At 71.0% G+C, this 44,775-nt stretch carries 28 protein-coding genes; 5 read left to right on the forward strand and 23 right to left on the reverse strand.

Features of this window, described 5'->3' with window-relative positions:
- From ACFXMF_RS26130 to ACFXMF_RS26220, 19 genes are all read right to left on the reverse strand, one after another.
- Positions 1–195, reverse strand: a 195-nt coding sequence (locus ACFXMF_RS26130; protein ID WP_380020804.1) for a hypothetical protein, incomplete at its 3' end; no start/stop codon positions are given.
- A gap of 1 nt (position 196) precedes the next feature.
- On the reverse strand, positions 197–2,332 hold the full coding sequence (locus ACFXMF_RS26135; protein ID WP_360318683.1) for a hypothetical protein: 2,136 nt from the start codon (positions 2,330–2,332) through the stop codon (positions 197–199).
- A 25-nt stretch (positions 2,333–2,357) separates the two neighbouring features.
- Positions 2,358–3,440: a hypothetical protein gene (locus ACFXMF_RS26140; RefSeq protein ID WP_360318685.1), complete on the reverse strand. Its 1,083-nt coding sequence runs from the start codon at positions 3,438–3,440 to the stop codon at positions 2,358–2,360.
- The gene (locus ACFXMF_RS26145) at positions 3,437–5,893 is read right to left on the reverse strand and encodes a hypothetical protein (protein WP_360318687.1); all 2,457 of its coding nucleotides are present in this window, start codon (positions 5,891–5,893) and stop codon (positions 3,437–3,439) included. The genes ACFXMF_RS26140 and ACFXMF_RS26145 overlap by 4 nt, the downstream gene beginning before the upstream one ends.
- On the reverse strand, positions 5,890–9,714 hold the full coding sequence (locus ACFXMF_RS26150; protein ID WP_379989252.1) for a tubulin-like doman-containing protein: 3,825 nt from the start codon (positions 9,712–9,714) through the stop codon (positions 5,890–5,892). The genes ACFXMF_RS26145 and ACFXMF_RS26150 overlap by 4 nt, the downstream gene beginning before the upstream one ends.
- 60 nt (positions 9,715–9,774) lie before the next feature.
- Positions 9,775–12,084, reverse strand: a complete 2,310-nt coding sequence (locus ACFXMF_RS26155) for a vWA domain-containing protein (protein WP_379989251.1) — start codon at positions 12,082–12,084, stop codon at positions 9,775–9,777.
- A gap of 376 nt (positions 12,085–12,460) precedes the next feature.
- Positions 12,461–13,447: a pseudouridine synthase gene (locus ACFXMF_RS26160; protein WP_360318693.1), complete on the reverse strand. Its 987-nt coding sequence runs from the start codon at positions 13,445–13,447 to the stop codon at positions 12,461–12,463.
- Positions 13,447–14,070, reverse strand: a complete 624-nt coding sequence (gene scpB / locus ACFXMF_RS26165) for an SMC-Scp complex subunit ScpB (protein WP_379989255.1) — start codon at positions 14,068–14,070, stop codon at positions 13,447–13,449. Before scpB ends, ACFXMF_RS26160 begins: the two co-directional genes overlap by 1 nt.
- A gap of 152 nt (positions 14,071–14,222) precedes the next feature.
- Positions 14,223–15,236 (reverse strand): segregation and condensation protein A, encoded by a 1,014-nt coding sequence (locus tag ACFXMF_RS26170; RefSeq protein ID WP_379989250.1) that lies wholly within the window; start codon positions 15,234–15,236, stop codon positions 14,223–14,225.
- A gap of 132 nt (positions 15,237–15,368) precedes the next feature.
- Complete coding sequence (locus ACFXMF_RS26175) at positions 15,369–15,935, reverse strand: hypothetical protein (RefSeq protein WP_360318699.1); 567 nt, start codon at positions 15,933–15,935, stop codon at positions 15,369–15,371.
- Positions 15,920–16,894: a ParA family protein gene (locus tag ACFXMF_RS26180; protein ID WP_020555592.1), complete on the reverse strand. Its 975-nt coding sequence runs from the start codon at positions 16,892–16,894 to the stop codon at positions 15,920–15,922. Before ACFXMF_RS26180 ends, ACFXMF_RS26175 begins: the two co-directional genes overlap by 16 nt.
- A 354-nt stretch (positions 16,895–17,248) precedes the next feature.
- Positions 17,249–18,178, reverse strand: a complete 930-nt coding sequence (locus ACFXMF_RS26185; RefSeq protein ID WP_379989248.1) for a tyrosine recombinase — start codon at positions 18,176–18,178, stop codon at positions 17,249–17,251.
- A 359-nt stretch (positions 18,179–18,537) separates the two neighbouring features.
- Positions 18,538–19,653 carry an alanine dehydrogenase gene (gene ald / locus ACFXMF_RS26190; protein WP_360318705.1) on the reverse strand — a complete coding sequence of 372 codons (1,116 nt, stop codon included), beginning with the start codon at positions 19,651–19,653 and terminating at the stop codon, positions 18,538–18,540.
- 200 nt (positions 19,654–19,853) lie between these two features.
- Complete coding sequence (locus ACFXMF_RS26195; RefSeq protein WP_360318708.1) at positions 19,854–21,974, reverse strand: tetratricopeptide repeat protein; 2,121 nt, start codon at positions 21,972–21,974, stop codon at positions 19,854–19,856.
- Positions 21,975–22,150: 176 nt separating this feature from the next.
- Positions 22,151–22,792 carry an NUDIX hydrolase gene (locus tag ACFXMF_RS26200; protein WP_360318711.1) on the reverse strand — a complete coding sequence of 214 codons (642 nt, stop codon included), beginning with the start codon at positions 22,790–22,792 and terminating at the stop codon, positions 22,151–22,153.
- Positions 22,793–23,031: 239 nt separating this feature from the next.
- Complete coding sequence (locus tag ACFXMF_RS26205; protein WP_379990988.1) at positions 23,032–23,643, reverse strand: hypothetical protein; 612 nt, start codon at positions 23,641–23,643, stop codon at positions 23,032–23,034.
- Positions 23,644–23,730: 87 nt separating this feature from the next.
- Positions 23,731–31,863, reverse strand: a complete 8,133-nt coding sequence (locus ACFXMF_RS26210; RefSeq protein WP_379990989.1) for an RHS repeat-associated core domain-containing protein — start codon at positions 31,861–31,863, stop codon at positions 23,731–23,733.
- A gap of 237 nt (positions 31,864–32,100) precedes the next feature.
- A complete protein-coding gene (locus tag ACFXMF_RS26215; RefSeq protein ID WP_379990990.1) occupies positions 32,101–32,538 on the reverse strand; it encodes a hypothetical protein in 438 nt (145 codons plus the stop codon).
- The gene (locus tag ACFXMF_RS26220; RefSeq protein ID WP_379990991.1) at positions 32,535–33,074 is read right to left on the reverse strand and encodes an ATP-binding protein; all 540 of its coding nucleotides are present in this window, start codon (positions 33,072–33,074) and stop codon (positions 32,535–32,537) included. Before ACFXMF_RS26220 ends, ACFXMF_RS26215 begins: the two co-directional genes overlap by 4 nt.
- Positions 33,075–33,216: 142 nt before the next feature.
- On the opposite strand from ACFXMF_RS26220, the gene ACFXMF_RS26225 reads away from it, so the two are divergent.
- The 3 genes from ACFXMF_RS26225 to ACFXMF_RS26235 are packed head-to-tail and all read left to right on the forward strand — an operon-like array spanning position 33,217 to position 34,503.
- Positions 33,217–34,104 (forward strand): helix-turn-helix domain-containing protein, encoded by an 888-nt coding sequence (locus ACFXMF_RS26225; RefSeq protein WP_379990992.1) that lies wholly within the window; start codon positions 33,217–33,219, stop codon positions 34,102–34,104.
- Positions 34,097–34,282 carry a DUF397 domain-containing protein gene (locus tag ACFXMF_RS26230; RefSeq protein ID WP_379990993.1) on the forward strand — a complete coding sequence of 62 codons (186 nt, stop codon included), beginning with the start codon at positions 34,097–34,099 and terminating at the stop codon, positions 34,280–34,282. The genes ACFXMF_RS26225 and ACFXMF_RS26230 overlap by 8 nt, the downstream gene beginning before the upstream one ends.
- 47 nt (positions 34,283–34,329) lie before the next feature.
- On the forward strand, positions 34,330–34,503 hold the full coding sequence (locus tag ACFXMF_RS26235; RefSeq protein WP_379990994.1) for a DUF397 domain-containing protein: 174 nt from the start codon (positions 34,330–34,332) through the stop codon (positions 34,501–34,503).
- 423 nt (positions 34,504–34,926) lie between these two features.
- On the opposite strand, the gene ACFXMF_RS26240 is transcribed toward ACFXMF_RS26235, so the two are convergent.
- Positions 34,927–35,433, reverse strand: a complete 507-nt coding sequence (locus ACFXMF_RS26240; protein ID WP_379990995.1) for a GNAT family N-acetyltransferase — start codon at positions 35,431–35,433, stop codon at positions 34,927–34,929.
- Positions 35,434–35,764: 331 nt separating this feature from the next.
- Complete coding sequence (locus ACFXMF_RS26245) at positions 35,765–37,441, reverse strand: CTP synthase (RefSeq protein ID WP_360318816.1); 1,677 nt, start codon at positions 37,439–37,441, stop codon at positions 35,765–35,767.
- A 679-nt stretch (positions 37,442–38,120) separates the two neighbouring features.
- Between ACFXMF_RS26245 and ACFXMF_RS26250 the strand changes: the two genes are divergently transcribed.
- Complete coding sequence (locus tag ACFXMF_RS26250; RefSeq protein WP_360318713.1) at positions 38,121–39,941, forward strand: glycoside hydrolase family 15 protein; 1,821 nt, start codon at positions 38,121–38,123, stop codon at positions 39,939–39,941.
- Between the two features lie 121 nt (positions 39,942–40,062).
- A complete protein-coding gene (locus ACFXMF_RS26255; protein WP_360318715.1) occupies positions 40,063–41,442 on the forward strand; it encodes a DUF2254 domain-containing protein in 1,380 nt (459 codons plus the stop codon).
- 66 nt (positions 41,443–41,508) lie between these two features.
- Here the strand turns inward: ACFXMF_RS26255 and ACFXMF_RS26260 are convergent, their stop codons facing one another.
- Both ACFXMF_RS26260 and murJ read right to left on the reverse strand, forming a co-directional pair.
- Positions 41,509–42,648 (reverse strand): glycosyltransferase family 4 protein, encoded by a 1,140-nt coding sequence (locus tag ACFXMF_RS26260; protein ID WP_360318717.1) that lies wholly within the window; start codon positions 42,646–42,648, stop codon positions 41,509–41,511.
- Positions 42,626–44,227, reverse strand: a complete 1,602-nt coding sequence (murJ, locus tag ACFXMF_RS26265) for a murein biosynthesis integral membrane protein MurJ (protein ID WP_379992111.1) — start codon at positions 44,225–44,227, stop codon at positions 42,626–42,628. The genes ACFXMF_RS26260 and murJ overlap by 23 nt, the downstream gene beginning before the upstream one ends.
- Positions 44,228–44,775: the final 548 nt, after the last annotated feature.

Consider the following 44,775-nt stretch of genomic DNA (forward strand, 5'->3'; position numbering starts at 1 on the left):
CTCGGGCGTCTCCGGCAGTGAACGGTCCATCGAGACATGGCTGTTCAGTCCCCGGTCCCACTCCCGAAGCTCCCGGGGATCCGGCGAGCCGGCGACCGGACCCATGCCCTGACGGCCGAACAGGTCCCCATAGCTCCACCGATACACGACCTGATCGAGCGGATCGCGCTCGTCCGCTCCGGTCCCCGACGCCATCTCACACCCCCACGCGTTCGACCCCGGCCTGGTCGAGCATGTCGCACATCGCCAGGATCGACACGACGGGTTCGAGAACACGACGCGGCCGAATGCCGCCGGGGAAGCGGCCGTCCCGGTCGCGCGCCCCGGTGGCGGACACGAAATGCATCGTGCAGCGCCGGAATTCCTCGAACGGACTGAGCCAGGCGACCGCGTCGTGGGCGTAGAGGAACGAGTACACGTCGCGGCTCTCGGCGTCCATCCTGGCCGGGTCCACCCGGCCGGGCCTGGGCGGGTGCGAGCCCAGCCAGGCGTCCACCGGCGGCTCGAACCGGATCAGGTCGGACTTGGTCACCGCGACCGCGACCGGCTGGGCGAGCAGCTCGGCCTCCCTCGGCAGCCGGTCCATCACCGCGGCGAAGGTCCGGTCGCCCCGGTAGGCACCGAACGGGTCCTCGCCGTCGCCGGTCAGCCGGCGCAGCTCGGGCAGGTCGACCGCGACCACGGGGTCCACCACGAAGACGAACGCGTCGGCGGCGGCCAGGAACTGCATCTCCCGGCCGCCCCTGGCCAGGTCCTCGCCACTGACGTCGAAGAAGGCGATCGGCCGGGTCCGGCCCGCCGTGCGCAACAGCAGCGCGTCGGCGAACTCCACCAGGTTGCCCTGGTGGTTGACCGTGGTCGCGAGCATCGTCCCGCGCCGGAGCGGGTCGACCCGATTGCGCAGGTAGTCCAGGTGCTGCTCGGGATCCACCGGCAGATGCGTCACGCCGTACGGGCGCAGTCCGCCCGCGTCGATCTCGGCGATCATCGCGGCGAGCAGGTGCGTCTTGCCGGACAGACCGTCACCGATCAGTCCGATCACCAACGGTGGTTCGTGGATCAGGTAGTTGGTCGGCAGGTAGTGCTCGCGGTCCTCGTCTCCGGCGGGGTTGGGACAGCGCATGAAGGTCGCGCGCATCCGGTCGTAGCGCTTGACCGGGTCGGTGACGGTGCTCAGGTCCACCCGTTCGTAGCGCAGCCGGTCGTCGCGTTCGTAGAGGTCGTTCTCGTTCCACCGGATCAGGTCCAGGCAATAGGGGCAGCGCACCTCGGGTCGATTCGGGTCGATGGGGCCGGTCGCCGCGGCGGCGGCCGGTGGGGCGGCGGCGGGCGCCGTCCGGGGTGGCACCCGGGGCATCTCCCGAGTGCCCGCCTCCGGCGGCTCCGCCCGAACTCCGGTCGTCGCGCGCCTGGTCCGGGTCTCCTGGCGGACGCCGAGCGCGTCCAGCCGGCTGCGGATCTCCGCCACCCGGTTCGCCTCGGGCAGCGTGTGCACCTCGGTGGGGGTGTTGAGCAACCGATGGAAACCCGCCCACCCCTCGCCCACGTAGTGCTTCACCATCCGCCGGGCGAGTTCGCGATGCGTGTCGAACGGCTCGTCGCGTCCGGTCAGGTCGACCCGGACCCGGGTTCCGGGCCCGGCGGCGGGCGTCCGGGGCAGGGTGACGAATCGGGGCGCGCCCTTGGGATCGGGGGCGGTGTCGTCGATCTCGAAGGTGGAGAACGTCCACGGCCCCGGCAGCAGCGCGGTGAGCAGGTGTTGCAGGCCCCACAGCAGCGCCGTGCCGTCCTCGGCGGAGGCCGGCAGCAGGGCCACCCGGGCCCGGGGGCGGCGCAGCACCGCGGCGGTGAACACCTCCAGCGGGTCGCCGAGCCGGCGGGCCCGCTCGTGCAGACCGCCGGCGGCGAGTTCGAACGCCTCGGCCAGCCGCTCGTCGGCGAGCGGCCGGAGGCCGTAGCCGGCCGGGACCCGGTCGGGATCGAGCGCGCCCGGCGCCGACGCGTCCAGCGAGCCCCACGCGATGGCGTCGAACGGCGCGATGCTGTCCCGGGGACCGACCAGGACGTGCGCGGAGTTGTTCAGGCGTTGCCGGCGCGCGTCGGCGGTGAACGCGCGGCGCACCAGCGCCACGCCCAGCGGGGTGTCGAGCAGACACACGCTGGAGGCCGGGCAGGCCGGGTCGCCGTAGTCCATCGTGACCGCTTCGGCCAGCCGGGTGCGGCTGTGCCAGCCGAAGAGCTCGTCGCGGCCCAGGGAGGTGGCCACCGGGACGATGCCGCGCCGCCCGACCAGCCCGTCGGGGTCCCAGCGGTACACGATCTGATGCAACATCAGCCGACCTCACCTGCCGTCGCGTTCAACTCGGTTGGTTCTTTCCGAAGAGCCGGAACCGGCCCGGCCTCGGCTCGGGCACCGGTGGATTCGCCGGTTTCGGCGGGATGCCGCCCGGTGGCGGGAGGTGGACGGTCGGCGGGGTCTCGGGGCCGGTGCCCGACGGCGGCGGTTGGCCCTGGACCGGCATCCTTCGGCGTTTGCGCTGCAGGGCCGCCTCGTAGCCGCGGCGCCCCTCGGCGAGCGGGTCGTACTGGGCGTGGCCCTGTACGTACGGGTCCGGTTCGGCGAGCCGACGCAGCAGTTCCGCCGCGCCCGGCCGGCGCTGCGGGTCCACCTCGAACACGCCCTGGAACAGGTCGTACAGCAGACCCTGGCTCTCCACCCCGGCCGGGACCATGCCCTGTCGGACCGGGCGGCCGATGGTGACGTGATAGGCGACCTGGGCGGCCGACCACAGATCGTCGCGCGGGTCGGCCGGGCCGGGGCCGCGCAGTGGGCCCGGCGCGGCCCACAGTGCGGTGCCCAGGCTGCTGCGCGGCTCGCCCGCGAGTGCGGCGTGGTCGAAGTCGGCGACGTACAACCGGCGCTGCTCGCGTTGCCAGCGCACGCTGGTGGGGGTCAGGTCGCCGTGTACGACGCCGGCCGTCTCCAGGTGCCGGACGGTGCGAAAGAGCGCCCGTCGGAAGGCGTCCTGTTCCTCGGTCAGCAGCTTGCCCACCACGTCCTCGGCGGGCGGGCAGGGCACCGACTCGAGCAGCAGGAACGGCTCGACGCCGTCGAAGTCGTGCCCGGCGATGCGGGCCAGTTCACGCGGGTGATCGTGCGGCCCGAAGGTGCGCGCGAGCCGCAGCAGCACCCGGATCTCGGTCTCCAGGCCGGCCTCGGCACCGGCCCGGCGACGTGCGTCCAGCGCACCGAGGCGCTTTTGCACGAACGTGCTGCCGTCCTCCAGGTCCCGCACGTCGCGGACGCGGAAGAGTCGGCCGGGCACGGGCGGGTGGTCCGGGCCGAACTCGACGCGGCGTTCCACCGACCGGCCCTCGGGGTCGGTGTAGCCGAGCTTTTCCTCCCCGGCCTCGCCCGGCCGCCCGGCGGCCGGGCTCACGAGGCCCATCCGTCGTCGCGCCGGGCACTCGATCCGCCCGCGTGGTCCGGGCCGCCGCTCGGCCCACCGTCGACGCTCTCCTCCCACATCCGCGCGTCGTCCACCGAACCCGGCAGCAGCGGCAGCAGGCGCAACACGCCGGCCATCCGACCACCGCCGGTCCACACCAGCTCGTGGTCCACGAGTTGGCCGTCGCCGCGCTCACGCAGGGCCTCGCGAACGGCCGGCCGGACCCCGCGCGGCGCGAAGCGCACACTGCGAATGTGCGTGGGGACGTGGTCGAGCAGCATCAACTGGTCGGTGGCGCACAGTTGCAGCATGGACCGGTCCGCGGGCTGGGCGAGCAGCCCGGCGATCCGGTCCGCGTCGCCGCCGGCCGCGTTCGCGACGTGCGGGCGGTCCTGGGTACGGCGCGCGAACGGCGGCGCGGCCTGGATCCCGTGGTGCGCCAGGTGGTCGGCGTACGAGCGCAACACGCGCCGCAGTTCGGCCTCCGTGCCCTGCCGGGACGCCTCCGCCGGGTCCCCTTCGAGCAGCGCCCACATCGGTTCGAACGCCGCGTGCAGCCCGTCCACCAGGTCGCCGAGCACGACGTCGTACAGACTCGGGCCCGCGCTCGGCGGCGGCGTCGAGGGCGGCGCGGGGCGACCGGGGGTCGGCGGGCCGCCGATGCCGTACCCGGTCGTGGTCGGTTCGGGACCGGCCGCCTCGGTGCCGAGTTGCCGCTCGACCGCGGTCGCGTCCTCGGCGAGCACCTTGGCGCTCTCCTCCAGCAGCGCGGCCAGCACGATCGCCCGGTCCACCGCCTCGCGGCGCGGACCCGCCAGCGCCCAGTCGTTCCACATCGTGCGCACCAGCAGCGCGTGCAGTGCGTGCAGCGCCCCGCCGGCCGCACCGAGCGCCAACATCCGCTCCCAGCGCCGCACCCGCTGGGTCCAGTCCAGACCGGGCAGCACCACGAGCACGGCGAGGCCGAGCACGAGGGCGAGCGGACCGACGCCGGTCGGCGGCTCCCAGGCACGCCCGGCGAGCACCCCGCCGACCGCGCCGACCAGCGCGATCAGGCCGGCCGGCACGATCATCGCCAACGCCTCGGCGGGCAGCATGGCGTGGCCCGGCCGGTCGGGGCGGCGCAGCGCGATCAGCGTCGACCCGAACACCACGAGCAGCACCGCGAGCGCGGCGCCGACCACCGCGAAGGCGGGCCACAGCGCGGTCAGGAACGCACCGACCAGCAGCCCGCCGGCGACCCCGACGTGGGCCGAGCCGAGCGGGAAGGCGGGCGGGCGGGTGTAGTGCGCGAGGAAGGCGTCCGAGCAGATCCGGTCCACCTCGAAGGCTCGGGAGGCACCCGCGCCGGGGCTGATCCGGTCGGCCAACTCGCGCAGCCGCTCGGCCAGTCCGCGCAGCCCCTCGGGTCGGTCGAAGGCGGCGGCGGTGCGCTCGCGCAGCGCGCCGGCCACCGAGGTCACGCTCAGCCCGGCGGGCTCGGGGAGCAGCACGCCGACCTGGTCCAGCCAGGCTCGTCCGTCCGCGTCGAAGCCGGCCGCGCCCCGGCCCACGGTCTGCCGGACCAGGTCCCGATATTCGCCCAGCGCGGTCGCGGACTCGACGACCCCGTCGTGGATCGAGCGCCCGTCGCGACCGGCCGTGCCGTACAGCGCGAGCGGTCCGGCCAGCGCGGCCAGGCGCCGCTGCGCGTGCCCGAAACCCTGGTCGGCGTGCGCCCACCGGGCGCCGAGCGGGCTGTCGGCGCGCACACATTCGCGGATGCCGCCGCCGGCCGCGGCGAGCCCGGCGCCCTGGTTGTCGGCGAGGGCCGCGAGCGGCTCGGGCCAGGGCTCGTCCACCCCGCCCTCGGTGCCGACCAGCCGCTGTGTCGCGCGGATCCGAGCCCGCTGTACCGCGTCGTCGCGGATCCGGTGCACGAACGCGTTCAGTCCCGGCGCCGCGATCGAGCGGGGCATCTCGGTCACCCCGGCGAGCACCTGATCGAACACCTCGGGCTCGGTGAGCACGTCCACCAGCGGCGCGAGCGCGTCCGCGTCGTCCGGGCGCAGCGTGGTCCCGGGCGCCCGGCCCGGGGCCCAATCGGTGCCCCGGACGTCGCCGACCCACAACGTGGCCGCGTCGGTGCCCACGAGTTGGCCCGGGCGGCGCAGCACGATCGAGCCGTCCACGGGCGAGCCCACCGCGACGCACACGACCCGGATGTAGTCGCTGCCGAAGATGCGTTCGTAGGCCCGCCGGTGGGCGACCAGTTCGTCCACGGAGTCGAGCACGAGCACCCGGTCGGCGGCCACGTTCAGGGTGCCGGCGGGCACCCGGGTACGCGCGTACGCGGTCTGGACGTCGGCGAACCGCCGGGCCGCCATCACCGCTTCGTACTCGGTGCGCAGGTCGACCACGACCACCAACGGGTGTGGTGCGCCCGCGTCGACGGAGTGGGTCACCAGCCACCCCCGGGCAGTTCGCGCTCGTCGTGCTCGTCCGGCAGCGGCCGCGTGCGGTCCAGGCCGTCCAGCCGCACCGTGCGGTCCTCGGGGTCGCGGTCCTCGCGCCCGGCCCGCTCGCGCGGGTCGAACGGGCTGCGGGCGTCCCGGGCCCGGTAGGGATCGTGCGGATCGCCCGCGCCCCGCGCGTCCAGCGGCCCCCGGGTCTCGCGCGACTCCCCCGGGTCGTACGGGTCGTAGGGGTCGTACGGCTCCCGCCGGGACCTCCGCTCGGCGGCCGGCGGCCGATCCGGGCGGTCCGACCGATCCGGGCCGTCCCGCTCGTCCCGGTCGCGGTCGCGCTGCCCGGGCTTGTCCAGGTTCGGCCGGCGCACGTCGCCGGTCTCGGGCAACTCGCGCGGGTCGCGCGCCTCGCGCCACTCCTGCGGGTCACGCGGCGGTCGATCCCGCCATTCGCGCGGACCGCCCGGGTCGTCCCGATCATCGCGATCGTCGCGAACCGGCCGCGGGTCCCGTCGCCCGGTCCACTCGTCCCGATCGTCGCGCTCGTCGCGCACCCGCTCGGCCGACCGCCGCTCCCGGCCGGTGCCGCGCTCGTCCCGGTCCCGGTCCCGCCGATCGGACCCGTCGCCGCGCCCACCGAACCCGTCGCCGACGCCCGCCGCCGGGTCGTCGTACTCCAGCTCGCGCAGCGAGTCCCGGGTGCTGCTCTGGTGCGGGAAGGACAGGTCGAGCGCGGCGGGCAGGGTGACCTCCCACAACCGCAGCAGCTCCTCCGCCCAGCCCCGACTGCGCTCCGGCAGCCGATCGCGCAGCTCCTTGAGCACCTTGATCTGTCGCGGTGCGACCTCGTGCACGAAGTGCCGGTACAGCGGCGCGGGTTCACTCACCCGCGAGCCCAGGCCCTCGGGATAGGTGAGCATCAGTTGCTTGGCGAACTCCCGGCGCACCGAGGCGTCGTCGGTCAGCGTCCACTCCTCGTATGCACGCAGCAGGCTGCCCCACGAGGAGGCCCGGTCGAACGGGCGCAGCGGCAGCTTCATCACGGTCGGCCCGTGCGGCAGCCGGATGTCGATCACCTCGGGCGAGGACCGGTCCCCGCGCGCGACCTCGACCTGCCCGTTCCACATCGCGCACAACAACCGGTGCAGGATGTACGCCCGGTGCCCCTCGGTCGTGGCCAGCCAGTCGTAGGTGAAGCCCAACCGCTGACGCCACTTGAGGAAGTCGACCGGATCCTGCCGGTCCAGCGAGCGCGACCACTGGGCGAGCACCTGGCGCACCTCGGGCACCTCGGTCAGGCTCATCGCGCTGCGGAAGAGCACCACCACGATCGACTCCTGCTCGACCGCGCGGAACTCGATCTTGCGGGACGGCTCGTTGGGGATGTTCAGCATGCGTTCCAGGTACTGCCGCACCTCCATGTCGTGCGAGGTGCCCGGGTGGGCGATCAGCACCTTGAGTTCGCCGCTGCCCTCGGGCGAGAAGCCGTTGGGCAACATGCCCGCGAGCTTTTGCACGAACTGTTCGAGGTCCTCCTCGCCCACCGCGGCGCCGCGCCGGGTGGCCGCCCGGGTGAGCAGGTCGCGCACCGGCGGCAACAGCGGCTGCGCGTTGAGCTCGCCGGCCTGCACGAACAGGGTCTTGACCAGTTGCTTGATCTGGTCGCGCACGTAGGTGACGGCGAGCTGGCCGCCCTCGCGCTCCTCGCCCAGTTCGTAGGCGCGCTGCCAGATGCCCGCGCCGAGCAGCTTGCCGACGATCTGCGCGGCGCCGGCCGTCTCGGGCAGCCGCTCGCGGTCCACGAAGCGGCGCAACACCTGGCGGTAGAACGACTCCAGGTTGCCCTGCGGCGGCAGCAGGTAGGAGACCCCCGAGCGCTGCCGGTACAGCTCGCGGGTGGCCCGGCCGAAGTTCGCCTCCTCCTGGTCGCGGTGGTCGTTGAACGCCTGTCCCAGGCCGTCCACCACCTGCCGCAGGTAGATCATCTTGCGGTCCCACACCTCGGCCTGACCGCCCCACTGGGCATGCCAGTTGCGCCGCGAGCGCCACTCGAACCACTGCTGCTGCGCACCCAGTGCGCGCTGCACCTCGGGGTCGCCCCACTTGGCCTTGACCACGCCGCCCGCGCGGTCCTTGATCGCCGGTATGTGCGGCGCGTTCACGGTGATGCCGGGGGGCGGGGTCGGTTCGGTGCTGCAGTGCGCGAGCAGTCCGGCCGCCCCGGGCCGATCCGAGTCGCTGTACAAGCGTCGATCGCCGAAGAGCACCCGGCGGGCCCGGAACAGGTCGCCGTCGGCGAGCAGTTGCCGAATCCCGCGGGCGTGGTTGAAGTCCTCGGCCAACTGTGCGGTGTGCGAGCGCAGTTGGGCCTCCTGCTGACGCAGGGCCTGCTCCATCGCCCGGGTCCGCGCGTTGAGCGCCTGCATGATGCCCGCGGCGCCCTTGGCCGGCGCCGGGTCGGCGACGTGCGGCGGTGCGCACAACCACAGTTCGCCCAGGCCGGACACCGACATGAAGGACTTGATCTGCTCCAGGTTGGCCTCGGCCGATACCCGCACGTCCGAGGTCAGGTCGCGCACGGCCTGGGCGAGCAGTCGCCCCGCGACGATGTCGGCGAGTTCGTCCACCGGTACGGCCATCGAGGCGACCAGGCTGGTGGACACCCCACAGGCGCCGATCCCGCTGGGCGCCGGGATCTCGCGGCGGACCCCCTCGTTGATGAAGCTGTCCGCGAACGACTGGTACAGGTCGCCCTGGATGACCGCGTTCTCCAACTCGGGTCCGCCCGAGTTGAGTCCGGTGCCGATCAGCGACATCACCAGGGACACCACCGAGCGGTGCAGGTCCTCGCGCTCGATCCCGCTGGTGCGACTGAACAGGAAGCCGGTCTGGACGGTGCCCGCCTTGAGCCGGGTGGACTCCAGCCCGGGGTAGCGCACCGCCAGGTTGCCCGCCGGCGCGCCGAGCCCGGTGTCGAGTTCCTCCTGCGCGTACTGCCCGTTCTGGTCGTCGACCAGTTGGAACAGGTCGAGCAGCGCCCGTCCGGCGTTGAGCACCGCGGGTCGCCCGCCGCCGCGTTCGTCGTCGAACGCGGACGGCATCAGCACCAGCGGATAGATCTTGATCCCGTCGTAGCCCTGCGAGAACGCCTCGCCGATCAGGTGCAGGTAGTCGTAGAAGATCCCGCAACCGGTGCCGCCGGCGACCGAGAAGGCGACGAACACGTCGCACGTGTTGCGGTTGTTCTGGCTGCCGCTGAGCGCCATCAGGTGGTCGTTGCCGTTGCTGATCAGGCCGACCGCACGACGCAACGGGTCCATCGCGGGCGCGAGTCCGTGCCGGAAGGTCTCGAACAGGGCCGCGCGGCCGACGGTGGGCAACTGCCCCGCGCCGCGCCGCAGCGGCGTCACCCGCGGCTCGCCCTCGCGGGCGGGCAACCACGGGATGGTCTCCTCCGCCGCGTTGATCCGCAGCGAACGGGCCACTTCCGGATAGGTGTTCAGCGGCGGTACGAGCTGGGTGGTCAGGTGCGCGTTGCGGTCCGCGGCGGCCCGGTGCGCGGGCGGCGCGGCGCGCAGTCGCTGGCGCTGCAACTCGTTCTCGTTGAGGTCGGCGTAGACGAACTGGATGCAGTTGGGCAGTTGGTACGGGGCCAGTTGGCCACCGAGCCGCTGCATCAGGCCGGTGCCGTCGGCACCGCACAGCTCCTCACGCAGCCGGCGTTCGAGTTCGGCTCCGATCAGACATCCGGTACCGCCCAGACCCACGAACAGCATGGACTGGTGGATGGACATGCCCCTGCGGCCTTGCGCTGCCACGGGCCCTCCTCGAAAAGTGCGTGACGTGCGAGTTCAGGTGCCGGGGACCCCGGTTCGCGCTCAGCGCGGGGGTCCGTAGCCGAACGTGGTGTCGTCGGGGCCCGCACCGGGCGCGGGATCCGCGGCGGGTCCCGTGCCGTACGGGCCGTACGGGTTGTACGGCCGATCGGATCCGTAGGCGTTCTCGCCGTACGGTCGCGGCGACCCGGTCGGGGCCGCGCCGTACGAGCCGTAGGGATCACCCGAACCGGGACTCGCGTCGGCGGGCGGCCCGTGCTGGACCCGATCGTCGGTGAAGCCGAGCGCGAGCCCGGGCTCGACCTCGGTGGGCCGGCCCGCTTCCAGGTGCAGGTGTGCGCCGAGCGGAGTCTCCACGTCCAGAGTGCCGGTCGCCGCGGTTCGCCGCACGATCCACGCGGTTCCGGGTTCGTGCATGTACAGCGGAATCAACTGCGGCGGGAAGCCGGTGGTGTCCAGCCGGAACCACATCGCCTCGGCCCGCTCGTTCAGCGGCCGGGTCTCCACGCCGATCGGCTGCCCGTCGCGGTACAGCCGCAGCGCGATCGGTCCGATCCGACGTGCCCGCCCGCGCCGCTTGGCGAGGAAGCCGAACAACGCGAGCAGCAGTGCGAGCAGCACGACGCCCCCGATCACCAGCCACAGGTACTCGTCCCAAAAGCCCGGCGGCGGTTCGACGGTGATGGTGCGGGTGGTCTCGAAGAGCACCCGGTCGCCGTCGGTGGTGTCCAGCACCCGGACCCGGCCGGTGTGGTCGCCCTTGGCGATGTTCTTGCCGAAGGCGAGTTCGAAGCCGAAGTTGTCGGCGCCGGTGGTCACCTTCTGCTCGGCCCCGGTGATCCGCAGCCCGGTGTCGGCCGGGAAGTCGGCGATCACCCGCAGGTTGTGCGGCTTGTTGTCGTTGACCTTCCAGGAGACGGTGCCGGCCACGCTGCCGCCGGGTTCGATCGTGTTGTCGCCCCACTTGATCTCGGCCGAGACCGCGGCCGGTCCCCCGCCGAGGGTGACCGTCTTGACCTCCCGGGTGCCGGCCACGCCCGGCGCGGTGATGGTGCCGGTGAAGCTGACCGGGCCGGTGATGCCGCCCGGGATCCGGTAGTCGCTGAAGAACTCGCCCTTGTCGCCGGGGCGAAGCGGGATGTCCGCCTTGAGTCCGGGTCCCTCGACGTGGCCGGACACGGTGACGCCCTTGAGCGCGGCCGGATCGGTCAGGTTCTTCTCCCGGGTCTGGAGGAAGACGCTGAACTTGACCGACTCGTCGGCGCTGGGCTGCGGCGGGTTGAGCTGGACGTAGGACTTGACCACGCCCTGCCACAGCGCCGCCGCGCTGACCGGCCCAAAGACCCCGGGGCGGGCCTTGAGGTGGATCCGCCACTTGCCCGCGACGGGATCGGTGATCCGCAATGTCTCGGTGCGCGAGCCCTGCCCGCGCCGCTCGGTGCCCGGCGCGTTGTCGGCCTGCTTGCCGTCCGGATCGAAGAACGTGGTCTCGATCTCGCCGGCGGCCTTCTGCACCTGGATGACCACGTCGGTGGCGATCGCCGGGATCGTCACGTTCAGGTCGGCCTCGCCGTTCACCTCGGTCGAGTCGGTCTGGGTGACCCCGGCGCAGCGCGCGGTCGCGAACGCCTTCTGCAGGGTCTGCACGACCTCGCCGGAATCCTTGACCGTTATCGCCGCGGGCTTGTCCGCGGGCCGCTCCGAGCACGTCGACGGCGCGCCGCCGGCCGCCATCCGGGCCAGTTGCGCGGCGTCGATCCCGCTGCCGAAGCCCAGTGGCCAGATCTGTACGCCGGCCGCCTTCGCCTGGGCCAGCGCGGCGGTCAGGCCCTTGTCCAACTCGCCCGGGATCCGGGCGGGGTCGTTGCCGTAGCCTTCGCCGGGCCCGACCGACATCGCGCCGTCGGTCAGCACGAACAGCACCTTGGCCTGCCCTGCGGGTGCCCCGGCCAGCATGTTCACGCCCTGGCGCAGTGCGGCCGGGATGTCGGTGTTGTTGCCCTCCTGGTCGGTGCGCGCGTGCAGCTTCTCGGCACACTTGGCCGCCGCCGGGTCGGACACCACGGTCAGTGCGCAGACCACGTCCACCGGCGGGTTCGCGCCGGCGCCGCTGCCGAAGCCGATCACGCCCACTCGCGAGTCGGGTGAGAGTTCGCCGATCGCGGCGAGCGTCGCGGCGTCCTTCTCCCGGTCCAGGTCGGGGCCTTTGAGACTGCCGGACTCGTCGACCAGGACCGCGTACGAGATCGGCTCGACCTTCAGGCTCGGATCGCCCACCGCGGGGTCCGCCGCCCGGGCCGCGCCGGGTGTCAGCGCCACCACGAGCGCGCCGAACAGAACTGCGGTGGCCAACCGCCGTGGACGCCGTGTGGAGGGCGCCGGCCGTGGCGCTCCCCGGCGGACAGGCAGCACCAAAGTGGCGTCCCCCCTGCTGTCGGCCCCGCGTGCGCGAGGCACACCTCGGGTATTCGGCAACGTTCTAGCAGCACATGGGGGGTTGCGGGCACCGATCGCGATCACTGGCACACGCTCGGTTCCGAACCGTTATTCGGCCAATACCCGGGCACCCCCGTGCGGGCTTCCACGATGCACCATCGGGCAGGCCGGCGGAACCGAATCGGCCAGATACGAACAACGGCCGCAGCGGTTCCACCCGGAAGTGGAACTACTGCGGCCGTCAAGGCAGTTGGCTGCCCGCGCCGAAACGCGACGAAACCTGCGAAGGGTCCTACAGGTCGACCTGGCGAAACAGCAGGCCGATCTCCTCGTTGGACAACCGGCGGGTGCGGCCCGGCTTCTGGTCGCCGAGTTGGATCGGGCCGAACTGGGTGCGCACCAGCCGCTCGACCGGGAAGCCCAGCTCGGCCAGCATGCGCCGGACGATGTGCTTGCGACCCTCGTGCAGCACCACCTCGACGAGGTAGTTGTGCCCGACGCTGTCCACGATCCGGAAGCTGTCCGCGCGGGCGACGCCGTCCTCCAACTCGACCCCGGCCTTGAGCTTCTTGCCCAGGTCGCGCGGGATCGGGCCCTGGATCGAGGCGAGGTAGGTCTTGCGCACCTCGTACCGGGGGTGGGTCAGTCGGTTGGACAGCTCACCGTGGTTGGTGAGCAGGATCAGGCCCTCGGTCTCGGTGTCCAGCCGGCCGACGTGGAACAGGCGCTGTTCGAACTCGGTGATGTAGTCCGCGATGGTGAACCGGCCGTCCGGGTCGAACATGGTGGACACCACGCCGGTCGGCTTGTTGAACGCGATGTAGGTCTCCGCCGGGCGGGTCGGGATGCGCATCCCGTCGACCTTGATCTCCACCGTGTCCGGGTCGACCCGCTTGCCCTGCTCGGTGACCCGCTCGTCGTTGACCTGGACCCGGCCGGCCTCGATCAGGTTCTCGCAGTGCCGGCGGCTGCCGATGCCCGCGTCCGCCATCACCTTCTGCAGGCGGACGCCCTCCTGCTGCTCGCGCTCGTTGCGCTCGGTGGAGCGCATCGTGGTGGGACGGCGGTCCGGGCGACCGGTGCTCGCCGACGGGCGGCGGTCCTTGCCACCCGCCGCGCCCGACTTCGGCTGCCCACCCGCGCCGCCTCGACGATTGTCGTCGGCGACCCGGCGGGGCTGCGGAGTGTTGCTGCCGCGCCCGGTGCCCCCGCGCTTGTTCACCGAGCGTTCGTTGCCTCGGTCGTTGCCGCCGGAGCCTTGCCTGTTGGTGGGTGCCATCAAACTTCCGTAGTCGTCTCGCCGTCGTCGAGGTCGGCGTGCACCGCCCCGGTATCCCTCCCAGTATCCCCGCTCCGCGCAAGCGGGGACGCCGCGCGGGTCGCGAAGCCGTCCGGGGGCCCTTCGCCCTCCGCCTCCAGCGCCTCGATCTCGGGCAGGAAAGGGGCCAATTCCGGCAACTCGTCGAGCGAACGCAGGCCCATCCGCTCCAGGAAGAACTCCGTGGTGCGGTACAGCGTGGCCTGGGTCTCGTACTCGACGCCGTATTCCTCCACCAGGCCGCGCGCCAGCAGCGTGCGCATCACCCCGTCGCAGTTGACCCCGCGCACCGAGGAGATCCGGCCGCGGCTGACCGGCTGGCGATAGGCCACCACGGCGAGCGTCTCCAGGGCGGCCTGGGTCAGCCTGGACTGCCGGCCGTCCAGGACGAAGCGTTCGACGGCGGCGGCGTGCTCGGGGCGGCTGTAGAACCGCCAGCCACCGGCCACCTCGCGCAGGTCGAAGCCGCGGCCCTGAGCGGTGTACTCCAGCGCCAGGGTGCGCAGCGTGGCCAGCACCTCGGCGAGCGGGCGATCGAGCACCTCGGCGAGCAGGTGTTCGGAGACCGGCTCCTGAACCACCATCAGGATGGCCTCCAGAGCCGCCGGGAGCGGACCGTTGGACACCGGCAGGGTGGGCGGCGGGGTCCGGACCCGAGCGGCCCTGGGAGCGGGCACGGCGGCCTCCGGCCCGGCCGTCTCGTCGTCCGGCTCGATCCAAAAGCCCTCGTCGTCGCTCACGCGTCCTCCTCGCCCTCGCGCACCACCGTGTCGAACTCGTCGAACTCGTCGAACTCCCGGCCCACCATCGACTCCCCGTCCGAACCGGCCGTCCAGCGCACGGTCAGCTCACCCAACGCCTCGGCCTGGTCGAACCCCACCGCCAACTCGCGAAAGAGTTCGAGCAGCACCAGGAATCGGGCGATCACGTGCAGCGTGTCCGGTGCGTCCCGGGCCAACTCGGCGAACGTCGCGCTGCCGGTGCGCCGCAGCCGTTCGACCACTATCGCCGCCTGCTCCCGCACGCTCACCCGCTGCACATGGATGTGTTCGATCGACACGATCCGCGGCGCCTTGGGGGTCATCGCCTTCGCCGCCAGCCTGGCGAACCGGTCCAGCGACGTGGTGATCACCACCTCGGGCAGCAGGCCCCGATAGCGCGGCTCCAGCGAGACCTCACGCGGATAGCGGCGGGACTCCTCCGCCCAGCGATCCTCCAGAATGCCCGCGATCTGCTTGTACGCCCGGTACTGGAGCAGCCGCGCGAACAGTAGGTCCCGGGCCTCCAGCAGGGCCAGGTCCTCCTCGTCCTCGACCTCGGCGGCCGGGAGCAGCCGGGCCGCCTTCAGGTCGAGCAGGGTCGCCGCGATCAGCAGGAACTCGGTGGCCTGGCCCAGGTCCCAGTCCGGGCCCTGGGCCCGGATGTGGGCGATGAACTCGTCGGTGACCCGGGACAGCGCGACCTCGGTGACATCCAGCTTGTGCTTCGCGATCAAGCCGAGGAGCAGATCGAACGGGCCCTCGAAGTTGGCCAGGCTGACCCGGAAACCGGTGCCGTCGTCCGCCGGGGGCCCAGGATCGGGCGCGGGAGCGGCGGGAGCGGGGACGGGGAGTGGCGCCGGGACGGGCCGCGGGGTGGATTCCGATCCCGTCCGCCCGGCCGCCGCGGCCGGCTCCCGGGGTGCGGCGGGCCGACCCGGGCCGCGCCCGAGGGTGCGTCGGGTGGGGTCGGGACGGTTGTCGTTGGACATGGTGCGCTCAATGGTGCGGGCCGCGACTGCGGGAAACGGCACGGACCCGCCGGGCGGTGGTCCGAATTGGGCCACTCGGGGGACCGGCGGGTCCGTCGAGACTTCGCGAAGCGGGGTTCGCTCGAATGTCGCTTAAGAGCCACGCAGACGACGGACGAGAATGCTCGCCTCGCCGCGCGCCTCCAGGTCGGCCAGGACCACCGCGACCGCCTCACGCACTATCCGACCGCGGTCCACGGCCAGGCCGTAGTCGCCGCGCAGGCTGAGGCGTGCGTGTTCGAGGTCCATCAGTTCCTCGGCCGACACGTAGACCGTGATCTTCTCGTCGTGTCGCTCGCGTCCGCTCGGGCGGCGCTGCGCACGTGTCCGTCGGTGCGCCGGGCGCGCGTTGGGATCGACTCCCGCGGCGGCGGCGGACATCGAGGACGCGCCCGAGGGCGTGGGTGCTTCCCGGCGACCGGGCACGGGATGCGGTTGTACGGCGTGCTGTTCGGCCTCTCCGGGGCCACCGTCCGCGCCGGACGACTCGTGTCGCTCGGTGCTGTCGGAACCTGCTCCGACCGGCGGGACCTGTGCGGGCACGGTGCCGCGCGACTCCCCCGAATCCCCGCCGGCGTTCTGCTGCTGTTGCCGCAGCATGGCGCCACCGGTGGTCCGGAACAGTTCGTCGGCACCCGGGAGACTCACTCGGCGCGACACCGGGCGAGCACCTCCCTGGCCAGTTGGCGATAGGCGGCTGCGCCCACCGAGTTGGAGGCGTAGGTGGTGATCGGTTCGCCCGCGACCGTGGTCTCGGGGAACCTGACGGTGCGTCCGATCACGGTGTGGAAGACCTGGTCGCCGAACGCCTCGGTGACGCGGGCCAGGACCTCCCGGCCGTGCACGGTGCGCACGTCGTACATCGTCGCCAGAATGCCGTCGAGCACGAGGTCGGGGTTGAGCCGCTCGTGCACCTTCTCGATCGTCTCGGTCAGCAGCGCGACGCCGCGCAGTGCGAAGAACTCGCACTCCAGCGGCACGATGACGCTGTTCGCCGCGGTGAGCGCGTTGACCGTGAGCAGACCGAGCGAAGGCTGGCAGTCGATGATGATGTAGTCGTAGTCGTTGACCAGCGGCCGGATCGCGCGCGAGAGTGTGGTCTCGCGGGCCACCTCGGTGACCAGTTGCACCTCGGCGGCCGACAAGTCGATGTTGCTGGGCAACAGGTCCATGCCGGGGATGATCGTCTTCAGCAGGACGTCGTCCGCGCTGAGATGACTCTCCATCAGCAGGTTGTAGACCGTGAGTTCGAGCTCCATCGGGTTGACGCCCAGGCCCACCGACAGGGCGCCCTGGGGGTCGAAGTCCACGAGCAGCACTCGTCGACCGTATTCGGCCAGCGCGGCACCCAGGTTGATGGTCGACGTGGTCTTGCCGACGCCGCCCTTCTGGTTGCACATCGCGATGATCTTCGCCGGGCCGTGCTCGCTCACCGGCGCCGGAATCGGGAAGTACGGCAGGGCGCGGCCGGTCGGGCCGACCCGCTCGCGCCGCTGCGTGGCGGCGTCGGGGGCGAGGGTCGCGGCGTACTCCGGATCCGGTTCGTAGTCCGCGTCGGGGTCGAACGGTCCGCCACGCAGTTCCTCGGCGTAGCGCAACTCGTCGTCGTAGTAGTACATGTCGTAGGCGTACTCGTGCGCGTCCGGACCATCGAGCCCGTCTTGCCCGGCCTGGTTGGCCGGGGCGGTCTGGCCCACCTGAGCGGCGCTGTCCGTGCGCGTCCCCTGCTGGTCCTGTAGGCCGTCGGCGGGCCCGTAGGAAGAGGTAGTCGGCGCTGCACGGCCCGGCGCCGCCCCTGGCTGGGCACCCCCGGGAGCAAATGTCGACTCGTTCACAAGTCGTCTTACCTCCTTGCCGACCAGGTCATTTCTTGCTTCGTCAGCCTGAATCCTTGCCGACGGATCGCGACTCTATGGCGTTGCGGACGGTCGCAGCAAGGCGAACCGCCCGACGTATGCAACATGTGAGGCGATCTAGTCAAGCGCCCGAGGGTGGGATCCTGCGTACACCTGACGGGGTCCATCGGGGGTTTCGCGGCCGTAGACCCGGGTCGTGGACACCGAGGAATGACCCAGGAGTTCCTGGACGACCCGGACATCGGCCCCACCGTCGAGCAAATGCGTGGCGAACGAACGCCGCAGTGTCCGCGGGGAGATGGGCTCCGACAGCCCGGCCCGCGCGGCGGCGCCGCGGAGCACGGCCCAGCCGCTCTGCCGTGACAATCGGCCGCCTCGCGCGTTGACAAAGACGGCGGCGCCGCCGGGCCCTGCGGCGGCGAGTTCGGGGCGCGCCCGGGTCAGGTACACATCGAGCGCGTCCAGGACGGGCACGCCCAACGGCACCACCCGCCGGCGACCGCCCGGCCCGACCAGGGCAACGGTCCGCGCGGACAGGTCCAGGTCGTCCAGATCCGCCCCGATCGCCTCGGAAACGCGCGCACCGGTCCCGTACAGCAGTTCCAGCAAGGCCCGGTCGCGCGGCCCGTACGGCGCGGCACCCGTCGAGGCGGCGGCCAACAACGCCTCGACCCGCTCGACCGAAAGCGCCTCGCCCCGCCGCGACTTCGGCACGCCCGGCCGCACGTCCCGCGCGACGTCGACCGCGACCAACCCCTCGCGCAGCGCGAACCGATGCAACCCCCGCACCGCCACCAGAGCCCGGGCCACCGACGCCTCGGCCGCCCCCGCCTCCCGCAACGCACCCGCGAACGCGGTCACATCCTCCCCCCGCACCCCCTCCGGCGAACCGACCCCCCGCCCCCTCAACCAGGAGAGGTAACGCCGCAAATCCCCCCGATAAGCCGCAACCGTCCCCCGCCCCACTCCACCCTCACCGGCCACACAAGCCAAATACGCCCCGACAACCCCATCCACACCCTCATTCTGCCCCCCAAAACACCACATGCCGCACACCCACGCCTTTGTGGATGTACGGCACGCAATGCAACCAACCAAGCAACCAGCCCAACACCTCAACCCCAACCGAGCCCCTCAGCCCGGCCGGCGCATGAGGCCACCCAGCCCCGCCGGCGTTTGAGGCGAATCAGCCCCGCCGGCGCGTGAGGCGAACCCAGCCCGGCCGGCGCTTGAGGCCACTCAGCCCCGCCGGCGCTTGAGGCGAATCAGCCCGGCCGGCGCTTGAGGCCACTCAGCCCCGCCGGCGTTTGAGGCGAATCAGCCCCGCCGGCGCTTGAGGCGAACCCAGCCCGGCCGGCGCTTGAGGCCACTCAAGCCCGGCCGGCGCTTGAGGCCAAGCCCGGGCGTCAGCCCAGGACGTCCTCCAACGACACAGCCGGCAGGCCAAGTGCCTCCCCGACCGCAGCGTTCGTAAGCCGCCCCTCATGCGTCGAAAGCCCAAGCGCCAACGCCCGGTCCGCCTTCGCCGCATCCCGCCACCCACGGTTCGCAAGCTGCACGATGTACGGCAGCGTCGCGTTCGTGAGCGCATAGGTGGACGTGTGCGGCACCGCGCCCGGCATGTTCGCGACGCAGTAGAAGATCGAGTTGTGCACCTTGTACACCGGGTCGTCGTGCGTCGTGGCGTGCGAGTCCTCGAAGCACCCGCCCTGGTCGATCGCGATGTCGACCAGCACCGAGCCCGGCTTCATCCGCGACACCAGCTCGTTGGTGATCAGCTTCGGCGCCTTCGCACCGGGAATCAGCACCGCGCCGATGACCAGGTCCGCGTCCAGCACGGCCTTCTCGATCTCGTACGTGTTCGACGCGACGGTCTGCAGGTGACCCTGGTAGATCCGGTCCGCGTCGCGCAGCGCCTGGATGTTGCGGTCCAGCAAAAGCACCTCGGCCTGCATGCCCAGCGCGATCGCCGCCGCGTTCATGCCCGAGACACCGGCGCCGATCACGACGACCTTCGCGGCGTAGACACCGGAGACGCCACCCATCAGGGTGCCGCGACCGCCGCCCTGCGCCATCAGGTGGTACGAGCCGACCTGCGGCGCGAGCCGACCGGCCACCTCGGACATCGGAGCGAGCAGCGGCAGCGCCCCGTTGGGAAGCTGCACCGTCTCGTACGCGATGGACGTGGTCCCGGCGTCGAGCAGCGCCTCGGTGCACTCCTTGCCCGCGGCGAGGTGCAGGTAGGTGAAGAGCGTCTGGTCCTTGCGCAGCCGCCCGAACTCCGACGCGATCGGCTCCTTGACCTTCAGGATCAGGTCGCCGGTCGCCCAGACGTCGTCCGCCGTGGGGAGAATGGTCGCCCCCGCGGCCACGTACTCCCCGTTCGGGATGGAGGAGCCGACGCCCGCGTCGTGCTCGATGTAGACCTCGTGCCCGTTACGCACGAGCTCGTGCACGCCGGCGGGCGTGATCGCCACGCGGTACTCGTGGTTCTTGACCTCGCGGGGGATACCGACCTTCACGGCTATCAAGTCCTGTCGACAGAGGGTTGGGCACCAGCGAGCCCAGGCATGCAAATGCACGCCGTACCTCGTGGTGTTCCTAGCTTAGTGCGGTTGGATCGCCCCGCCAACCTTACAAAGTGGCAGTGAGGGGCCTACCGCTTGTCTATTTCGTAGGTTGCGCCCGGGCGGATGGACGAGAGCGAGTACCCCCGACGGCGCTATTCGTCACCCAGAAAGCGGCGAACCTCGTCCACTTCGGGCGCGCCCGCGTCCACGAGCAGGGCCAATGCCTGCCGGCGACGCGAACGGGCGTCCCGGACGTCGCCGGCTTCGAGCGCCAATTCGGCGCTCTGCAACAGGGCGAGTGCCTCCAGGCGCTCGTCGCCCGCCGCCCGAAACGCCTCCATCGCGTCCCGATAGACCGCGAGCGCCTCCGCCGCGCGGCCCGCCTCGCCGAGCACCGCGGCGATGTCGGTCAGCACCCGGCCGATGTCGGCCGGGTCGCCGATCCGCCGGCGCACCCCCAGCGCGGCCCGGTGATCGCGGACCGACTGTTCGAATCGGCCCATCCGGGCGTGCAGCCGGCCCAGGTGGGACAACACCCGGGCCTGGCCGGCCGCGTCGCCGATGGTGCGGCGCAGCAGCAGCGAACGGTCGTACCAGTCGGCGGCACGTTGCAGGTCGCCCAGGTCGGCGTAGGCGTTGCCGAGGTTGACCATCGCCCGGCCCTCGCCGGCCGGGTCGCCCAGTCCGCGGGAGACCTCCAGGGCTGCCCGGTAACAGGACAGCGCCTCCTCCAGTTCCTGGCGCGCGACGTGCAGATTGCCCAGGTTGAGCAGGGCGACCGCCTCCTGCCGACCGGAGCCGGCCCGGCGGGCGGTGGTCAGCGCGAGTTCGTGCAGTTCGCGCACGTCGCTCCAGTGCGCGCGGCGATCCAGCAGCCGGGTGAGCACCGAGACCAGTCGACGGGTGGCCGCGTCCAGGCCGGCGGCGGCCGCGACCCGGGCGGCGGCCAGCAGTTCCGGGCGTTCGTCGCGCAACCAGGCGCGGGCCTCGTCGGCGGAGCCGAAACGCACGTCCGCGCCCGGATCCGGGCCGTCCGTGCCGACGATGATGCGCTCGGCGGACCGGGCCAGGCGCACGTACCGGTCGAGCAGGCGCACCCGCGCGTTGCGTCGTTCGCCGGGCCGCTCCTCCGCGTCCAGGCGTTCCTGTACATAACCGCGCACCAGGTCGTGGAAGCGGAACCGGCCCGGCACCGAGCCCTGCTCCAACAGATGCAGCTCGCGCAGCTCGATCAACGACCGGGTCGCCGCGTCGGGCCCGCAGTCGGCCAGCGCGGCGGCGGCGTCCGCGCCGAACTCGCGCCCGGGCACCAACGCGAGCAGCCGCAACAACCGCGCGGCGGAGGGCACCAGTTCGCGGTGGATCAGCGAGAAGCACGCCCGCACCGCGAGGTCGTCGCCGGCCTGCTCGTGCAACCGCAGCCGTTCGGCCCGCAACCGGCGACCCACGTCGGCCATCGCGTAGCGCGGCCGGGCCCGCAACCAGGCCCCGGCCATCCGCAACGCGGCCGGGTGGAAATCGCACAGCGCGGCCAGCTCGTCCGCGGCGCGCGGATCGCACGCGACCCGGGTGTGCCCGGCCAGGTTGCCGAGCAGTTCGGCCGAGGCGCGGGTGTCCAGCATGTCCAGCGCGCAGGTGCGCACGGCCGCGGCCCGGCCGAGACCGGTGAGCGGGGACACCGACGTGGTCACCACGAGCGCGGTGGGACTCTCCGGGAGCAGCGGGCGCAACTGCGCGGTCCCGGTCACGTCCTCCAGCAGGATCAGGAAGCGTTTTCCGTCCAGATGCTCCCGGAAGAGCCGGATCCGCTCCTCGTGCGCGGAGGGTATGGCCGGCGTGCCGAGCGCGTACAACAAGGATTCGAGCACGTCGCCGGGCGGGATCAGCTCACCGCGCGGCCCGGTCAGCCGGGCATAGAGCCGCCCGTCCGGGAAGTGTGGGGCCAGCCGGTGCGCGAGTCGCACCGCGAACTCGGTGCGGCCCACGCCGACCGGTCCGGTGATCGCGACCACCCGGTCGCGAGGCAGCCAGACGGTACGAGTGGTGCCCGGGTGCTCGGGGTCGGTCGGCGCGAGTTGCGCGGGGATCGCCGCACCCGGTCCGGTCACCCAGCCGTACAGGGTGTCCAGTTCGTCGGTTCGGCCAACGAAGTCGGGTCCTCCGGGCGGCAGTTGGTCCACGATGGCGGGCAACGCCTCGGCCGGCGCGCGCATTCCGGGAACCAGCCCCTCGGCCTTCGCGCAGCCGACCCCGGACTCCCCGGTCACACCCACCGCAGACGCCCCCTGTCTCACCCACACCCAGCCCGCAGGCTACGACCACGCGCGGGTCCACCGGGCCCGACTCGCCAACCCCGAGGCGCCGATTCCGCAGCGTTTCGGGCCGGACCGCGCGGGTGGGGCCGGCGAGTACGGGAATCCCCACTCCACCACGACGCGACCGCCGCCGGTCAATAGGGTCGGGCGGCCCACGGCGCGTCCGCGGCCCGAAGCGCGTCCAGCCCGTCGCCGGCCAGCGCGGCGGAGAGCGCCAGCGCGCCGGAAACCAGTATCGGATTGTGCAGTTCGCCCGCCAGGATCCCGGTGATCGCCTCGTCCAGGGGCAGCCAGGCCAGTTCCATCCCGACCTCCTCGTGCTCGACGGCGAATCGCTCGGCCCGCGACTCGGCCAGTCCGCGCGCGAGGAACACCCGGATCGCCTCGCCCGAGGAACCGGGTGTGGTGTAGACGTCCACCAGCACATTCCAGGTGCCGGCCTCGTGGTGGGCCTCCTCGAACAACTCCCGCTGGGCCGCGTGCAGCGGGTTCTCCCCCGGCACGTCCAACAGCCCAGCCGGGATCTCCCACAACTTGTGCCGGACCGGATGCCGATACTGGCGCAGCACCAGCAGTCGCCCCTGCTCGTCCAGCGCCACCACGCCCACCGCCCCGGGATGCTCCAGGTAGTCGCGCCGCGCACTGCTGCCGTCCGGCATCTCGACCAGATCGCTGCGCATCGACCAGGCCCGCCCCTTGAACGGCGTCTCGCTCTCCGCGACGGGCCACGCCTCGGCGGTGTCGACGATCCTCGCCCGAGTGCCCGGGTCGTTCACGATGCGCTCCCCTTCAACAGCCGCCGGCCGAATACCGCCGCCCCAACCGATGAGCCTAGTGCTCCGGGATCACGCCGCCCGTCCCCGACAAGCCCAAGCCGGCGATGCCCCGCGGGCCGAGGACCCGCAGTACCGCACTCGCTACCGCGCTTCCCCGATCGCCGAACGCCGATCCGGCAACCACGGCTCGCCGTTCCTCTTTTCCGGAACCCACCACAACCTTGGCGCACTCGGTGGGGTCACGAACTCGAGTTCCGCAGCCAGCGCTCGGCCCAAAGTCGTTGCGCATTCTCGACGTGAGCATTGGCGGCGGTGCGCTTCGCGTGCTCGCGAAGTTTCGGAATCCGCTCGGGGTGAGACGCAACGGCGAACCCGATACCTATCTGCCAGTATCCGGCGATCATCACCACTTCACCGTCCACCGACATCATCGCGAAAGTCGGATTGTTCGGCCCTGCTCCGAGAAGACCACTCTCGCAACCGGTTCCAGCGATGTCCCAGGGCTCGGAAAGCGAAACGCGAGCCCAGCGGTACGACCGGAATTCCGGCTCGTCCGACGTGTCGACCGAAACATCCACCCCGAGCAAAAATTCAGGCTTCCCATCGTCCGTCATGGAGAACAGGCCCGAGGAGAGCGCCGTCCGCTCCCATTCCGCATTGATCTTGAATCCCAGGTCCGGCTCGGCGTGATCGATGATGACATCCCACCGCCCATCCGGTGCGCCGAGTTGTGTCACATATCGCGCCACCAGTACGGGGGCGAGATCGTCACGGGGTCCGAGTACCTCAAGAAATCCGAAGCCGGTGACTGCCAATTTCTCCAAGACCGCTTTGGGCGGATATCCTGCCACGCCTCACGGCTCCTTTCCTGCCGCCGGATCACATGTGAGTGGGCCGGCAGTCTCCACGACCCACTCACATGGCAATCGATTGGATGACTACCGCTTGTCGTATTTGTAGTACCGGGGATTATTGTAGTCGTGCACTCCGCCCTTGAGCGGAAACCAAGCTATTTCGCCCGTCCCGGGGTGAACCATGATTCGTATCTGGTTGTACTCATTCATGGCTTCCATATCGAAGATCGGCGAGTTCGTCCAGTCGGTCCACCCACGAGCATTTCCTTCGTTTCGCCAAAAATCGGCACCCGCACTCGTGACTCGCTGTGGATAGGACGGGTCCGAAGCCACCGTACGCGCGAGCCGGACGTGCTTTTTGGTCAAGCCCGCCTGAAGACCCCATTCATCGAGGCGCTCCTGGATCGCTTCGTCCGAATAATCATCATCCGGTGTCCACAAGCTGGTTGGCTTGCAATTGTGCACCAGGATCGGCGTCGCCCCGGCGAGCACCTGGTACGTGTGGTCGACGTCGACCGTGAGGTCGTGGGTGCGTTGCCGGTGGCGGAAGGTGCGGACCGTGTCGACCTGGACCCGGGTGCCTGCCGAAGTCTGGAGCCACCGGCCCGGAGTGAGGTTGCCGGCGTCGATCCATTCCTTCAGGTCCGGGGCCCAGAAGGGGTGGTTCGTGGTGGCGGTGACCGAGGCGTTGCCCCGGTCGGTTTTGACGGTGATGTCGGCGAAGTCTTTGTCGTTCTCGGTGGTGAATGTGTTCAGGACCTCGCGGGGTGCGGATCGGCCGCTTTCCGGGTCCGTGGCGAGTACCTTGTCGCCCGGTTTGATGTCCTGGATCGGCTTGTGGGTGCCGTCCGCGAGGAGGACCTGTGTGTCGGTCGGGAAGCTGTGGCAGGAGGGGTCCGGGTTGCCGCACGCGGTGCCCGCGCCGGTGACGCCCGTGCACCTGTCGAGTCGGGTGTTGGGGTCGGCCGGGGAACTCGGCGGGTTCGCCGTGCGGCATTCCACGATCGCGTCCGCGGTGAACGTACCCGAGCACAGGCCGATGCTTTGCAGGGCGCCCGTGCCGATGCCGTCGCCGCACGCGCTGACCGGGCCGCCCGCGCCGCAGGCTCCACCCGGTGGCGCCTGCATGGGCAGTGCCGGACTGGTCGCCGTTCTCGGGGTCTGGTCCACGGCCACGTCGACCGAGGTGTTCAGGTCGATGAGTCGACGGGCGACCTGCTGCCACCAGTGCTGGGTGAGCCACGACGTGCCGGCCCACGTCTGCGTACCGTCCGACCAGTCGTTCCACTTGTGGGTGACGGTGAAGCGGTACCAGTCGGTGCGGGTGTAGGCGAAGGTCGAGTCGAACCACTTCGTGGTGCTGGAGACCGTGTTCGAGGTCCGACCCGTGTGGCTCCCGATCACGCTCGGCGCCGCGGGCGGCGCGGGGGCCGTGTCGACCTGTTTGTCCTCACCCTTCTTCGGCCCGTCCTGCGGCCGGGCACCGCCTTGGGGCGTGGTCGTCTGCGGCGGCCGGCCCACGTGCGGATCCTCCACCGGCGTGCCCGTGCCGTCGGCGTTGATCAGCACGTAGATCAGCACACCGGTGGCCAAGGCGACCAGGATGACCGCGCCGATGATCAACGCCTCGGGTGTCACGATCGCCGAGACCGCGCCCCCGAGGCCGCGCAGCGCAACCCGTACGCCGTTGCGGAACACGGGGCTCTTCACGATGGTGGCGGCCTCGCGATAAGCGGTCCGGACCGACGAAGCCGCCCCGCTGCCCGCCGACCTCGCGAGTTGTTCGGCCTCGCGGCCCACCGCGTTGACCATCTCTCGCGCGTGCACGCTGTGCAGCGCCGCCGACGCGAGGTGCCCCACGTCGTGGAGGTCGAAGCCCAGGTCGATGCCCCAGAAGTGGCCGCTGGGGTCCCACCTGCTGGTCGGGTTGCCCTCGGCGTAGGTGTAGCGGTTCGTCGACGCCGCCCCGCCGAACGGAACGGAGGCGGTGTCACCGGACGCGAACGAGCCCGTCGTCGGGTCGTACCACCGAGCCTCGGCCTGGACCCGCCCGGTGCTCTCGTCGGTCCACGAACCCTGGAACCCCAGGGGCGACAGCGCGCCGGTGGACGCGGTGATCCGGCCGAACGCGTCGAACGCGCGCGAGCCGGCGACCGCGCCGGTGGTGCTGTCCGTCAGCGCCACGACGTCGTGGTGCGCGTTGGCCAGCACGCCGTATGTCGGCGCGGTGCCCGGGTCGGCGAGCGTCTTCGCCGCGCCGCCGGACGAAGTCGCGGCGAACGTCTGGTCGGGGGCGCCGTTGCGCGCGCCCAGTACGGTGCTGCCCGCCCGCGAGAACCACCATTGGCCGTCGGTGGCCGGCTCCTTGTCGAATCCGGTGTAGCCGAAGGTGTGCCCCGACCCGGTGACCGGGTTCTGCTCGCTCGTCAACCGGTCGAGCGCGTCGTAGGTGTAGGTGGATGTGCCGTCGCCGATCAGCCGGGCGAACGCGTCGAAGGTCTGGCTGGTGGTGGCGACGGGTTTGCCGACGGTGTGATTCGTCGACGACGCGAGCGTGCCGGTGGGACGCCACGTGTAGTCGGTGGTGCCGCCGGCCGGGTCGCTCGCCTGGGTGATGCGATTGCGCTCGTCGTAGGTGAAACTGCTGCCGCCGGTGGCCGTATGCCGGTCCGGGGTGCCCTCCCACTTCGTGGCGGCGGTGCGGTTGCCGACCGCGTCCCACGTGTAGTCGGTGCCGGTTCCCGCGGCCGGATCGTAGTCGCCGGTCAGTCGGCCGGCGAAGTCGTAGGTGTAGTCCTGCGACTTGGTACCGGCGAGCTCACCCTCGGTCTTGGTGCCGACGAGGTTGCCCTGCAGGTCCCAGCGGAAGGACTGCTTGGCCGTGACGCCGCCCGCCGGGTTGCGCACGGTGTCGGTGTCGAGTCGACCGGCCGCGTCGTAGGTGTAGGCGCGGGTGGCAAGCGGCTTGATCCCGCGCTTTTGGTCCTCCCCCGTGATCCGGCCGGCGAGGTCGTGTGTGTAGCTGCGCCCGATGCCCGACATGGTGTCGTGCACGGTCGAGAGATCGGACTTGTCGTAGCTCCAGCCCACGCCGTCCACGGCCGATGGCCCGACCCGGTTCGTCACCCGGCCGTCGTCGTCGTAGGCGTAGACGGTGCGCCCGATCACGGGACCACTCGCCGTGGTGAGCAGCCCGCGGTCGTCGTACTCGTACATCGTCGTGGCGTTGCCACTCCCGGTCCCGGTGACGCGACCGGCGGCGTCGTACGTGAAGGTGCGCTCCGCCGCCCGATCGGCGCCCGTTCCGCTGTCCCGCACGGTACGACCGAGCCGGTCGTACTCGAACCTGCGGACCACGCCGCCCGGTTCGACGGCGGTGGTGGTTCGCCCCGCCACGTCGTAGGACGTGCTCCAGGTGCGATCGGCCGGCGCCGGATGCGCGGCGGTGGCCGGTTCGGTGCGGGTGCTCGGCAGGTCCCACGCGTTGTACCCGGTGTAGGTCGAGTGCGTGAGCGGGTCGGTGGTGCGGACCCGGTTGCCCGCCAGGTCGTAGCCGAACGTCGTGGTCTGGCCGGGCCCGGTGGGATCGACCACGCCCTCGCGCAGCGACGTGAGCCGACTCTCGGCGTCGTACGTCAGGTATCGCGAGGTCCATCCGGCGGTCCCGCCGCGGGGGATGTCCAGGCGGGTGACGTTGCCCACCGCGTCCCGCGTGTAGTTCTCCCCGCCGGCGTGCGAGCCGTCCGCGCCCGTGTCGAAGTACAGGGACAACGTCCCGTCGACGTCCCAGCGGTTCTCGCGGGAGCGTCCCACCGGGTCGGTCGTCTTCGTCGGCCGGCCGGCCGCGTCGTACTCGTAGGTCGTCGGGCCGTGTCCGGCAACGGTCTCGGTCAGCGTCTCGCCGGCGGCGTTGTAGGTGTAACGGGTGGACTGGGTCCCGGTGGGTGAGGTGACCTCGAGGAGCCGACCGAGGTCGTCGTAGCGATAGCGGGTGACGAACTGCTTGACCGTTCCGCCGAATCCGCGCTGCGTCACGGCGGACGTCAGCATGCGATCCATGCCGTCGTACGTCCACAACTTCTGTGCGCCCAGCGAATCGCGCTGCGAGAGCACATTGCCGGCGTCGTCGCGCACCGTCGTCACCACATACGGAGCGGCCTGGTCCGCGGCCGGCGGCAGGGTGACCCGGAACGGGCGGTTGCGGTTGTCGTACTCGGTCCGGGTGACCTGGCCGGACCGGTCCTGATAGGCGGTGGGGTTGCCCACGTCGTCGTACCACCAGGACTCGGACGGCAGCACCGTCGACCCGTCCGGGTTGGTGACCTGCGGGTGCACGACCTTGGTGCGTCGGCCCAGCGGGTCGTACACGGTGGTGGTCACCCGGCCGAGGGCGTCCCGGTTGTGGGTGAGTTCGCCAAACGTGTCGTAGCCGCGGGTGTCCACCGGGCGGTCCGGGTGCGCGGCACCGCCGGCGCCGTCCTCGACCGGAATCGGCGGACCGGTGATCGTGCTCAGCCGACCGAGCGCGTCGTACGCCTGATCCGTGGTGAACCGTGCGTCGGGCGGATCGGTCGAGCCGATCGGCGGGGTGCCCCGCGGGTCCGTGGTCGCCAGCACCCGGCCGGCCGTGTCCCGGCGGAAGGAGGTCACCAAGCCCAGGTCCGACGGCGCCCGCCAGGATCGCACGGCGGTGGCGGTCAACCGGCCCCGCGCGTCGTAGACGTGGGTGGTGCGGCCGAATTCGTCGCGGCCGTCCGACTCGGCGGTCCGGAGCAACATCCCGGCCTTGCTGTAGGCGGTCGTGGTGATCCGGTTGAGGCCGCCCGGGTCGATCGTCGTGGTGATGTTGCGGTTGGCCTCGTCGTAGCCGAATGCCGTCACCGCCTTGGTGCTTCCGCCGCCGTTGACGTCGGTGAGCACGTTGCCGGCCCGGTCGTAGGTGAAGGTGCGCAGCGGTATGTCGCGGATCTGATTGCTCACCGGGTCGCGATAGGCGGCGAGGGTCTCGGTCAGGCGCAGGTCGTCGGCCGTATAGCCGTAGGTGACCCAGCGATTCATCGCGTCGCCCAGGAAGATCAGTCGCCCTGCGGGGTCGTACGCGCGCACCTCGATTCGCACGGGACGCTCGGTGCGCGTGCCCGGCTCCGTGTACTTGCGCAGCCACGTCTCGGACAGCCTGCCGAACGCGTCGTAGGTGAAGGAGTAGGTGTTGGTGTTGGGCTCCATGCTGGTGAGCACTTCGCCCATCCGCCCGTATGTGGTGAATCCGACGGTCTGGCCTTGGCGCAGTTCCTCCGTGCGACGGCCCCGGACGTCGTACTTGTAGGCGGTCACGCGTGCCACATCGCCCCCGGACGCGGTCGGCGTGAGGTCGGTATCGCGACGCTCGGTCAGGTTGCCGTCGCTGTCGTAGGCGTTGATGACGCGCCGTTGGTGGCGGACGCCGGAGATCGGGTTGGTGACGGCGGCGTCGGTGACCGTTGCGACCCGACCGACGGCGTCGTAGGTGTAGGTGGTCTCGACGTTGTCGACGACGCCGCGCAGCAACTGGCCCAGGTCGTCGTAGAAGGCGTCGGTGACCTGACCGCTCGGCGAGATCGAGCGAGTCTGATCGCCGAACCGGTTGTACTCGTAGCGCGTCACGCGCCCGTCCGGATCGGTCACGCTGCGGACCAGGCCGCACGGTTGCAGCGAACCCAGGGGTGCCCCGGGGTCGTTCACCACGAGTGGTCGGGGCTCGGGGTTCACGCACGTGTAGGTGCGTTTGGTGACGCCGCCGTCCGCTGCGGTGCTCGACTCCACCAGGCCGATGAACTCGTTGCCGGAGTCGGCGGTTTCGTACGTGTACGAGGTCTTGTGCCCGTTCGCGTCCTGGGTGCCGACGAGCCGGCCGTTCCATGGGTCGTGGGGCAGCCCGAGGTGGTAGACGAGGTGCGTGTTGACGATCGTGTTGGCGTCGCGATACGTGTTGTGGTCGGTGGCGCGCCCGGCGCTCCAGTAGGTCTCGGTGACGTTGCCGTTCTCGTCCATCGTGGACGACGGCCGGCCGAAGGCGTCGTAGCCCCAGATCTTGGTCGTGGACGGCGTCGGGTTCTCGCCCGTCCACCGGTACCACAGCGAGGCTCGGGCATCGAATTCGTACTGGGTGATGAGCCCGTTCGGTTCGTAGACCTTGACGACCAGTGCGCCGTTGACCGATCGGCCCGGGCCACGCACGTAGCTCCACACCGCGCCGTCCGCGAACGTCACCGACCCGACGTAGTCGCCGAGGTAGTCGATCCGGGTCCCGGTGCCCGGCCGGCTTCCCTCCACGTTCGCCATGCGGGCGATGTTGTAGGGGGGTTGGGCGTACAGGTACCGATAGGACTGACACGCGTTCGTCGCGTCGCAGGTGCCGGTCAGGTAGCCGTTCTGGTAGCTGTAGGTACGCCATCGAGCGCTCTGGGACGGGCCGTTGGGCCCGGTGGCCAGCCAGCCGATGTCGCCGTTGACCCAGCCGAAGTACAGCGTGCGCGACCACGCCTCGAAGCCCTCGCGGATCGAGGCGGGGCGGCCCTGCGCGTCGTAGGCGAAGAACTGGGCCTGCCCGCTCGCCCCGACGATCGTGGCGACCTTGCCGTTCGCGTTGAAGATGTACCTGGTGCCATCCTCCATTTGCAGTTCGTTCGGCCCGAAGACCTGGGCACTGCTCGCCTCGCCGTACGCCGCGACGTATCCCCCGTCCGGGTTGCGGCCGTAGCGGACCTGGCGGCCGTCGGGGTAGGTGATCCGCACCGAACCGTCGATCTCGGTGAAGGAGCGCATGTCCAGTACGGACGACCAGCCCTGGCCGAACGCCCCGTGCACCGGGTTCGCGCTGTTGTAGATCCGTTCGATCTGCAGCGGCAGGCCGCGCCCGGGAAGTGCCAGGTCGGTCTCACGGCGCGTGTAGTTGCCGCGGAACAGGCCGACGCCGGCCGCGTCCACCGAGGTGGGGTCGGCGCCGAGACGGCTGAGTCCCTCGACGGGTTGCACGACGGTGGTCAGGCTCGCCTGTCCGCTCCACGGGGTGGTCGCGGCGGCGTCCCGGACCCGCACACGCCAGAAGTACGTGGTGTTCCAGAAGATCCAGTCCGATGGCGGGGTCCAGTGATGGGACAGCGTGAAGCTTTGGGTGGGTGTACCGACGCGCAGCCAGCCGCTGTCCCGACATTGCGATCCGCCCGGTCCGCCCTGTGCGCACAGTTCGTACTCGATGTCGATCGGTTGGGTGTCGTCGCCGAAGACGCCGATGTAGAACGACACGTCCAGGGTCGACTGGGTGGTGCCGTCGGTCGGTGTGTAGGCGCGGGCCGAGGGCGGCTGGTGGGGCAGATTGATGCTCCAGGCCGTCGACCCCGGTACCCCGTGTTCGGTGAACCACGAGGCTTCGTCGCGCAGATCCCACACGATGCGGAACGCCCCCGCAGGCAATTGCTCGACCGCGGCACTCATCTGAAGCCAATGCCCGGGCTCCAGGGCGATCGGCAGCGCGGTGGAGAGACCGACGAAGTTGTACAGGCTCCCGTTGGCCCGGTAGACGTGGTAGGAGAGCCGGACGCGCCCGTTGGCGGGCCAAGTGAAGTTCGAGTCGTTGGTGATGGTCACCCACGCATAACCGCGTTGCGCGTAGGTCGGGTCCACCGAGAACGCCGAAGGACTCGCGTACCGCGCGCCGTACGTGTCGCCCGCGGCGAGCGAACCGGTACGCGGGGCGGCGGCCTCGGTCGCCGGCGGCGCGTTACCCGGCGCCGGCGCCTTCTCCTGAGCCGGGTCGGCGCGCGGGAGGTCCGCGTTCGCCCCGTCCTTCGCGTGCGGCAACTCGTCCAGTCGCGGCCCCTTTTCGACGCGGGGCGAACGGGCGATGTCGAGGTGGTCCGGGTTCGGCTCGTCCACCACCGCGCCGCGGCGCTCCAGCGCGCTCTCGTTGGCGCGCATCGCGTCGCTCATCGCGGTCGGAGCCGACGGGGCCGCCGGCGGGCTCTCCCGTTCCGCGACCGCCCGCTTGACCCGCTCGCGCCCCTCGTACAGGGCGTCTCCCGGCTTCGCCTCGACCCGGGTGTTCGGTATCGGCGGCGGCGCGGTCGGCGGAACCGAGACCACCCCCGGCGGCAGCGGGCCGGACCGCGCCGGTGCCGATCGGTCCTCGGCGGTCGCGGCCCACGACGACAACACCCCCGACAGCAGAGCCAGAATCACGACCCCGACCAGACCCACTCGTGCGCGAGTCACCATCGCCGACCCCCCACATGCCACGGCGGGGGCCGCGATCCCGGGTGCGAGCATGGCGACGCCCGGACCTCCCCGGACCGCACACGCCGCAGGCGACGCGGATTCGATCCTGACGACCTGTCACCAACAAGCGCCATGGTTGGCAAAGGCATTCACCAGGCGTTTCCCCGTCGGCCGGAGTGCGTTCAGGCACCCCTGCGGATATCACGGACCTTCGGGTCCATTCGCCGACCGGGTCTTCGCGCCATCCGAACACCGCACCCGGTCCACCCGGATCACAGACGCCCGCACCCCGAGCCGCAGCAACTCGGCCCGTCCTTGCGCAATGCGCTGCCCGGCACGCACCTCCACCATGAGCACCCGCACCGGCACATGAATCCCGAGCGCGATGATCAGGTTCTCCCGAGCCCGCGCGTAGCTTCCCGGGCGGTCGGTAATCGCGTCGTGCTCGGCCGGATCATCGGAATACCAGGACGTCGCGAGCCGAACGCGCGGATCCTGAAACAGAGTCCACTGCTCCCGGGTGACAGCGACCAGATCCGTGCACACCTCGACCGACCGCCCGACATGAAGCAAGGACCGAAGTCGGCTGGGATCGCCACCGGCGAGCCGCACCCAGCCGGCGCCATCGGCGGTCGTCACGACGCATCCAAAGAGCGACCGAGCCCCGCAGACCGCACATCGAACGCAGCACCGAACAACCCGCCCGCACCCACGCCTTCCGCATTCGACGGCACTCGAAGTCGCGCCGCGACCAACTTCCCACCGGCGGCCCGCATCCAGGTGAACCCCTCGGCAAGCCCAAGCACGATGGCCAGCCCGCGCCCACACTCGACGTCGGAGTCGGCGCCGGCGGGTCGGATCACCGGGCACGGCATGGGGTCGTAGTCCCAGACCCCCATCTCGAACTCCCGCCGCTGCCAGGTGAGCATCAACCGACACTCCTGCGGCGCGCCCGCCTGCGGCTTCACGTGCACGACGGAGTTGGTCACCAACTCGGACACGATCAGCAGCGCCCCGTCCCTGACCCGCTCCGGGAACCCGTGTCGTATGCAGAAGTCCCGAACGAGACCACGAGCCGTCCCGACCGAGCGGACGGACAACGGAAGATCGAACTTCTGGGCACACGGCTGCATGGCAGCTCCCGAGATGTGACGCCGAGGGAAGTATTTGGGCATCACTCACCGCGTCCACATGCATGCAGTGAGTGGCATGAATCACCATCCTCTGATTCATGAAACACGTCAAGTCTCTGAAACAAGGCGTCTGTTGCTCGCGCACGAACGTGCCCGCGTAGGACACTGTTCACCGAGGAGGACCATGACCATTACGACGGAAGACCAGTTCAACCTCGGAGTGGAACTCCGCCGGCTGCGCACGGGTGCAGGGCACACGGTCCGCAGTGCGGCACCGCTGGTCGGAGTGTCGGGCGCGTCGATCAGTCGCATCGAGAACGGGCAACGCCCCTGCTCCGACGACGAGATCGAGAAGCTTTTGGCCACGTATCAGGCGTCGGCCGATCAGCGGGCGCAGGTGCTGCAACTGCTGGAGGCAGCCAAGGCAGGTAGCGCCACAGCAGAGGGGGTCTGGTGGATGCGGTTCGCGGACGTTCTCCCGGCGGGATACCTGGAGTACATCAGGTTGGAGAACTTCGCGAAGCGTTCGACCGAGGCGCAGACGACCGTACTCCCCGGGCTTCTACAGACCGAGAAGTACGCGCGAGAGATCACGAATCGCACGTACGTCGGACCGTCTGCGAAGGAAGTGGTCTTCGCGAGAATGGAGCGACAGAAACGCCTGACAGCCGATCCGCCCCTCAGCTTTACCGGAATCATCACCGAGGCTTGCCTGAGGACGGAGGTCGGCGGTCCGTACTTGATGCGAGACCAGATGAAGCACCTGGTGGAGCTCGCTCGCCGTGAGAACGTCGAAGTCATCGTCATCCCGTTTGCGAGTGCGGCAGGAGCAGGACTCGCCTCGACCTTCACGCTCTTCGAAGAGGTAGGCAGGTGGCAGTTGGACGATCAGTCCACCAAAACCGCTCTTTCCGAAGAAGGCGCCATCCTCATGCGGGCAATCACGTGGGATCGCACATACGTGGAGCGGGCGAGAAACGTGATCAATCACCTGCGGCAAGCCGGACTCGACCCGAACCAGTCAGTCGAAGTCATCCAGCAGTACGTATCTTTTTGGGGAGAACGTGACTAACAAGATCGAGAAGCTCGCATGGCGGACTTCATCGCACAGCCAAAATGACGGAGGCTGCGTCGCCGTAGCACCCGCAACGGACGCGGTATGGGCACGTGACTCACGAGTACCGATGAGTCCGGCACTCGTCTTCCCCGAGAAGTCCTGGGCTGCCATGGTGGATTGCCTGACTGGGTGAAGGTGAAACCGGTCTCGTGGAGACGGTGGGGTGAACCGTGCATACCGATGCTCCCCTCGTATGGAGAACGAGAGAGCCACTACAGCACGCAGGACAGTGACTGCGTCGAGGTCGCGCCCGACCGGGCAGCCGTTCGAGCGCGGGACTCGAAAGTCGTCTTGGGCCCCGTTCTGGAGTTCGGCGAGGCGCCGTGGGCGCGCTTGGTGAGTGCGCTGAAATAGCCGCTCCGACGCCGAGAAGCCACCCGCCCGACGTTCGAGCGGGTGGCCGCTTCGTGGCGCCGGCCGCACGGGACGCGGCCTGTGCCCACCAGTACTGCATGAGCCACGAGGTACCGGCCCTCAGGAGTTCCCCTGTCGGGAGGGTCGGCCCAGGGATGCCGACACCGGTCGTCGGCTACCGACCGCCGTCACTGTTGGGCTGTCGCGCGAAGTAGTCGCGGAGCATGATCGTGGTCCATTCGGCCTGGCGCTGTGCTCCGCGAGGACCCATCTCACCGAACCACGGCTTCACGTCCAGACCGGTGTCCCGTCCACGGCGTCGAGATCTTCGACATGGAGGTCCGAGCCGTCGACCTCGATCAGACGGCAACGTGAGACCCCGAGCCAGAAGAGGAATCCTGCTTCCGTAACTCGGTCCGTGCGTCACTCGGAGGACGAGCCGGCTCGACGATCCAACGCATACACCGTGACAGGACTGCCGTTCAGTGTGTCTTGTCGGCGCGGCGAGAAGCCGAGGCGCTGAGCCACCTTCACCGACGGCTCGTTGCCCGGTCTCATGAGAGCGGTGAAGTAGTCCTCTTGAAGCGAGGCAAAGCCCCAGTCGAGGCACGCTCGAGCTGCCTCGGTTGCATATCCGTGCCCCCAGTGCTCCGCCCGGAGCGTCCATCCCAACTCGACCTCGTCGAACTGCTCCCAGTACTGCAGGCCACTTCGCCCGATGAATTCGCCGTTCGACCTGAGTTCAACAGCGCACAGGCCATGACCTCGCTCAGCCCACTGCCGCTCAACCACAGCGAGCCGTTCCAACGCTTGTTGACGGGAGAAGGTCCCGACGAACCGATTGACCCTCGGATCGGCATGGAGTGCGACAAAGGCATCAACGTCCGAGATCGCAAGAGGTCGCAGGGACAATCGCTCCGTCTCGATCATGCCTCAGATCCTAGTTCTCGACGCCGGCCCGACTCACGGGGCACCCGCAGCTCTACCGAGCCTTCGAACAGGCGAAGGCAAGGCATGAGCCGGCTGGACGAAGGCACTGCAGATGTCGCCAAGCGGAGCAGCTGATCGTCCGGTCGAGGCTGACGGGCCCGTAGAGAAGTCACCCACCGAAGAAGCCACCCACCCGAGTACTCGGGTGGGTGGCTTCTTCGGGTTGCCAATCAGGCGCCGGCGGCTTCGAGTTGCCGATCAGACCCCGGCGGCCCGATCGGGCGCCGACGCCCGACCAGGTGCCGGCATCCGTTCGGGCGCCGGCGTCCGTTCAGGACGTGGTCTCCGCGACGCGGTCCTCGCCCTTGATCCGGCGGACCGCCGCCGCGACCAGGCCCGCGAAGAGCGGGTGCGGGCGGGTCGGGCGGGACTTGAGTTCCGGGTGGGCCTGGGTGGCGATGAAGTACGGGTGCTGCTCGCGCGGCAGTTCCACGTACTCCACCAGGCGGCCGTCGGGCGAGAGGCCGGAGAAGACCAGACCGGTCTCCTCCAACTGCCCGCGGTAGGCGTTGTTGACCTCGTAGCGGTGCCGGTGCCGCTCCTCGGACTGCGCCGCGCCATAGACCTCGCGGGCGATCGAGCCCTCGGCCAGGTCCGCGGTGTACAGGCCCAGGCGCATCGTGCCGCCCAGGTCGCCCTGGCCCGCGACGATGTCGAGCTGATCGGCCATGGTCGCCACCACCGGGTGCGCGGCCTCCGGGTCGAACTCCAGCGAGTTCGCGCCGGCCAGGCCCGCCAGGTTGCGCGCGGCCTCGATCACCATGCACTGCAGGCCCAGACAGATGCCCAGGGTCGGGATCCGGTGCTCGCGGGCGTAGGCGATCGCCTGCACCTTGCCCTCGACGCCGCGGTCGCCGAACCCGCCGGGGATCAGTACCGCGTCGCAGTCGCCGAGCTCGCGCGCGGCGCCCTCGGGCGTCGCGGTGTTGTCCGAGGTCACCCACTTGATCCGGGTCCGCACGTTGTTGGCGAAGCCGCCCGCGCGGATCGCCTCGGTGACCGAGAGGTAGGCGTCCGGCAGGTCGATGTACTTGCCGACCAGCGCGACGGTGATCTCCCGCTCGGGCTGGTGCACCCGGCGCAGCAGGTCGTCCCACTGGGTCCAGTCCACGTCCCGGAAGTTGAGCCCGAGCCGGCGCACCACGTAGGCGTCCAGGCCCTCGGAGTGCAGGACCTTGGGGATGTCGTAGATGGACGGAGCGTCGATGGCCGCGACCACGGCCTCCTCGTCCACGTCGCACATCAGCGAGATCTTGCGCTTGATGTCCTGCGGCACGGCCCGGTCCGCACGCAGCACGATCGCGTCCGGCTGGATGCCGATGCTGCGCAGCGCGGCCACCGAGTGCTGGGTCGGCTTGGTCTTCAGCTCGCCCGACGGGCCGATGTACGGCAGCAGCGAGACGTGCAGGAAGAACACGTTGTCCCGGCCGACCTCGTGCCGGACCTGGCGGATCGATTCGAGGAACGGCAGCGACTCGATGTCGCCGACGGTCCCGCCGACCTCGGTGATCACGATGTCCACGTCGTCCACGGCCATGGCCCGGATCCGCGACTTGATCTCGTTGGTGATGTGCGGGATGACCTGCACGGTGTCACCGAGGTATTCGCCGCGACGCTCCTTGGCGATGACCGTCGAGTAGACCTGACCGGTCGTCACGTTGGCCGAGCCGTGCAGGTCGACGTCGAGGAAGCGCTCGTAGTGGCCGACGTCCAGGTCGGTCTCGGCGCCGTCGTTGGTGACGAACACCTCGCCGTGCTGGAACGGGTTCATCGTCCCGGGGTCGACGTTCAGGTACGGGTCGAGCTTTTGCATCGTGACCCGCAGGCCGCGCGCCTTGAGGAGCGCTCCGAGGCTCGACGCGGTGAGCCCCTTGCCGAGCGAGGAGGCGACGCCTCCGGTGACGAAGAGGTGCTTCGCCTGCCGGCTGCGACTGGGCGTCTGAGGCACTGCCAAGGAGGGGCTCCCGTGGTTGCGATCGAGGGGATTTCGAAGGGGACGCTGCTGGGCCGATGCGGGCCCGGAACAGTCCCACCAAGTCCACGGGATACCAGCCTAACAGCGTCCGGGGTCGAGGTCCCGCACCCGGTACGGAACAACTGCGACACCATACGGCGATTGCCCAGAGTGACAACGCACAGGAGATTCCGGGCACATGCCGACGGATCGGCCGAGTCGGATTCGACACAGAGTCAACGATCGGGTCGGCAAAAGCAGGCACGTTTCAGCGCCGACGGCGCACTATGCTACGCAGGCGGTGCACGAACCTCTCTCCGTTCGCCGACACCCGCGCGCAGCGCAAACGTACGCGCGCGACGGGTGCGCGTCCCCCGGATCCCGACGGGACGACATTTCGGGAGCACCGGTCGATCCGGCCACCGTTACGGCGGTCGATCACGCGCGCGTGGTGCACTCTGGAATGAATCGATCAACCGCTGATCAGAACATGTCGATCGGCGAGCGCGGTACGCAGGAAGCCAGCAGACACGCACGCAGCAGACAACAAACCACGGCCGAGCACAGCCCGTACGAAACCAGGCACGTACGAATCCAGCCCCCCAGCCGAACCCGGGACGCACAACGGGACAACCGGCGCCATCAGGACGACCAGGAACGGAAAGCGTTGCCCGTGACCAGCCGCATCGAGGACTACGCCCTCATCGGGGACATGCAGACCGCCGCTCTCGTGGGCCGCGACGGTTCCATGGATTGGCTCTGCCTCCCCCGCTTCGATTCCCCCGCCGTGTTCGCGGGCCTGCTCGGCAGCGAGGAACACGGGTCGTGGCGGGTCGCGCCGCTCTCCGGCGGCCCCGCGACCCGTCGCCGGTACCGCGGCGACTCGCTGATCCTCGAATCGGAATGGGAGACCCCTCGGGGGACCATTCGGGTGATCGATTTCATGCCTCCGGCGGACGCGCTGGTCGGCGCGCCGGTCGTGGTGCGGGTCGTGGAGGGCGTGTCCGGTCGGGTTCCGGTCCGCTCGGAGCTGCGCATGCGATTCCACTACGGCAAGGTCGTGCCGTGGGTGCGCCGCGAGGCGGACGGGCGCACCGTCGCGGTGGCCGGCCCGGACGCGGTGTGGTTCGCCAGTGACACCGAGACCTACGGGCGCGGCCTGACCACCTATTCGGACGTCACCCTCGGCGAGGGCGACCGGGTCACCTTCACCCTCACGTGGCATCCCTCGCACGTCGAGGGCCCGCTGCCCACCGACGCGTTGGCCGCGCTCGCGGACACCGAGGCGTTCTGGGCCGACTGGATGACCCGCTGCACGTACCAGGGCCCGTGGCGCGAGCCGGTGGTGCGCTCGCTGATCACGCTCAAGGCGCTCACCTACGCGCCGACCGGCGGGATCGTCGCGGCACCCACCACGTCGCTGCCCGAGGACGTGGGCGGGGTGCGCAACTGGGACTACCGCTACACGTGGCTGCGGGACGCGGCGATGACGCTGGGCGCGCTGCTCAAGACCGGCTTCGTGGACGAGGCCAAGGCGTGGCGCGAGTGGCTGCTGCGGGCGGTCGCCGGCGATCCGGAGAACCTGCAGATCATGTACGGCGTGGGCGGCGAGCGCCGGCTGACCGAGTACGAGGCGACCTGGCTGCCCGGCTACGAGGGCTCGCACCCGGTCCGGATCGGCAATGCCGCCGCCGAGCAGTTCCAGCTCGACGTGTACGGCGAGGTCATCGACGCGCTGCACCTGGGCCGGCAGGCCGGCATGGAGGGCAACGACCACGCGCACGCGCTCCAGCTCAAGCTGATGGACTACATGGAGCAGCACTGGCGCGACCCGGACGAGGGCATCTGGGAGGTGCGCGGGCCGCGCCGGCACTTCGTGCACTCCAAGGTGATGGCCTGGGTCGCGGTGGACCGCACCATCAAGATGCTGGTGGACGAGCCGATGGACTCGGACACCGAGAAGATGCTCGAACACCTCAGGGAGGTGCGCGAGGAGATCCACCGCGAGGTGTGCGCGTACGGATACGACGTGGATCGCAACACCTTCACCCAGTACTACGGCTCGACCGAGTTGGACGCCTCGCTGCTGCTGATCCCGCAGGTGGGCTTCCTGCCGCCGGAGGACAAGCGGGTGATCGGCACGATCGAGGCGATCCAGCGCGAGCTGACCGAGGACGGCTTCGTCCGCCGCTACCCGACCAACGGCACCAGCGTCGGCCTGGACGGCCTGCCGGGCGACGAAGGCGCTTTCCTGGCCTGCTCGTTCTGGCTGGCCGACGACCTGGCGATGATCGGCCGGGTGGAGGAGGCACGCGAGTTGTTCGAACGCCTCCTCGCGCTGCGCAACGACCTGGGCCTGCTCGCCGAGGAGTGGGATCCCCGACTCCAGCGCCAGGTGGGCAACTTCCCCCAGGCGTTCAGCCACGTGCCGCTGATCGACACCGCGCTGCGACTGACCGCGACGCTGCGCACGGAGAGCACCGACCAGGACTGATCGCGCGGGCGCGGCGTCGTGGCGACAGGACATCGCGGCGCCGGGGGCAGGGGTCCGGCCGGCTTCGGTGGGCGCGCCGTGCAGGTGTGCGCACCGGCCCCGGGTGGTACCTCCCGACACCATGACCCGCGAACGTTCCACGTCCGCAACAACGGGCGACGAGCCGACCGGCTCGTCGCCCGTCTCGTCGTTGCCGTTCCTGCCCCGGGCCCGGCGGCGGCGCCCGCTCACCCCCTGGCGCGATCACCTGCGCGACGGCCTGTGGTTCGCGCCGCTGATCGGGCTGGCCTCCGGCTGGGCGCTGGCCACGTTCATGCTGGCGCTGGACCGGTGGATCCCGAGCTACCTGGAGGACCACGACCGGCCGTGGTTGCGCGAGGGCTACGAATGGTTCCTGGACGTGGCGAGCGGGGCCAAGGAAGCCATCGGCACGATGAGTTCGGCGATGCTGACCTTCATCGGCGTGGTCTTCTCGATCACCCTGGTGGCCCTCCAGATGGCGAGCCAGTTCACCCCGCGCGTGGTCCGGGTCTACGTGCGCAGCCGGGTCACCAAGACCACCTTCGCGGTGTTCCTGATGACCTTCCTGTACGCCCTGCGGGTGCAGAAGGAGTTCGGCGGCTCGGACAGCGATCCGCCCGCGCTGGCCGCGTCGCTGGCGATGGGTCTGGTGGTGACCAGCCTGGTGGTGTTCGTCGTGTACGTGCACTCGACGATCCGGCTGATGCGGGTGACCTACGTGATCGGCTACGTCACCCGGGAGGCGCTGAACGTGCTGGCCGCACAGGCGTACGCCCCACCGGTGCCGGCACTGCCGGACGAACCCGTGGCGCTGATCCCCTACCGGGGGTCGCCCGGCGTGCTCCGCGACGTCGACGTGACCCGGCTGGTGTTCCTGGCCCGGCGGCACGACGTGGTGATCGTGCTGATCCCTCGGGTGGGCGACTACCTGACCCACGGCATGCCGCTCGCGGAGATCCACGGCACCCCCAACCGACGCGGCGCGCCGGCCGCGGCCAAGGTGTGGCCGTGCCTGAGCATCGGCGTCGAGCGCACCATGCACCAGGACCTGACCTTCGGTCTGCGTCAACTCGTCGACATCGCGAGCAAGGCGCTGTCACCCGGCATCAACGACCCGACCACGGCCGTACAGGCGCTGGACCGCATCCACGCGCTGCTCACCCTGATGAGCGGCATCGCCCTGGGCGACCGTGCCCACTTCGACCGCCACGACGTGCTCCGGGTGATCGAGCCGGTCGCCGTGTGGTCCGACGTGGTCGAACTGAGCCTGACCGAGATCCGGCTGTACGGCGCGGGCTCGCCCCAGGTGACCCGCCGACTCAGCGCGGTGCTCGGCGACCTGCTGGAGATCACCCCGTTGGCCCGCTGCCCGGAACTGGTCCGCCAACAGTTGCTGCTCCGCCAGGCGGTCGAACGCACCTATCCCGACACCGCCGGCCGAACCTTCGCGCTGGAACCGGACCGACAGGGCATCGGCTGAGCGGACGGGGTGCCGGGGGCGGGTGTCGTGGGGCGCGGCGGGCCGGCCCCACGACGGGGCGGGGGGTCAGACCGGGCCGAGCTCCTCGTAGATGCTCAGCACCTGGGCGATGGTTTCGCGTTCGTCCGGCCAGGTGGCGGCCTGGACGCGGCCCGCGTCGACCAGTTCGGCGCGCCGGGTCGGGTCGGCGAGCAGGTCGCGGACGGCGGTGGCGAGCACGTCCGGGTCGCCGGGCGGGACCAGGACCGCCGCGTCGCCGACCAGTTCCGGGATGCCGCCGACCTGGGTGGCGACCAGGGCCACGCCGGTGCGCAGCGCCTCCTGGGCGACCAGCGCCCGGGCCTCCCAGCGGCTGGGCAGCACCGCGAGATCGGCCGCGCCGAGCAGGTCGGCCACGTCCGCACGATGGCCCAGCAGGCGCACCGGCAACGCCTCGGCGTCGATCCGGTCCCGGAGCGATTCGTGCAGCGGCCCCTCTCCGGCGATCACGAGCAGCGGTACCGGCCGTTCGTGCGCCCACTGCGCGGCGGCGTCCAGGAGCACCGGGTAGTCCTTCTGCGGGGCCAACCTGCCCACGGCGACCAGCAGTGGCCGGTCCCCGGCGTCGAACTCGGCCCGCACCGCGGCCCGGTCCCGCTCGGCCGGCGGCAGCGGCGGCGCCGACACCGGGCCGAGCCGGGCATCGCGCGCGCCGAGCTGCCTGGCCCGGTCGACCAGGTCGGTGGAGGCGCCCAGGACGACGTCGGCGGCCCGCACCGCGCGGCCCTCCAGCACCCGGGTCAGCGCGCCCTTCGCACCGCCGACCAGGACCGCGTTGTGCAGCGTGAGCACCAGCGGCGTCCGGCGCACCCGATGCCGACCCAGCGCGTTGCCCGCCGCCAACCCCGCGCGCAGCCCGTGCGCGTGCACCACGTGCGCGGGTGCGCAGGCCGCGCGCAGCTCGCGCAGCGCCGCCCGATCGGTGGGCCGGGGCGCCGAGCCGATCTCGACCGCCCGAAATCGTGCGCCGGTGCCCGCGAAGTCGAAGTGTTCCTCGGTCGAGGCGGGCCCGCACACGGTCACCGCGACCCCCCGCCCGACCAGACCGGCCGCCAGCGAGCGCACGTGTGCGCCGATCCCGCCGGTGGACGTGGCCAGGACCAGGACCGCCCGCAGCCGGGCCGGCTCGGCGCGCTCTCGCGGCTCAGACTCCGTCGTCGTGTCCACGTCGCTGCTCCCCTTCCGATTCGGCCGCCCGCGGCCCGCGCAGCGTGGCCTTGACGGCCTCGCCGACGGTCACGGATACGACTCCCGCGAACACCAGGGTGCCCACGATGGCGGCAACCGCCGCGATGATCAACGTGAAGACGATGTCGCCGGTCCCGAATGCCCGCGACATCCCGAACCCGGCCGCGCCGGCGGCAAGCGCGGCGAGCGGGGCGCAGACCGCCGGCTTGACCAGCGCCGCGCCCGCCAACGCCCTCGGGCCGGCCGTCCGGACCACGGCGTAGGCCAACAACAGGCCGGCCACCGTCATCCCGATCGAGTTGCCCAGGCCGAGCGCGGCCACCGTCCACCGCGCGGGCAGCGCGAAGGCCAGCGCGGCGTCGGCGACCACGACCACCACCCACCCGGCCACCACACAGCCCGCGGCGGCGCGACCGTGGCCGGAGGCGTTCAGCGCGCGGCCCAGGTGTGCGATCAGCGCGTACCCGATCAGCCCGGGCGCGAACGCGGCCAGCGCCCAGGCCATTTGCTCGGGCTCGGTGGAGCCAGCCATGAACAGCGCGAAGAATCGACCCAACGGCGCGGCGGCGGCCAGCAGCATCGCGGTGCCGGCCGCGCCGACCAAGAGCACGGTGCGGGTGGTCGCGGCGACCGCGTCCGCGAACGCGTCCCGATCGCCGTCGTGCGCGTGTGCGCTCAGGCGCGGGAAGGCGGCGGTGGCGATCGGCACCGCGAGCACCGCGTACGGGAGCAGGTAGACCATCCAGGTGGTCTGGTAGACGACCAGGGACCCGTGCGTACCGCGCCCGTTGGCGAGCAGGATCACCGCGATCGTCGCGGCCTGCTGGGCGATCAGCGTCGCGACGCCGGCCAGCGCGAGGGTGCGGACCCGGCGGGCCACGCCGTCCGGGAAGTGCAGGGTGGGGCGCAGCCGCAGGCCGGTCGAGCGCAGCGGTACCACGGTGACCAGGGCCAGGGCCAGGACGCCGGCGGTGGTGCCGAGGGACAGGGTCAGTTCGGCGCCGCGCGGCAGGGTGGCGAGGTTGTCCAGGTCGACGTCGTAGCGATTCGCGAAGAGCAGGTAGCTGCCGGCCACGACCACGCTGGACACCAGCGGCGCGAGGGTGCCGGCCAGGAAGCGGTGATGGGCCTGGAGGATGCCGCCGGCGACCACCGCGATCCCGTACAGCAGCACCTGCGGCACGAACACGATCAACATCCGGGACGCGACGTCCGCGACGCCGGGGCCGTCCGCCTTCCCGGCGAGCAGCAGTTCCGTGATCGGGCGGGCCAGCAGCGCGCCGAGCAGCACGATCGGGGTCAGCACCAGGACGACCCAGGTCAGCAGCGCGGACGCGATCCGCCCGGCGTCCTGGCGCGCGCCCTTGGCCACCGGCCCGGCCAGCACCGGCACCACCACACTCGCCAACGCCCCGCCGGCCACGATCTCGAAAACGATGTTGGGCACGGAATTGACCGTGCTGTACGCGGTACCCAGCACGGTGTCCCCCACCGTCCCGGAAAACACCAACTGCCGCCCGAACCCGGCAAGTCGCGCAAACACCGTCACCACAGCCATCAACACAGCGGCCCCGGCGATCCCCCGGACGACAAACCGGGCCCGGGTGGCGCCGGGGGGCGGGGGGTCGACGCCGGCGGGTGCGGCGGGTGCGGGCGTGGGCGCGGCGGACGCAGGTGCGCTGGACGCGGGTGCGGCGGACCCGGGGGCGGGCGCGGCAGACGCAGGTGCGGGGGACGCGGGCGCGGCGGACGCAGGCCCGGCAGACTGGGGCGCGGAAGACGCAGGCGCGGCGGACCCAGGTGCGGGGGACGCGGGCGCGGCGGACCCGGGGACGGGCGCAGCAGACGCAGGTGCGCTGGACGCAGGCTCGGCGGACCCGGGGGCGGGCGCGGCGGACGCAGGTGCGGGGGACGCGGGTGCGGCGGACCCAGGTGCGGGGGACGCAGGCTCGGCGGACCCGGGGGCGGGCGCGGCGGACGCAGGTGCGCTGGACGCGGGCGCGGCGGACCCGGGGGCGGGCGCAGCAGACGCAGGTGCGGGGGACGCGGGCGCGGCGGACGCAGGCCCGGCAGACTGGGGCCTGTCAGTGAGACACGTCTGAGGCG

The organism is Embleya sp. NPDC059213, from assembly GCF_042754445.1.
GTDB lineage: Bacteria > Actinomycetota > Actinomycetes > Streptomycetales > Streptomycetaceae > Embleya.

Bases quoted from the DNA above. Each gene is read 5' to 3' on its own strand.
- murJ (WP_379992111.1), bottom strand. From the start codon at position 44,227: ATGGCTGTGGTGACGGTGTTTGCGCGACTTGCCGGGTTCGGGCGGCAG.
- ACFXMF_RS26170 (WP_379989250.1), bottom strand. From the start codon at position 15,236: ATGTCCAACGACAACCGTCCCGACCCCACCCGACGCACCCTCGGGCGC.
- ACFXMF_RS26225 (WP_379990992.1), top strand. From the start codon at position 33,217: ATGACCATTACGACGGAAGACCAGTTCAACCTCGGAGTGGAACTCCGC.
- ACFXMF_RS26185 (WP_379989248.1), bottom strand. From the start codon at position 18,178: ATGTGGTGTTTTGGGGGGCAGAATGAGGGTGTGGATGGGGTTGTCGGG.
- ACFXMF_RS26220 (WP_379990991.1), bottom strand. From the start codon at position 33,074: ATGCCCAAATACTTCCCTCGGCGTCACATCTCGGGAGCTGCCATGCAG.
- ACFXMF_RS26135 (WP_360318683.1), bottom strand. From the start codon at position 2,332: ATGTTGCATCAGATCGTGTACCGCTGGGACCCCGACGGGCTGGTCGGG.
- ACFXMF_RS26255 (WP_360318715.1), top strand. From the start codon at position 40,063: ATGACCCGCGAACGTTCCACGTCCGCAACAACGGGCGACGAGCCGACC.
- ACFXMF_RS26180 (WP_020555592.1), bottom strand. From the start codon at position 16,894: ATGTACTACTACGACGACGAGTTGCGCTACGCCGAGGAACTGCGTGGC.
- ACFXMF_RS26235 (WP_379990994.1), top strand. From the start codon at position 34,330: ATGCTCCCCTCGTATGGAGAACGAGAGAGCCACTACAGCACGCAGGAC.
- ACFXMF_RS26160 (WP_360318693.1), bottom strand. From the start codon at position 13,447: ATGGCACCCACCAACAGGCAAGGCTCCGGCGGCAACGACCGAGGCAAC.
- ACFXMF_RS26240 (WP_379990995.1), bottom strand. From the start codon at position 35,433: ATGATCGAGACGGAGCGATTGTCCCTGCGACCTCTTGCGATCTCGGAC.
- scpB (WP_379989255.1), bottom strand. From the start codon at position 14,070: ATGGTGGTTCAGGAGCCGGTCTCCGAACACCTGCTCGCCGAGGTGCTC.